45 protein-coding genes (1 of these 45 running past the window's edge) are annotated in these 57,671 nt (G+C 43.4%); 39 read left to right on the top strand and 6 right to left on the bottom strand.

The annotated features are described in order from the left end of the window. Positions 1–359 carry the 3' portion of a metal-dependent hydrolase gene (locus tag ACRRU2_RS08665; protein WP_331697460.1) on the top strand. The gene continues 328 nt to the left of window position 1, outside the view, so the window shows 359 of its 687 coding nt (coding positions 329–687); its start codon lies beyond the left edge, outside the window; it ends in the stop codon at positions 357–359. A 412-nt stretch (positions 360–771) separates the two neighbouring features. Here the strand turns inward: ACRRU2_RS08665 and serS are convergent, their stop codons facing one another. After that, complete coding sequence (gene serS / locus ACRRU2_RS08660; protein ID WP_432500810.1) at positions 772–2,049, bottom strand: serine--tRNA ligase; 1,278 nt, start codon at positions 2,047–2,049, stop codon at positions 772–774. 787 nt (positions 2,050–2,836) lie between these two features. On the opposite strand from serS, the gene ACRRU2_RS08655 reads away from it, so the two are divergent. The 26 genes from ACRRU2_RS08655 to ACRRU2_RS08530 all read left to right on the top strand — a co-directional run bounded on the left by ACRRU2_RS08655 (position 2,837) and on the right by ACRRU2_RS08530 (position 35,928). Beyond that, positions 2,837–4,558 (top strand): sensor histidine kinase, encoded by a 1,722-nt coding sequence (locus ACRRU2_RS08655; protein WP_432500809.1) that lies wholly within the window; start codon positions 2,837–2,839, stop codon positions 4,556–4,558. Continuing rightward, positions 4,536–5,861 (top strand): response regulator transcription factor, encoded by a 1,326-nt coding sequence (locus ACRRU2_RS08650; RefSeq protein ID WP_432500808.1) that lies wholly within the window; start codon positions 4,536–4,538, stop codon positions 5,859–5,861. The genes ACRRU2_RS08655 and ACRRU2_RS08650 overlap by 23 nt, the downstream gene beginning before the upstream one ends. 76 nt (positions 5,862–5,937) lie before the next feature. Next, positions 5,938–6,846: an ABC transporter permease gene (locus ACRRU2_RS08645; RefSeq protein WP_432500807.1), complete on the top strand. Its 909-nt coding sequence runs from the start codon at positions 5,938–5,940 to the stop codon at positions 6,844–6,846. A 16-nt stretch (positions 6,847–6,862) separates the two neighbouring features. Next, positions 6,863–7,747: a carbohydrate ABC transporter permease gene (locus tag ACRRU2_RS08640; protein ID WP_331697455.1), complete on the top strand. Its 885-nt coding sequence runs from the start codon at positions 6,863–6,865 to the stop codon at positions 7,745–7,747. A 46-nt stretch (positions 7,748–7,793) separates the two neighbouring features. After that, positions 7,794–9,326: an ABC transporter substrate-binding protein gene (locus ACRRU2_RS08635; RefSeq protein ID WP_432500806.1), complete on the top strand. Its 1,533-nt coding sequence runs from the start codon at positions 7,794–7,796 to the stop codon at positions 9,324–9,326. 18 nt (positions 9,327–9,344) lie between these two features. After that, entirely contained in the window at positions 9,345–10,166 is an 822-nt protein-coding gene (locus ACRRU2_RS08630) for a sugar phosphate isomerase/epimerase family protein (protein ID WP_432500805.1), read from the top strand. Positions 10,167–10,292: 126 nt separating this feature from the next. Next, positions 10,293–11,420: a Gfo/Idh/MocA family protein gene (locus ACRRU2_RS08625; protein ID WP_331697452.1), complete on the top strand. Its 1,128-nt coding sequence runs from the start codon at positions 10,293–10,295 to the stop codon at positions 11,418–11,420. Positions 11,421–11,439: 19 nt separating this feature from the next. Further along, positions 11,440–12,657 (top strand): MFS transporter, encoded by a 1,218-nt coding sequence (locus tag ACRRU2_RS08620; RefSeq protein ID WP_432500803.1) that lies wholly within the window; start codon positions 11,440–11,442, stop codon positions 12,655–12,657. Between the two features lie 445 nt (positions 12,658–13,102). Further along, complete coding sequence (locus ACRRU2_RS08615; protein WP_432500801.1) at positions 13,103–14,260, top strand: sensor histidine kinase; 1,158 nt, start codon at positions 13,103–13,105, stop codon at positions 14,258–14,260. Continuing rightward, complete coding sequence (locus tag ACRRU2_RS08610; RefSeq protein WP_432500800.1) at positions 14,253–14,897, top strand: response regulator; 645 nt, start codon at positions 14,253–14,255, stop codon at positions 14,895–14,897. Before ACRRU2_RS08615 ends, ACRRU2_RS08610 begins: the two co-directional genes overlap by 8 nt. A gap of 114 nt (positions 14,898–15,011) precedes the next feature. Further along, a complete protein-coding gene (locus ACRRU2_RS08605; protein ID WP_331697448.1) occupies positions 15,012–15,944 on the top strand; it encodes an ABC transporter ATP-binding protein in 933 nt (310 codons plus the stop codon). A gap of 11 nt (positions 15,945–15,955) precedes the next feature. Further along, positions 15,956–17,227: an ABC transporter permease gene (locus ACRRU2_RS08600; RefSeq protein ID WP_432500799.1), complete on the top strand. Its 1,272-nt coding sequence runs from the start codon at positions 15,956–15,958 to the stop codon at positions 17,225–17,227. Further along, positions 17,227–18,327: an ABC transporter permease gene (locus tag ACRRU2_RS08595; RefSeq protein ID WP_331697446.1), complete on the top strand. Its 1,101-nt coding sequence runs from the start codon at positions 17,227–17,229 to the stop codon at positions 18,325–18,327. The genes ACRRU2_RS08600 and ACRRU2_RS08595 overlap by 1 nt, the downstream gene beginning before the upstream one ends. Positions 18,328–18,783: 456 nt before the next feature. Beyond that, positions 18,784–20,400, top strand: a complete 1,617-nt coding sequence (locus ACRRU2_RS08590; RefSeq protein WP_331697445.1) for an extracellular solute-binding protein — start codon at positions 18,784–18,786, stop codon at positions 20,398–20,400. A gap of 238 nt (positions 20,401–20,638) precedes the next feature. Further along, complete coding sequence (locus ACRRU2_RS08585) at positions 20,639–21,598, top strand: ABC transporter permease (protein ID WP_331697444.1); 960 nt, start codon at positions 20,639–20,641, stop codon at positions 21,596–21,598. A gap of 21 nt (positions 21,599–21,619) precedes the next feature. Further along, positions 21,620–22,492: a carbohydrate ABC transporter permease gene (locus ACRRU2_RS08580; protein WP_331697443.1), complete on the top strand. Its 873-nt coding sequence runs from the start codon at positions 21,620–21,622 to the stop codon at positions 22,490–22,492. An 89-nt stretch (positions 22,493–22,581) separates the two neighbouring features. After that, complete coding sequence (murQ, locus tag ACRRU2_RS08575; RefSeq protein ID WP_432500798.1) at positions 22,582–23,547, top strand: N-acetylmuramic acid 6-phosphate etherase; 966 nt, start codon at positions 22,582–22,584, stop codon at positions 23,545–23,547. Positions 23,548–23,654: 107 nt separating this feature from the next. Continuing rightward, positions 23,655–25,217: a beta-N-acetylhexosaminidase gene (gene nagZ / locus ACRRU2_RS08570; RefSeq protein WP_432500797.1), complete on the top strand. Its 1,563-nt coding sequence runs from the start codon at positions 23,655–23,657 to the stop codon at positions 25,215–25,217. Between the two features lie 57 nt (positions 25,218–25,274). Next, on the top strand, positions 25,275–25,775 hold the full coding sequence (locus tag ACRRU2_RS08565) for a GNAT family N-acetyltransferase (protein WP_331697440.1): 501 nt from the start codon (positions 25,275–25,277) through the stop codon (positions 25,773–25,775). Positions 25,776–26,469: 694 nt separating this feature from the next. Next, positions 26,470–27,219 carry a Fic family protein gene (locus ACRRU2_RS08560; RefSeq protein ID WP_331697439.1) on the top strand — a complete coding sequence of 250 codons (750 nt, stop codon included), beginning with the start codon at positions 26,470–26,472 and terminating at the stop codon, positions 27,217–27,219. A gap of 692 nt (positions 27,220–27,911) precedes the next feature. Continuing rightward, a complete protein-coding gene (locus ACRRU2_RS08555) occupies positions 27,912–30,152 on the top strand; it encodes a helix-turn-helix domain-containing protein (protein ID WP_432500796.1) in 2,241 nt (746 codons plus the stop codon). 440 nt (positions 30,153–30,592) lie between these two features. Further along, on the top strand, positions 30,593–31,975 hold the full coding sequence (locus ACRRU2_RS08550) for an ABC transporter substrate-binding protein (RefSeq protein WP_432500794.1): 1,383 nt from the start codon (positions 30,593–30,595) through the stop codon (positions 31,973–31,975). 123 nt (positions 31,976–32,098) lie between these two features. Continuing rightward, positions 32,099–33,070, top strand: coding sequence for a carbohydrate ABC transporter permease (locus tag ACRRU2_RS08545; RefSeq protein WP_432500793.1), 972 nt, complete (start codon positions 32,099–32,101; stop codon positions 33,068–33,070). Beyond that, positions 33,067–33,903: a carbohydrate ABC transporter permease gene (locus ACRRU2_RS08540; protein ID WP_331697435.1), complete on the top strand. Its 837-nt coding sequence runs from the start codon at positions 33,067–33,069 to the stop codon at positions 33,901–33,903. Before ACRRU2_RS08545 ends, ACRRU2_RS08540 begins: the two co-directional genes overlap by 4 nt. 20 nt (positions 33,904–33,923) lie before the next feature. After that, positions 33,924–34,928, top strand: coding sequence for a Gfo/Idh/MocA family protein (locus ACRRU2_RS08535; RefSeq protein WP_432500792.1), 1,005 nt, complete (start codon positions 33,924–33,926; stop codon positions 34,926–34,928). A 1-nt stretch (position 34,929) separates the two neighbouring features. Then, positions 34,930–35,928 carry an aldose 1-epimerase gene (locus tag ACRRU2_RS08530; RefSeq protein ID WP_432500790.1) on the top strand — a complete coding sequence of 333 codons (999 nt, stop codon included), beginning with the start codon at positions 34,930–34,932 and terminating at the stop codon, positions 35,926–35,928. Positions 35,929–35,980: 52 nt separating this feature from the next. Here the strand turns inward: ACRRU2_RS08530 and ACRRU2_RS08525 are convergent, their stop codons facing one another. After that, the gene (locus tag ACRRU2_RS08525; protein WP_432500789.1) at positions 35,981–36,604 is read right to left on the bottom strand and encodes a hypothetical protein; all 624 of its coding nucleotides are present in this window, start codon (positions 36,602–36,604) and stop codon (positions 35,981–35,983) included. Between the two features lie 465 nt (positions 36,605–37,069). On the opposite strand from ACRRU2_RS08525, the gene ACRRU2_RS08520 reads away from it, so the two are divergent. Both ACRRU2_RS08520 and ACRRU2_RS08515 read left to right on the top strand, forming a co-directional pair. After that, positions 37,070–37,318, top strand: coding sequence for a hypothetical protein (locus ACRRU2_RS08520; RefSeq protein ID WP_331697431.1), 249 nt, complete (start codon positions 37,070–37,072; stop codon positions 37,316–37,318). Next, complete coding sequence (locus tag ACRRU2_RS08515) at positions 37,305–38,780, top strand: protein adenylyltransferase SelO (protein WP_432500788.1); 1,476 nt, start codon at positions 37,305–37,307, stop codon at positions 38,778–38,780. Before ACRRU2_RS08520 ends, ACRRU2_RS08515 begins: the two co-directional genes overlap by 14 nt. A gap of 160 nt (positions 38,781–38,940) precedes the next feature. Here the strand turns inward: ACRRU2_RS08515 and ACRRU2_RS08510 are convergent, their stop codons facing one another. Continuing rightward, positions 38,941–39,816: a hypothetical protein gene (locus ACRRU2_RS08510; protein WP_432500787.1), complete on the bottom strand. Its 876-nt coding sequence runs from the start codon at positions 39,814–39,816 to the stop codon at positions 38,941–38,943. Between the two features lie 80 nt (positions 39,817–39,896). Beyond that, positions 39,897–40,337 (bottom strand): MarR family winged helix-turn-helix transcriptional regulator, encoded by a 441-nt coding sequence (locus ACRRU2_RS08505; RefSeq protein WP_331697428.1) that lies wholly within the window; start codon positions 40,335–40,337, stop codon positions 39,897–39,899. 132 nt (positions 40,338–40,469) lie between these two features. Between ACRRU2_RS08505 and ACRRU2_RS08500 the strand changes: the two genes are divergently transcribed. The 3 genes from ACRRU2_RS08500 to ACRRU2_RS08490 all read left to right on the top strand — a co-directional run bounded on the left by ACRRU2_RS08500 (position 40,470) and on the right by ACRRU2_RS08490 (position 42,293). Further along, positions 40,470–41,051 carry an NAD(P)H-dependent oxidoreductase gene (locus tag ACRRU2_RS08500; RefSeq protein ID WP_432500786.1) on the top strand — a complete coding sequence of 194 codons (582 nt, stop codon included), beginning with the start codon at positions 40,470–40,472 and terminating at the stop codon, positions 41,049–41,051. An 81-nt stretch (positions 41,052–41,132) separates the two neighbouring features. After that, positions 41,133–41,939, top strand: a complete 807-nt coding sequence (locus tag ACRRU2_RS08495) for a polysaccharide deacetylase family protein (protein ID WP_331697426.1) — start codon at positions 41,133–41,135, stop codon at positions 41,937–41,939. Positions 41,940–41,975: 36 nt separating this feature from the next. Continuing rightward, a complete protein-coding gene (locus ACRRU2_RS08490; protein ID WP_432500785.1) occupies positions 41,976–42,293 on the top strand; it encodes an MGMT family protein in 318 nt (105 codons plus the stop codon). A gap of 94 nt (positions 42,294–42,387) precedes the next feature. Here the strand turns inward: ACRRU2_RS08490 and ACRRU2_RS08485 are convergent, their stop codons facing one another. Further along, positions 42,388–42,690 carry a hypothetical protein gene (locus ACRRU2_RS08485; RefSeq protein WP_432500783.1) on the bottom strand — a complete coding sequence of 101 codons (303 nt, stop codon included), beginning with the start codon at positions 42,688–42,690 and terminating at the stop codon, positions 42,388–42,390. A gap of 831 nt (positions 42,691–43,521) precedes the next feature. Beyond that, positions 43,522–44,706 carry an ROK family transcriptional regulator gene (locus ACRRU2_RS08480; protein ID WP_432500782.1) on the bottom strand — a complete coding sequence of 395 codons (1,185 nt, stop codon included), beginning with the start codon at positions 44,704–44,706 and terminating at the stop codon, positions 43,522–43,524. A 325-nt stretch (positions 44,707–45,031) separates the two neighbouring features. Here ACRRU2_RS08480 and ACRRU2_RS08475 point away from each other — a divergent pair, with 325 nt between their 5' ends. The 7 genes from ACRRU2_RS08475 (at position 45,032) to ACRRU2_RS08445 (ending at position 57,413) form a co-directional block, all read left to right on the top strand. Continuing rightward, positions 45,032–45,619 (top strand): YdcF family protein, encoded by a 588-nt coding sequence (locus ACRRU2_RS08475; protein ID WP_432500780.1) that lies wholly within the window; start codon positions 45,032–45,034, stop codon positions 45,617–45,619. A gap of 194 nt (positions 45,620–45,813) precedes the next feature. Beyond that, positions 45,814–47,298: an ABC transporter substrate-binding protein gene (locus ACRRU2_RS08470; RefSeq protein ID WP_432500779.1), complete on the top strand. Its 1,485-nt coding sequence runs from the start codon at positions 45,814–45,816 to the stop codon at positions 47,296–47,298. A 63-nt stretch (positions 47,299–47,361) separates the two neighbouring features. Further along, a complete protein-coding gene (locus tag ACRRU2_RS08465) occupies positions 47,362–48,309 on the top strand; it encodes a carbohydrate ABC transporter permease (RefSeq protein WP_432500778.1) in 948 nt (315 codons plus the stop codon). A gap of 29 nt (positions 48,310–48,338) precedes the next feature. Next, on the top strand, positions 48,339–49,175 hold the full coding sequence (locus tag ACRRU2_RS08460) for a carbohydrate ABC transporter permease (RefSeq protein WP_432500777.1): 837 nt from the start codon (positions 48,339–48,341) through the stop codon (positions 49,173–49,175). Continuing rightward, entirely contained in the window at positions 49,172–49,936 is a 765-nt protein-coding gene (locus tag ACRRU2_RS08455) for a Cof-type HAD-IIB family hydrolase (RefSeq protein WP_432500776.1), read from the top strand. Before ACRRU2_RS08460 ends, ACRRU2_RS08455 begins: the two co-directional genes overlap by 4 nt. A 46-nt stretch (positions 49,937–49,982) precedes the next feature. Next, positions 49,983–51,089, top strand: coding sequence for an SGNH/GDSL hydrolase family protein (locus tag ACRRU2_RS08450; RefSeq protein ID WP_432500775.1), 1,107 nt, complete (start codon positions 49,983–49,985; stop codon positions 51,087–51,089). 153 nt (positions 51,090–51,242) lie between these two features. After that, complete coding sequence (locus ACRRU2_RS08445; protein WP_432500774.1) at positions 51,243–57,413, top strand: CehA/McbA family metallohydrolase; 6,171 nt, start codon at positions 51,243–51,245, stop codon at positions 57,411–57,413. Positions 57,414–57,671 lie beyond the last annotated feature (258 nt).

Here is a 57,671-nt window from a genome sequence, read left to right as displayed (position 1 = left end):
GCTCTTCTTTCGAAGTGGATGGGGTGGCATACTACGCGGGTCAGCCGCAAGGGGTAATACTTACTATGGGTGACCGTGCTTTATATCATATGGGTGATACGGCGCTATTTTCCGACATTCAATTAATTGGCCAGATGAACAAAATTGATATTGCCGCGGTGCCAATAGGAGACCATTTTACAATGGGACCTAAGGAAGCATTGCTTGCTGCGAAATGGACGGGCGCCAAGCATATTATTCCTATTCACTTTAATACCTTCCCGCCGATCCGCCAGGATGGCGAGCAGTTTATTAAGCAGCTGGAGGCACAGCAACAGCAAGGGCACGAATTAAAGCCGGGCGAATTCGTTGAAATTTAGATATTTCCTTAAGCCCAATTACCGGAGACAAAATTAGATTAAAGGTCAATAATGGAAACCGACAATGGGGTAATATTGCACTCAACGAATTGCGGGTTTGGACGAATTAAATAAAATGCTTGCAAAAAGAGGTCGAATTCAAAACTCGGCCTCTTTGCACTTTTTCGATTGGTGGACACTCGTTCCGTTTTCGAAGTTTCATGGACATACGGAGACTGTCGATTAATTGTAGATAGAGCAACAAGCAATTGAAAGGGGTACGATCAAGATTGGGATTCCGACCGCTGTTGTAGTCCAATTTTTTTGATGAAATAACCCCTGTAAAGGATAAAATCGGCCTACAAAGGCGGACGCTGCCGCTTCTCCATTCCCATTCTTGCTCTCCGTTCTCCCTTTCAAAGTATCTATCGCCTTAAATCTCCAGCCGCTCCAATCCATTCATATACTTCTGCAAAGCTTTTGGTAACCGTATTGCCCCATCCTCCTCCTGATGATTTTCTAATAGCGGGATTAAAATGCGCGGTGAAGCGATTGCTGTATTATTAAGAGTATGGCAAAGCTGTGTTTTGCCATCTGCATCCCGGTATTTAATGTTCGAACGGCGAGCCTGAAAATCCAGCAAAATAGACGACGAATGAGTTTCCCCATACGCTTGCCGGCTAGGCATCCACGTTTCAATGTCCCATTGCTTATAATTTTTCTGTGATAAGTCACCGGTGCAAACTGCCATTATTCGGTATGGAAGCTCAAGCAGCTCAAGGATTTCTTCTGCATTACTCGTTATATGATGAAACATTTGCTCCGACACATCCACACTGTTCTCGCAAATAATGACTTGCTCAACCTTAGAAAACTGATGCACACGGTACAAGCCGTGGACGTCTTTTCCTGCCGAGCCTACCTCGTTACGGAAGCAAGTCGATACTGCTGCCAGCTTAATTGGCTCTGTAACATCTACGATTTCATTATCATAATACGACACCAGCGGAACCTCTGATGTGCCTACAAGCCACTTGTCCTCGTCTTCGATTTTATAGGCTTGCTCTTGGCCGAGCGGAAAATAGCCTGTATTATACAGTGCCTCCGTACGTACCATTAAAGGAACCTCAAGAAGTGTAAAGCCTTTGTCTGCTAGCCAGTCTAGAGCAAGCTGCTGTACAGCCCGATGCAGGGCAACGCCCTTGCCTGTAAGATAATAATTACGGCTGCCTGCCGTTTTGACCCCGCGCGGGATATCGATCATGCGATGCAGCTCTCCCAGTGTAACATGGTCCTTAGGTTCAAAGGCGAAGCTTGTCGGCATGCCTTGCCGTTTGATCTCGACATTATCTTTGTCAGATAAACCTTGCGGTGTATCTGGCGAGATAATATTAGGGACGTATAGCAGCAGCTGTTGGCATTGCTGCTCCACCTGCCTGTGCTCCTCTTCCAAGCTGCCCAGTTTTTGATTGATTTCCTTTACAAGCTGCTTGTGCTGCTCGGCTTGCTCGATGCTTTTGTTTTGAATGAAGGCCCGAATAGCTTCGCTTTTCTGATTTCGCTCCTGTCGAAGCTGCTCGATTTTTTGCAGCAGACGCAATCTTTGATCGTCCTGGTCGACCAATTGTGCGATAGATATCGCGATTCCTTTCTGATCTGCTGCTGTTTGAACGATGTCTTGATGCTGTCTAATCCATTTGATGTCTAACATGGCAACGCACTCCTTTTTAATAAAATGCAAAAAAAGCGCTCTTCATCCCACATTGGGACGAAGAGCGCTATATTCTCGCGGTGCCACCCAAATTGATTAGACATTGTCAGATGTCCAATCCACTTAGTTCCGCGGTAACGGGCGGGCCCGGTTAACTTAGGGAGCAGCTGCCGCTCTCCTTGACGAAAACGCCTCCGAGTTGGATTCTCTTCACAGGCATGATGTCGATATTTTTTCTATTATAGCTGATTATGTGACTTTTATTCAAGTTATGCTTCGAATGCTGGGAATAGCACTGCGTGCAAGTTAAGGTAGAAGGCCGCTGTTGTACGTGGACACTGACGCTTCTCCAGTCTCAACCTTGCTCCCTGTCACCATTCCTTGCTTGCGAAGACATGGTCACACGTTCCGTTATTTACCTTAAAACCGCCATTTTTTTATTTTCGCGGTTACACGTTCCGCTATTCGGCCTTGAATGGGCTTTTTCTGCGATTTATGGATCAATACCGGAACGTCTGTCACTTTGCTGCTTCAAAACTACGATTTTGGGCGTAATAACGGAACGACTGACCAGCTGGAGTGCTGTCGATTCATTGTCGACAGGGTAACACACAATTGAAAGTGGATTAGCACAACACGCGAGCTATACATAAAAAACAGTTCAATAGTCCCCCTCTTTCGATGTTCACTTGTCAATCATTCAGTTATAGAATACAAACTATATGATTTCGGAATTTTCCGAAGCTAAGCTTTGTTGGTCATATCACGATATTGAGGAGGTTTCACATTGCATATTTTGAAAGGGTTTTCAAAGAAATCAATCCGCTTCAAGTTGATCGTTGGTGTGCTTTTGCTTATCGTGCCGCTGCAATCCTTGCTTTTGTATGACAATTATTATGCGATGCAGGTCGTGCAGGAGCAGGTCGCTAATTCCAACCGTAATTTAACCGCTTTGTACATGGACCAGATTGACCATAATTTAGAGGAGGTATCCAAATATTTAAAAATGACGGTTGCATTTGAGAGTGATTTGCTGCTTATCGACGTCCCGCGGGAGGATAACAGCGATTCGTACAATATGGCCAGAATTTATCTTTTTAACAAAATCGAACGTGATATTGCCAATTACAGGACGATCGATTTGTTCTTTGTATACTCCTCTATTAATCAGGATTTAATTACGAACCAGCCATCTACGGAGAGTGTTGCGCAGCTCCAGGCTACACGCGCTGGTATTATACGTATGCTGCAAGAGAAGGTGGAGACTGATCCTGATCTTGCGGATCAATGGTTCACCTACAAGCTGGACGATCAATATTATTTATATAAAATTCAAAAGCTCGGACAAGTCTACATAGGCGCCTGGGTGCTGGCCTCCAAATTAATGGTGCCGATCAGCCTGCTGGATATGGGTGACGACGGCAAGTCGCTGCTCGTAACAGAGCAATATGAACCAATGGACGGCCTAACAACGTTAGGTGATGAAAATCAATATTTGCATGTTAGCACGCCTTCCAGTCAAGGTAATTTCTCGCTCCTTATATTAATGCCATATCGGGATATTTTAGCGCATTTGCCTGATTTAAGGCGCGTATGGTATTTGGTTTTGATCGGTTCTCTCGTCATCATTCCCTTCTTCTATATGTTTCTAAGGCAGGTCATATTGCTGCCGATCAATCGGATTGTGACTGTTATGCGCAGAGTGCGGGATGGCAATCTGGAGCACCGCGTGAATAGCTCACCTGTTTCTTACGAATTTGAGCTGATGAATGATGTGTTTAACAGCATGGTTGCACAAATAAAAGATTTGAAAATCCATGTTTATGAAGAGCAGCTGCTTAAACAAAAAGCTGAGCTCAAGCATTTGCAGCTGCAAATTAATCCGCATTTTTTCTTAAATGCGCTTAATACGATCTATAATTTGGCACAGTTCCGCAACTATCAGCTTATTCAGGAAATGTCGGAGTATATGATGAAGTATTTGCGGTTCATGTTCCAAAGCAATATGAAATTTGTCTCCCTTGCGGACGAGCTGGCACATACTGAAAATTATTTGCGTATTCAGGCTGTACGATTTCATGAAGGCTTTACCTATGAACTCCGCTGTCCTGAAGCATTCTCGGGTATGCAAATTCCGCCTCTGCTTATACAAACCTTTGTCGAAAACATCATTAAGCATGCGATTACGATGAACGAACCGATTAAACTTGGCGTTGACATCCGACATAGCTCTGAGCATGGGGCAATGATTAGCATCATTATTTGGGACACGGGCAAAGGCTTCTCTCTGGAAGCGCTGCAGCAATTTCAGCAGGATGTGCCAACGATGACGGACGGAGGCGAGCAAATTGGCATCTGGAATGCCAAGCAAAGATTGAAATTAATCTATAAAGAAAAAGCCAGTCTGCAGTTGTCCAATCGCCCTGATGGCGGGGCACAGGTTAAGCTGCTATTACCTCTTATAGAAGAAGCTCAGGAGGGATACAATGTTTCAATTGCTTATCGTTGACGATGAAATTCATGCAGTAAAAGCCGTGTATGCAGGTGTTGCATGGGAAGAGCTTAATATCGTTCGCATTCATACGGCCTATAATATTGGCCAAGCGAAGGAAATTTTTCAGACCTATCCGATCGATATGATGATATGTGATATTGAAATGCCGCAGGGGAGCGGAATCGAGCTTTTAGCATGGGTACGGGAGCAGTATCCGTTAACGGAATCGATTTTTTTGACGTGTCATTCTAGCTTTGACTATGCGAAAAAAGCAGTACAGCTCGGAAGCCTGGACTACATGCTAAAGCCTGTGAAATTTCTTGAGTTGCAAAACGCGGTGCAGCGGGGACTTGGCAAGGTTGCGGATAAAAGAGAGCAGCTGACCAATAAAGAAACGAGCCATTACTACTCTAAGTTATGGGAAACTCATCAACCTATATTAATTGAAAAGTTCTGGCAAGATTTGCTGGCTTACCGTATCTCCTCCAGCCCGGAGAAAATACAGGAGGCTTTGCACAATAATCAGCTTCCAATTACCGAGTCTGATCTCTTTATGCCTGTCGTCATAGCTGTTCAACGCTGGCTGCGCCCGCTGTCATCGCGGGACGAAATCATTATGGAATATGCGCTCCGAAATGCTGCTGACTATTTAATTTTCAATCAATACGACGGCCGGCTGATCCGGTACGGGGCTGATAACCGTCTAATGGTGCTGCTGTTTCCGGCAGGCAGCGGGGAGCATTCCTACAACCAGTCTGCTGCATTCAAGCAAGCTCTAGAAAGCTATATGAACTCATGCGCGCAATACTTTAATTGCGAGCTGGCTTGTTATGTTGGCGAGCCGGTGTTTGTCTACCAGCTGGCAGATCAATTTGCTGGCTTGCTTAAGCTGAGCAAACAGAATAAACGTAGTACGGGTCCGGCAAATGGCATTCAGTTTCTTCATGAAGCTGTTAAGCTTGCAGGCCCGCTTAAACAAACATTAGAAACGGTGCGCAGCTTTATTGCAGAGCAGGTGCATAACAGTATTTCGCGAGAGGATGTTGCGAGGCATGTCCATCTGCATCCGGACTACTTATCGCGGCTTTTTAAGAAAGAAACCGGCAAATCAGTTATTGAATACATTCTCGAGGAAAAGATGGAGCTGGCCAAACGGTTGCTGTCCGATACAGACATGTCAATTAGTGATGTTGCCGTTTACTTAGGGTATTCCAACTTTTCATACTTCGCTCGTGTATTCAAAAATACTGTACAAATGAGCCCAAAGCAATATCGCAGACAAAGTCAGAATAATGACAGTAACAGGTCAGAAAAATAGCGGTTCTGCTTTTTTCCATCCACTACAATAATTTCAGAAGCCAGCAATCCACAATAATAGAAAGGAGGTTAAGTTCATGTTGAAAACGCTCACAAGATATAAAACGCTGTACTTGATGCTCATACCCGGCATAATCTACCTGCTCATTAACAATTACGCGCCTATGTTTGGGCTGATTATCGCCTTTAAGGATATCAACTTCGCAAAAGGTATTCTCGGCAGCGACTGGGTTGGCTTCAAAAACTTTGAATATTTGTTCAAAACAGCAGATGCTTACATCATTACGAGAAATACAATTTTGTATAACATCGTCTTTATCATTCTCAACTTGGTTGTTGCCGTAGCTTTGGCTGTGCTTCTCAATGAACTGCGCAGCCGCTTTTTTTCCAGGTTTTATCAAAGCGTTATTCTACTGCCGTATTTAATTTCTTCTGTTATTATCGGTTATCTCGTTTTTTCTATGTTAAGCGCGGAGACAGGGCTCGTGAATAAAACGATTTTGCCCATGCTTGGCATTGATCCGGTCATGTGGTACAACGAGTGGCAATATTGGCCGTATATATTAACCTTTGTCAAAGTGTGGAGCTCGGCCGGCTATTTATGTATCGTATATTTTGCTGCTGTAGTCGGCATCGACCAGGAATATTACGAAGCAGCGAAGCTGGATGGCGCCAGTAAAATGCAGCAGATCTTCACCATTACATTGCCTTTAATAACACCTGTTATCATCATTATGACGCTGCTCCAGGTTGGCCGTATTTTCTACTCCGATTTCGGATTATTTTACCAGGTTCCGCTGGATTCCGGCGTACTTATGCCAACTACGAACGTAATTGATACTTATGTATATCGTTCCTTGCTCCGCAACGGCGATATCGGCATGTCATCGGCCGCTGGGCTCTATCAATCGGTCGTCGGATTTATTATCATTCTCGCATCCAATTACGCTGTTAAAAAGATTAATCCTGAAAATTCACTGTTCTAGGGAGGAGTGAGCAACTATGAAGGTAAGCCGTCTTGAGCAGATCATTGTACACACTGTTTTTATTATTGCTGCTGGTCTATGTTTGATCCCTTTTCTGCTGCTTATTTCTGCCTCATTGACGAATGAACAGTCGATTGTTCAGTATGGCTATTCTTTATTGCCCCGCAATTTCAGTATAGAAAGTTATCGTTACCTGCTCAAGGAGCCTCAAATGATCGTCAATGCTTACGGTATTTCTATTCTTGTTACTGCAGTCGGAACAATGGTTAGCCTGCTTATTATGACCTTGCTGGCATACCCGATTTCCCGCAGAGATTTGCCGTTCCGCAACGCGATTGCGTTCTTCATTTTTTTCACGATGCTGTTTAATGGCGGGCTGGTTCCTACCTATTTGATGTATACCAATATTTTCGAAATCAAAAATACGTTAATTGCCTTTATTGTACCTGGACTGCTTGTAAGTGCCTTTTTCGTCATCTTAATCCGCACTTTTTTCACAATGAACATTCCTGTTGAAGTCATTGAGTCCGCTAATATGGACGGCGCCGGGGAATTCCGCATTTTTTATCAGATCGTTCTGCCGCTTTCCAAACCGGTATTGGGCACGGTTGGTATTTTTCAAGTCATCAATTATTGGAATGACTGGTTTAATGGCTTGATCTACATTACAGACAGCAAACTGCACAGCATTCAAGTGCTGCTAAATACTATTTTGCTGAACGCACAATATTTAGTGACAAATTTGGAGGCGGCTGACCAGCTCAATCCAGGGGATGGCATTCCAAGTCAAGGCTTGCGGATGGCTATTGCAGCGATCGGGGTCATTCCAATCCTTATCACGTACCCGTTCTTCCAGAAGTATTTTGCTAAAGGTTTAACAGTAGGAGCGGTAAAAGGTTAAATCCGTTTGCTGCTTGCTTGACCAATATTTTAATGGGGGTTATTCCATGATTAGAAAAGTCGGCTTCGTCTGGTTAGCTATTATGCTTACGGCGGCATTGCTGCTTTCCGCTTGCGGTAATTCGAAGGAAGTGAATAGTACTCCAACAAATAGCGCCGGTGTGAAGGACGGGGATGGAAGCAGTCCAAAGCCTAGTGAGCTTCCGCCTTATGAAATTAATCTCGTTTTCTATGGGCCTGCGCAAAAGGATCTCGATCTCGTAGCTGAAGAAATGAGCAAAATTACGAAGGAAAAGATTAATGCAACCGTAAAGCTCGTGCGTATCGAGCCAGCAGCCTGGGATCAACAATCGATCCTCATGCTGACCTCCAAGGAGCAGGTTGATTTAATTGTAACGGGAGGCAGCAGCTATTCCCGCCAGGTTGCCCAAGGACAGCTTCTCCCGCTTGATGATTTGCTGCAAGAGCACGGGCAGGACATTATAAAGGCTTTTCAGCCTGAAGTGCTGGCAGCTTCCAAGGTAAACGGCCAAACTTACGCTGTTCCGAGCATTCGGGACTTCGCCTCCGACCCAATTGTCCTAATGCGGACGGATCTATTGGAAAAATACAATTTAAGTCTTGATAATGTGAAGAAGCTCGATGATTTGGATGCTATTTTCAAAGTCATTAAAGAGAATGAACCGAATATTAATGTACTGGGCAAGGCAAGCGCAGCTGCCTCGATCGGCAACCGGCTGTTAGAGACACAGTGGGATATATTGGGCGATTACATCGGCGTCCTGCCTAATCTGGATGAGCTGAAGGTCGTCAATCTTTATGAAACGCCCGAATATGCCGACATGCTTAAAACAATTCGCAGATGGTACCTGGCTGGCTATATTCACAAGGATGCTGCTACCAGCAATGAAACGGCTGTCGATTATATTAAGGCCAATGTTGGATTTGCCACAATTAGCAAAGGAAAACCTGGCGCCGTTGCTCAAACAGAGAACAGAACAGAAACAAAATTATCGTCTGTAAGTCTTGGGCATCAAATTACGAGCACAACGAATATTACTAGCATCATGCTGGGAATTCCTACTAACTCCAAGGATCCGGCACGTACGATGATGTTCCTCAATCTGCTTAATTCTGATCCTGATTTGGTTAACTTGATCAACTGGGGCATTGAAGGCAAGCACTACGCCAAAGTGTCCGAGAGCTCAATTGATTTTCCGCCAGGCGTAGACTCTACTAATAGCGGATTTAACTTGCGTCAAGGCTGGATGTTCGGCAATCAGCTGCTTTCGTATACATGGGCAACAGATATCCCTGAATTGTGGAAAGAAATGGAGGTATTTAATCGAGAATCGAAAAAATCTGCGGCTCTTGGCTTTACTTACAATCCGATTCCAGTGAAGACGGAGCTTGCTGCTATCAGCAATGTGACACGTCAGTACAGCATGGCGCTGGAAACGGGCACCCTGGACCCTGAGGTTAACCTTCCGAAGTTCATTGCTGCTCTAAAAGATGCAGGCATTGATAAGGTCATTGCTGAAAAGCAAAAGCAGCTCGATGAATGGGCTGAAAATAAATAATAGAGGAGTACTGCAGCTATGAAACTTTCAATTGGCGGTTATTCTTTCAATAATACTTTTCTTGCTGGAAAGATGGACGTATTCGGCTACCTGGAGTCGGTCAAACATCGTTATCATCTTAGCACAGTAGATTTGTATAACGGTTTTTTCGTAGATAAAAGCACCGATATATGGAGGCTGGCAGATGAAGCCTATTTGCGGAAAATTCGCGAAGCGCTGGATGAAAAGCAAATGACGGTTGTTAATATTGCCATTGATACGGCGGCATTATGGGATCCGGACGAGAACAAGCGTGAGCTGCAATATCAGAATGCATTGCAGCATCTGCATGCGGCGGCCATTCTCGGCGCCAAAACCGTGCGTATCGACACAGGAGGCTCCTATTCGAATGATCCGAACGGCGACTTTTATAAGATGAATGAAGAGCAGTTTGAGCATATTGTTACCCGCTATCAGGAATATTGTCAGATCGCTGCTGATTATGGGTTTATGATCGGTCCAGAAAACCATATGGGCCCTTCGCTCAACCCGCATTTCTTAAAACAGATTGCCGAGGCGGTTAACCACCCTAATTTTGGAGTGCTCCATCACGTTGACCGCTGGAAGGTTGATCCTGAGCTAGGTGACAGCATTATTGCACCATGGGCATGCCATGTTCATTTTGGCGCTAATACATTAGCGAATGAGCAGCGCTCGGTACAAATTGCCCGCGTGCTTCTCGATGCTGGCTTCGACGGCTACTGGGCAATTGAGCATAATGCGCCAGACAATCAGTATGCGGAGGTTGAATGGACTCTGGCGGCCATGAAGAAAGTACTGCATAAAGCATTAAATAACTAAGGAACAGAGTGCCGGTTAATTATGGGCGGCCGAACCTTGCTTGTAGTAACCGCCCTTTTTCACCGTTGCTTTTTGCCTAATCTACACTCGGCACTCTTCAATAAACGACTGGAGGCATAATTGATTATGAAAAAAGTAAAAATTGGCGTTATCGGCGCCGGCTTGATCGGTCAGACTCATTTGGATAATTATGCTAAAATAAAAGAGTCAGAGGTCGTTGCGGTTTGTGATATTAATGAGGATGCTGCTCGTGCTGCTGCAGCTCGTTTCGGCATCCCTGATGTCTATACTGATTTTCGTGAGCTTTTGCAACGAAGCGATATTGAAGCGGTCGATGTCTGTTTGCATAATAACTTCCACGCACCTGTTACGAATGAGGCATTTCAGGCAGGCAAGCATGTTTACTGCGAAAAACCGATAGCGGGCACCTACTATGACGGAAAGTCGATGCTCGATGCAGCCAATGCTTCTAACCGAATGCTGCATATTCAGCTCAATACGCTGTATCGCAAGGAAACGAAGGCGGCAAAAGCTTTAATCGAAGGCGGCAAGCTCGGCAAGCTGTATCATGCCCGCTCTACAGGCTTCAGACGGCGGGGGCGTCCTTTCGTAGATGGTTATGGCACGAAGTTTTTCAACAGAAAAGAAACGGCAGCCGGTGGCGCTCTGTTGGATATGGGCGTATATCATATTGCTCAAATGCTGTATCTGCTCGATCTTCCCCAAGTAAGCAGAGTATCAGGCAAGATTTATCAGGAGATGGAAATGGATGCAGCAAGACAGGCTGAATCAGGATTCGATGTGGAGGAACTTGGACTCGGCCTTGTCCGCTTCGAAGGCGGCATAACGCTTGATTTAATCGAAGCATGGTCCATGCATCTGGGCGGCTTCGAAGGCTCCAGCATCGCCGGCAACCGCGGCGGATTGCGTCTTCCTGCTGCTTCTTATCCGGGGGTACCGGGCCCGCTTACTTTCCATACGACACAGTGCGACATCGATATGGATAGTGTAATCAACCTTGATGACATGGACTTGCGTTGGAGCAGATTGAAGGCGGATTATGATGCATACAGTTCTTCACAGCATCATTGGATTGCCGCACTGCAGGGGCGTGTTCCACTGCTGCCAACTGCTGAGATCGCCCTGCAAACGATGCTCATCAGTGAAGGAATATATTTGTCCGATCAGCTTGGGCGTGAAGTGACCGCACAAGAAATTATAGAGCATTCCACTACGACGAATGTAAATGTATAGCGAAGGGGATGAAATGATCGTGTCCAGCCTTACTGTCAGCCGGAACATGCTGCGGATGCTGAAAGTGTTCAATTTCGTTGTTTATGGCGCGATTGCGATCTACAGCACCTTTTTTGCTTTATATTTGAAGGAGCTCGGTATTTCCACTGTACAGATTGGCTTGCTCGTCGCCGGAGGACCGCTTGTCGGTCTTCTAGCCAATCCATTTTGGGCATATTGGGCAGATCGGTTGCGAAATAATAAGGTGATTTTGCTTATTTGTTTGATCGGTAATTTCATTTGTATGCAATTTGTATTCATGACGCAGGAATATCCGGTCATTTTTACCTGTATGCTAATGTTTTTTGCCTTTCAAACCCCTTTATTTACGCAGAGCAATAGCTTAATACTAAATGTTATTGAAGGCACAAAGCATAAATTCGGAGAGTTTCGGGTTTGGGGGTCGCTCGGCTGGGCACTGATCGCTGTCGCTGCCGGCCCCGTCATTGGCTGGCTTGGTATTAGCAGGCTCTGGATTGTATTTGACGTTATGATGCTGTTCGCTATCTTTTTTACCTTCTTAATGCCTAGCGGCAACGAAAGAGAATTGAAGGGGAAATTTTCAAATAAAGGGTATTTGCAGGTATTTAAAAACAAATACTTTCTATTATTTGTGCTTCTCGGGGTGTTGATCTCCATTCCGAACTCTATCAATATGACATTTCTAGGCATACATATCCGAAATCTTGGCGGTTCGGATACACTGGTTGGCTGGTCAGCTTTCGCCACTGCCATATTGGAAGTGCCTGTCTTCCTGCTGCTGGACAAATATTTGAAGAAGAAATCACAAACGATGCTGGGATGGCTCATCATTATTTGCTTGCTGTTTTCCTTGCGCTGGCTGCTTATGTCCTTGGCAGCTTCGGCACTCCAGGTTGTATTTGTACAATTGCTGCATTCTGTGACTTTCGGCGGTTACTATTACATTGGTACACAGTTGACCTCCCATCTCGTGCCTGGCGAATATCGTTCCAGCGGGCAGGCCGTATACGGGTTGACGTGGGGCGGTATATCTGGAATTGCCGCAGGCGTTCTTGGCGGCTGGATGTTCGAGGAATTGAGCTCCGCTGTGTTGTACCGGATCTGTTTGGCCGCAACAGTAGTAGGAGCATTCGGTTTTCTGCTGCTGTGGCAATTTGTCAGATCGGCTGACAGCAGGCATGGCGTTCAAGGGAAAGCGAAATCGTTGCAGGGCTGAAAGGGAAGATCAAACATTTCATGAATACAAATCGTTGTTAAGCGATAATTATTGAAAACGATAAAGCATGCCCCGGCACCTTTGATGTGCTGGGGCTTTTTTAATCACAACGAAATTTACTGCCAAAGTTACTCTAACGGTTGCAACGAGCGCTATTATGCCATTTCTCGAGCAAAACAGTGTATTTTGGGAAATTAAGCGTAATAGGAACCGTTAGAAAATTGAAGCTGTCATTTTTGCACGAATAGCGTTTGTGGCAACCGTTAGAAGTTTATCATTGCTCAATACAAATTTAAGCTTCGAAAGTTGAGATAAGTTTTGCACACTTATCCTATTCTGCCGTTTATCCTTGCCAATTATATGTTACGCTTAGTCTATTGAATGATCCAATGCTGAACGTTTATCATTTATCTCATGAATGAAAACAGGTTACGGGGGATTTAAATTGAAGTCTTATGTCATAGGGATCACCCTGCATATTGCAATGTGGGCGGCTGCTATGTATGGGTATTTATCTGATTTTGAAAGTGAATATTGGCGTTTATTTAGTTTATCGGGCTATTTTAGTGTTTTTTTTCTACTGCCCCTTTTAGAAGAAAAACAGAAAATATTAGCGGTGTTATTTGGAGTGAAAATAATTTTTGCAGTTATTACGGTTTATCCGGTAAATCAGGAAATGTTAACTCCCTATTTTCTGCTTATTGTGGCTTTAATAGTTGGGGAAATGGTGTACCGTCTTAAATCTCTATTTTTCTGCATCATTATAGCTATCGAGCTTGCAGCAGGGATCGGCGTATTGGTAATAAAGGCTGACGCAGTGCTATCCTTCAAGCTATTTTTTGCTTGCTATATGCTGCTGCTGTTTAGTGCTGCCACAGCTTATAAAATAAAGCTTGACGGAGAACGCTTCGCAAATTCGAGGTATGATGCGCTGCTGGCCGAATATAGGGCATTGAAACGAAAACAGGCATCCGAGGAAGAAGTGGCCAGACAGGAAGAGCGGATATTAATCGGTCGTGAAATTCATGATTCGGTAGGGCATAAATTAACAGCACTTCTGATGCAGCTGGAAATGTTTCGGTTAAATTCAGAACAAAATCAGCAACAAGTGCAGTCCCAAATACTTTCGTTAAAAAAGCTTGCTCATGAAAGCTTGGAGGAAACAAGACGGGCAGTAAAAACGTTAAAGCATAATGAGACGGGTGGACTGCAGGGTATTATGCGGTTAATCCGTAAGATGGAAAGCGACAGCTTTCTGAGGGTTCATTTTACGGTCAATCACGGTGCCTTTAGTGCGCCTCTTACTGGTGAGCAATCATTTGCTATTTATCGCTCTGTACAGGAAGCTTTAACAAACATTATGAAGCATAGCAAATCCAGAGAAGCCAAAGTGCTGTTTGAGATGCCTGGGGGCAGTGTTTTTCGGTTTGAAATTAGTAATCCTTATATGGAATCCAATGATTTCAAAGAAGGGTTTGGTCTTACGTCAATGCGGGAAAGGCTAAAAAAAATAAACGGCGATTTGGACGTATATAGAATTTCCGGCCAATTTGTGGTTAGAGGGTGGATAAGTTTAGTAGATAGGGGGGGCATTGGTGATTAGAATATTGTTAGCAGAAGATCAAGTGATGATCAGGCAAGGGCTGAGGTTCATGCTGGAGACCGACCCGGGCATTCGTGTGACAGGAGAGGCCAATAACGGCAAAGAAGCAATTGCGCTTTGCGAGAAGCAATTTTTTGATATAGCAGTACTGGATATTCGAATGCCAGAAATGGATGGAATCGAAGCATCAAAAATAATTCATGACCGTTGGCCGAATATGAGGCTGCTGATCCTAACGACATTTGATGATAACGACTATGTCATGAACGCGTTAAAGATTGGTGTTAACGGTTATTTACTGAAAAATGGAGATACGGAGTCGTTGATTCGTTCCATTAAAAGTGCCTTTGCAGGCGGTTTGTCAATTGAAGACCAGATTGCAGCAAAGGTTATGCCAGTATTGCTTGGGAAGCAAGAAAAGAAAGCCGAAAAAAATGAGCCCGATCCATCACTAACCCCAAGAGAGCGCATAATATTGACTTGTATAGGCGAAGGCTTAAATAATCGTGAAATAGCCGACAAATTGGCTCTTTCCGTTGGAACCGTCAAAAATTATGTGACGCAAATTTTGAATAAGCTTGAGCTTAGAGATCGGACCCAGCTCGCTATATATGCGATCAGCCATCATCTCGTTTAAAAATAAATGACTAAAGTAATGCCTTAAACATGAACTTGTGACCAGAGAGAGTATCTGCTTTGGTCTTTTTTCATTTATGATGTAAAAAATGATCAAGTTACAGGAGGGTGTCCGATGCTGGAGACATACAAGCTAAGTAAGTCGTTCAAAGGCAAGGTGGCAGTAGATGAAGTTAATCTTTACTTGGATGAAGGGGAATCTGTTGGATTGCTCGGACCGAATGGTGCGGGAAAGTCAACAACGATCTCTATGATTTCAACGCTTATAAAACCGACTTCAGGCGATATAAAGTTTCAAAAAAAGAGCACGATTTCTAATCCTTCCGAAATTAGAAAGGTGCTTGGCGTGGTTCCGCAGGAAATTGCCTTGTATGAAGAGCTTTCAGCTTACGAAAATTTAAAATTTTTTGGAAGAATTTATAAAATGGAAAAAAGATTGCTAGCCGAGCGCATTCAGTATGTGCTTGATATGGTTGGACTTAGCGATCGGCAGAAGGATATTATAAAAACCTTCTCTGGAGGAATGAAGCGAAGGATAAATATTGCTGCTGCTTTGCTGCACAATCCAAAAATATTGATTTTAGATGAGCCAACCGTCGGTATTGATCCTCAATCACGTAATCACATCTTAGATATGGTAAGAAAGCTAAATATACAATCCGGGACAACTGTCCTCTATACGAGCCATTACATGGAAGAGGTTGAACAATTATGCAACAGAGTCTACATTATGGACCATGGCAAAATAATAGCTTCAGGCAGTAAATCAGAGCTGCTCAGCATTTTATCAAATGAAGATAAAATACATGTGCAGCTTAATCGGCCGAGCGAAGCATTTATGGCGGCTGTTAAGGCTTTTGCCAATGTACGTCATATTGAAGGCACAAAGGATGGCATTACGATTATTGCCAAAAAAGAAAGCAATCTTATTAGCCAATTAGTGCGGGAGGCTGATAAGGCTGGTACTGAAATGATTAATTATCAGCTGGTAACTCCTAGTCTAGAGGATGTATTTTTACATCTAACTGGGCGAACGCTTCGGGATTAAGGGGGGGTAGCATGCTGAATTTTATAAAAAAAGACTTGCTGCTGTTTTGGAGAAATCGCAGGGAAACAGCTACAGTACTTTTATTTCCGATTATATTGATTGTTGTATTAAATTTTGCATTTTCAGGAATGATCGGATCGGATTCAAACCCAGTAGCTCTTAAGCTGGCAATCGTGAATGAAGATAATGAAGCGGAAGGGATCAAGCAATTTGAACAGCATGTATTGGCGATGGATATGAAATCGGAAGCTGCACAAGCGTTAGCTGCGCAAGCCGCTCAAAGTTCTCCGATCACGCTCTTGTATAATTACTTGCAGCATGAAGATCTATTACAGTGGCTAACGGTTAGCGAGCTGAGCGAGGCAGAAGCGATTCAACAGGTGAAGGAAGCGGCCATCGATGGCTTTATTAAAATTCCGCAAGGGTATACGTATGAAACCTTAAATGCAGTATTACTTGATCAAGGCGCATCGGTCTCCCTTCCTTTCTATGTGAAAGAAGATACTATGAATGTATTTATAATTGATAACGTGATTAACGAGTACTTTGACCAAATTAATTTACAAATAGCTCTGCATAAAGTGGCAGGCGAAGCAGTTGATTCCGCGTCAGCGGTTGGTCCATTGCTTGAAGGCGGCCGAGAAATCGTCGGAGGCTCAAAGCCTTTTACGATGCTTCAGTACTTTACACTCGCGATAGGCTTGCTCTTTCCCTTATTTATGGCATCAAGCGTCGCTGAAAAAACTGGTGCAGAAAAAAGAGAGCAAGTATTTAACAGAATCATGATAACGAATTCGAGACCACTCTCGTTTTTGATGGGTAAAACATTTGCTACTTTTTTATTAGTCTTTCTGCAAAGCTTATTAGTCATTATCGTTTCCCATTTATTGATGAATGTATTCGACGGAAAATCAATAGATTTCTGGATGGGGCTAATAATGGTGCTTACAGTCTATGCCATGTGCATGGCAGGGTTATCTGCGTTATATACCTCGATTATGTTGAAGTTAAATAGTACAGATGCTGCAAATGGTCTGTTCATGCTTATCACAATGGTACTAGGTCTAATCGGTGGTAATTTTGTTCCGATCTATTTATACCCGCAATGGGTGCAGCAAATAGGCGAATGGTCTCCAAATGGTTTGACATTAGCTGTACTTTCAAAGTGGATTCAATTTGAGGAGCTGGCAGCGATGAAAATGCCATTACTTGCGCTCGTTATTTTCTCTGCAGCGTGTATAGCTGCGGGGGTAGCGCTCTATCCCAAAAGAGGTGAAGGTTAATGTGGTCCATATTTATGACTCAGTTTGCAAAAGATCGACGAAGTCCGATCGTTGTTCTTCTTTTTATTGGTCTAAGCATTATATTAACATTACTTTTTGCCAGATCAACGCAAGGTCCGACTTCAATTATGATCTTTAGCGAAGAGGATAATTCGAAGCAGATTGAAGAAAAATGGGCTGAACTGCTTAATGATGGGAGGGCCTACTACCATTTTAAAATCAATGACGCCAAGCTGGCGCGCCAACAAGTGCAGACTGGTCAAAGTCAAGTCGCAGTCAAGCTCATGGAGAATGATTATCGTATTATAGCTGTTTCCGATTCTTCGACCGTACAGCAGGTAGAGCAATATGTCCACAAAGTCTTTGAGCAAGAGCTGCTTATTCAAAGCCTTTCCAATGATTTGAATGAGACTAGAGAGCAAGTGGACCGTTATATGGCTGATCCGCCCTTTCGTATATCGAAGCAGATGGTTGACGGAAATGTTTTGTCGCAGCATAATATGGGCACTCAGCTTATGTTTGCTTTTACGTTATTAGTGGCCTTGTTTGTCGCTGGATTTAAGGTTAATGCGGTAACTCATGACAAGGCTTCGGGTATTTGGAATCGATTAATCCTTTCACCAGTGAGTAAAACAAGCATTTATTTAGGTTATCTGCTTTACAGCTTTTGCATGACGTTTTTTCAAATTTCTGTCGTATTAATCATTTTTCGATATGTGTTAAATTACGACTTAGGCAATCAATTTAGCTTAATTATAGGAATTATCGCCATTTTTTCATTTAGTATTATTAGCTTAGCAATGCTGATAACAGGATTCGTCAGCAAGCCGGAACAGTTTTATGCCATTTATCCTTCATTAATTCCTTTAATTCCATTAGTCAGCGGCGCGTATATGATGCCTGGAACGATGGATAACCCGATTTTAACGTTTATTGCGGACCTGTTTCCACTGGCGTATGCGATGGATGCGCTGATGCAGGTGGCCATCTATGATGCAGGCTTGAATGATATCGCGCTACCGCTCGCATTCATGCTTCTACTTGGCGTTTTGTATATGGGAGTTGGCATTAATTTAGTTGAGCGCAAAAGGAAGTCGTGATTCGATGAATTATATTTAATTGGCCAGTCACTGGAGATGAACCAGTGACTGGCTTTTTCATTTCAGATAACTTGAGAGCCTCTCAAGAGAGGTCGTCCAAAGGACGGCGATAGCCGTGTATCCTTGTTTGAAGGTTTAATTGAAATAAAGTGGGTCGATTGGTGTAACATTATGGAAATGAATGTTTGGCGCTAGATGTATGATATGCAGGTTTTTCAGTGAATTTCCGCGATTCCAGCAAAACATTCGTTTTAATCAAGTAGAAATTTTAGTAAAAACAGCGAAAGCCCTTACAATTTCTGAAATAAAATTTCAGAAAAATCGTTGACCTTCGAAATAAAAAATGATATCATTCATTTCAACAGCATAGGATATTGCTCAGCAGCGTTGGGCAGCCTACTGAATGTTAGTATCACATGATGCGTTATAATTAGAATCAGGGAGGTCATCCAAAGTATGTTTAAGAAAAAAAGCGCTCTCATTGTTCTTATCTCAGTCATGTTGTTAACGCTTACTCTTACAGCGTGCGGATCCAAAAACAACAATAATGGTGGACAATCATCACAGCCGTCCACAAGCCCTGGAGCAGAAAGCTCTCCTACTCCAGGTAAAGAAGAAGAACCTTTGAAGATTACAATGTTCTACTCTGATAACGCAACATTGCCATTCCAGAAAGATTGGCTAGTCGTTCAAGAAATTCAAAAACGTTTCAATGTTGATGTTAAGTTTGAAGTTATTCCAATTGCAGACTACCAAACAAAAGTTTCTCTAGCACTTAACACTGGTAATAACGTACCTGACGTTATTCTTTATCAGTCCACTAAGGGAGAGAATGCTTCTCTTGCCCTAAACGGTGCGATCGTTCCAATCAGTGATTATGCGGACTGGACACCAAACTTTAATGCAAAAGTAAAAGAGTTTGGTTTGGAGGATGCAGTAAACAGCTTGAACCTGAAAGACGGCAAGCGTTACTACCTGCCATCCCTATATGACAAGCCTTTCTACGATGGCGGACTTATCCTTCGTGAAGACTTGCTTGCGAAGTACAATCTAGAAGCTCCAAAAACATTTGACGATCTTTACAATGTATTGTCTACATTTAAGAAAGAAAACCCAGATTCTTACCCGCTAACTATTCTAGCCGGACCTCGCGTTCTATACCGTATGACAATGCCTTCATTCGGCGTCAGCCTAGGTAAAAACGGCGCATCTGGTACAAATACACTTAGCTGGGATTATGACACACAAACTTACTTCCCAGGTGCAATTAGCGATCAATACAAAGAGTATATGCAATTCTTCTCCAAGCTGTATGCTGAAGGTCTTCTTGACCCAGAGATGGCAGATCCAATCGATGGCGACAAGTGGTCTCAAAAGCTTGCAACAGGCAAATCCTTTGCAACTTATGCTTACTATGATCAAATTGGCGGCGTAACAAGCGGCGCTACAGAAGCTGGCTTTAAGCTTCAAATGTATCCACCGCTAGAAGGTCCGTCTGGTGCCCACCATCAGCAAAAGAGCAGCACGGGCTCAGGTATCATCTTCCCTAAGAAGACTGCTGACCGCAAAGATTTCGAGCGCGTTGTTAAAACTGTTGATGCGATGTTCTTCTCCGATGAAGGTGCTAAAATTTGGGGCCTTGGCGTGGAAGGTGTAACTTACACTATGGATGGCGACAAAATCAAGTATACAGATGAAATTGTGAACTCGGCAGACGGTATTTACAAGCATATGCAGTTGAAATACGGCGCAGGCTCTGACGTTACTCAATTGGTTTGGGTAAATGCTCGTGAAATGACTAAATATGATGAGAATTACGCACAAATTAATGCAACAGTAGCAGCCATGGATACAGCGATTCAAAATATTCCTCCAACTCCGTTGTTTGATGATATGACAGCTGAGGAAGCAAGCTCATTGCAAACGCCTTTACTTGATTCATTTGAAGTGTGGGCAGACGCTTTCCTAACTGGCAAGAAGAGCCTGGATAAGGATTGGGATCAATATGTTAACGATATGAAGAAACTACAAATTGAGAAATTCAACAAAATCTACAACGATAACTTGAAATAATTATGCATCTGAGAACTTTGAACATCCAAGAGCTTGAAGGCAGCTTCAGCTCTTGGAATTAAGAAAGCAGCTCAGCTTTTAAGAGATAGCAACACAAGGCTGGCGCTTTCTATGCAATCGACTCGAATAAGGACCTGCTTGAAAAATGGTTTAGAGTTGACCAACATTTTCAGCAGGTCTTTGTTCTACCGAGAATGCAAGCCCACTGTGTCTCAACCATGCGAAGAAGGTGATGGATATGACTGATACAACAATTTCTGGAAATACCAAAGGCGAAATAACCGTCCCGCGTTCTCGTAAGAGAAGCCATTTACGCCGTTACTGGCAGCTTTACGTCATGATGCTGCTGCCATTATGTCACTTTTTACTTTTCAAATATGCTCCTCTTATTGGTAACGTACTTGCGTTCAGAAGATATCGTCCTGGTATGGGGCCATATGGAACAGAGTGGGTAGGCTTTGCTTATTTTGAACGATTCTTTAATGATCCTACTTTTTGGAGTGCATTTAGCAATACATTGATTTTATCTTTTGCCAATATTCTAATTAACTTCCCTATTCCGATTATATTTGCATTGCTTTTACACGAAGTGCGCCATGAGCGTTTCCGGAAATTTGTACAAACAATTTCCTATATGCCGCGTTTTATTTCAACCGTAGTTGTTATTGCTATTATTAGCGAGCTTCTATCGCCTAGCTCTGGCTTGCTTAATAAATTACTAGGGTCATTATTTGGCATGGATCCTATTTACTTTGTGAATGAACCGGAGTATTTCCGTCCGATTTATATACTCAGCGAGACCTGGCAGTACACAGGCTGGACCGCCATCATTTATTTGGCAGCAATAACAGGCGTTAACCGCGAGCTGTTTGAAGCGGCCGATATTGACGGAGCAAGCCGATTCCAGAAAGTCATATACGTTACAATTCCATCGATTATGTCAACCATCATGGTTATGCTTATATTGAATGTTGGTTCACTTCTAAGTCTTGGTTTTGAAAAAGTATTGCTTCTTTACACACCATCAAACGCGATGGTCAGCGATATTCTAGACACACTTGTTTATCGTACGGGTCTTGCTAATCAGAACTATTCCTACGCGACAGCAATCGGACTGTTTAGCGGCGTTGTCGGTGTCATCCTTGTCTCCAGTACGAATTGGCTAAGTAGAAAATTCTCAGGAGAAAGTATCTACTAACTTAGAAAGGAGCGGCTACCTATGTCTGCACAAACTAAAAAACGTCCGATAACACTTGCTGATGTGTTGATCTACGGAGTAATGGGATTTGTTATTATCGTATGCTTCGTGCCATTTCTATATATGCTGGCTATTTCATTCTCCAGCCCGGAAGCGATTATTAACGGTAAAGTAACCTTGCTTCCAGTTGGCTTTAACTTTGAATCATACAAACAAATTTTTACGTATCCCAATTTCTTTAGAGCGTATGGAAATACATTTTTCTATACATCAGTCGGTACTTTTATTTCCTTGATGGTCACAACCATATTTGCCTATGCCATGTCCAAGCGTTTTCTTAAAGGACATAAGCTTGTTATGATGCTGATTGTATTTTCCATGTTTTTCTCAGGCGGGCTTATTCCAACCTACTTGCTGATTTCCAATCTGCATCTTACAGGTACAGTATGGGCAATGCTATTGCCGTTTGCGATCAATCAGTTTAACTTGATTATTTTGATTAACTTTTTCCGTGCCATTCCTTCAGAAATTGAAGAAGCAGCGATTATTGACGGTTTGGATTATTTCGGTATTTTGCGCCGTGTAATCTTGCCTTTGTCAACGCCTGCGCTTGCGACGATCGGTTTGTTTACAGCCGTATTCTTCTGGAACGACTGGTTTAACGGATTGATTTATCTAAATACAAGTCAATACCCAGTAATGCTATACCTGCGTAATATCGTTAATGGTACGACAATGGTTGGTGACGGCGCTGGGTCAGCAGATAAGAGTACGATTGCACTATCTATTAAATCTGCTGTAATTATTACTTCAACTCTTCCGATTATCATTCTATATCCATTGCTTCAACGTTTCTTCGTTGCAGGTCTAACGGTTGGATCGGTTAAGGGTTAAGCTTTACAATTTAGAATTGCACTATTTATTAAACGCAGAGCGTTCGACAGACAAACCTCTATCGCGTCCAAAAAAAGGATGGATGACTCATGACTTCATACTTCGCTCAATTAACAACGGAGATGATCAATCCGGCGACCACTTCCATTGATGAATGCGGTACTCAAGAGATGCTGCTTCTCATGAATGAGGAAGATCAGAAAGTGCCTCTGGCGGTACGTCAAGAAATTGATAAAATCGCTGATGCAGTCGACGTGTTATATAATTCATTAAAAAACGGGGGCAGGATGTTCTATGTTGGCGCGGGCTCTTCCGGCCGACTAGGCGTACTTGACGCCAGTGAATGTCCTCCAACTTACGGTACAGATCCAACACTCGTACAAGCCTATATCGCAGGAGGCGATACAGCGCTACGTACCGCTGTGGAAGGCTGTGAGGATGATGCTGAAAGCGGCGCATCTCTCATTCGCGACAAGGGCATTGGGCCTAAAGATGTCGTGATCGGAATTGCAGCCAGCGGCTCTACACCATATGTACTAGGTGCGATCAGGGAAGCTAATCAACGCGGTGCTGCAACAGTAGGTGTAGTAACCAATAAGAATTCCAAGCTAAGTGAAGTGTGCGATATTTGTATCGCTCCTGTCGTTGGTCCAGAAGTCATTACAGGATCAACTAGACTAAAAAGCGGTACAGCCCAAAAGCTCGTGCTTAACATGCTTACAACTGGCGTGATGATCAAGCTGGGAAAAGTATATAACAATTTAATGGTAGATTTGAAAGCTAGCAACAGCAAGCTTTATGACCGTTCTGTTCGTATAGTGCGCGAAGTAACAGGCGCATCGGAGCAGCAAGCTGTTGAAGCTTTAAAGCAAGCAGGAATGCATGTGAAGACGGCTATTATGATGCTGGAGACAGAAACGGATGCCAGGGAAGCCTCTTTGCTTCTCGAGCAAAACGACGGCAGGCTTAAGGCGGCCATCCGCAAAGTTAAAGGTCAAGCGGTCCCAGGCAGCAGAATGGATCAAAGCGGCGAGCCGGTAGACGATGCAATTTAGCTTTCATACGGCATTATACTAACAATTCGGAGGAGCGGCACCGTATATACGGCTGCTGCCCTTTTAGTAATTAGGGGATTTCACAGCCTATGCTTGGAGGAATAATTATGAATACGAACTCATCGCTTATTTATCAAGTAGGACAACGAATGATGGCTGGTTTTGACGGCCCTTATTTGGACGAAGCCTTTATTCAGCTTATAAAAAAATGGAAGATTGGCAATGTAATATTGTTTGCTTGGAATATAACCGGTAAGGAGCAGCTTCGCGAGCTTTGCCGCGATATTCAGAAGCTGGTGCAAGAGGAAACGGGGCGTCCGGCATTTATCGCAATCGATCAAGAGGGAGGCGCAGTTTCCCGCTTGCCTGGCGATGCTACTCGCATACCGGGAGCTATGGCTATTGCAGCTACGGGCAACCCTGATAACGCCTATGCGGCAGGACGAATGACAGCGGAAGAGCTTCTCGCGCTAGGCGTCAATTTCAATCTGGCTCCTGTGCTGGATGTAAACTCTAACGATGCCAACCCGGTAATTGGTGTTCGCAGCTATGGAGAAAAGCCGGAGACTGTTATTCAATATGCTTTACCTATGATGCGAGGCTTGGATGCTGGAGGCGTATTAAGCTGTGCGAAGCATTTCCCGGGACATGGCGATACAAGTGTGGATTCTCACTTAGCGCTTCCAACCGTCGATAAATCGGTGGATGAGCTTTGGGAAAATGAGCTTGTGCCTTTCCAAGCTGCGGCCAAAGCGGGCATTCCAGCTGTAATGTCCTCACACATCTTGTTTCCTAAGCTTGATGCTAAGCAGCCGGCAACGCTGTCTCGCAGCATTTTAACGGATCTGCTGCGCAAAGAAATGGGCTACGAAGGTCTTATTATGACCGATTGCATGGAGATGAAAGCAATCCAGCATACGGTTGGTACGGTACAAGGAACAGTTGATGCGATCAAAGCCGGAGCGGATATGGTGCTGATTTCGCATACCGCTTCTGTAGCGGAAGCTTCGGCGATTGCTATCCGGGAAGCCCTGGAGGCAGGAGAGATTGATGCTGCAGAGTGGGAGCAATCGTTAGCTCGTATTTCTGCGCTTAAAGACAATTATTTGGACCGGCCTGTACCTGATTACGCAATTGTTGGCTGCGAATCGAATATGGAGGCCAACTTCAAGCTTTTGCAGGAAACATTAACACCTATTCGCGTGCCTGGCGGCAAATTCCCTGAGCTGGGCGAAAATCCGTACTTTCTCGGCTGTCCTGCTTTCCGGGCAACGATGGTCTCTAATCGGGATGATGATCCATTTTCTTTCCCGGTTTATATGGCGGAGAAGCTAGGCGGCACGGCCTTGGTCAGCTCTTCTGATCCTGCGGCTGAAGAAATTGCCGAGCTTGTTAAGCAAGCCTCTCAGGCGAGCTGTATCGTTGTAGGCACGTACAATGGCCATTTATATAAAGGTCAATTGGAACTGGTAAACTCTCTGGCAGCCGGGTCGGCACCAGTTGTGGCAGTTGCTTTGCGCAATCCGTATGATTTAAGACATTTGAATCCAACTGTTTGGTCGCTGGCTGCTTATGAATATACAGATCAAGTATTTGATGCTGTCGCAAATGTGCTTCAAGGCAAAGCAGCAGCAACCGGTAAGCCAACGGTTACTGTATTGTCTGAGTAGCATTACGCTAATAGAGAATGTAATAAAATTGTATACCAGAAGAGGAGTCAATCTGATATGGCAGACATGCTAGTAAATCTACTGAATCTACCTCCTCAGGAGGAGCTTTTGGCTAAGCTGGAGCAGGAAGGGATACGTGTTCATCGTGCCCTGGCTCCTGACAAGCATCGCGTTGTGGAGTGGGTCGCAGAGCATTCTACCCGCAATGCGGCGAGTGAATGCGACGTATCCTTCTCCCGCGCACCAATTACCTGCTATTTGGCTACTAGAGGCGCAGATATTCTTGGTTACGCCTGTTATGATGCAACAGCGCTTAATTTTTTCGGTCCTACGCGAGTGCTTGATTCCGAGCAGGGAAAAGGGCTAGGTAAAGCGCTGCTGCTTAAAAGTCTTCACAGTATGCGGGAAGCGGGTTATGTATATGCCATTATCGGCGGTGTAGGTCCTGCTGAATTTTATGAAAAAGCGGTGGGGGCATCCCTGATCCCGGGTTCAACGCCAGGTATTTACCAAGATTTTCTTGGGAAGAGGGCTAAGAAAGCCGAGGCGAATAATTAATAATTAACTGTGCAAAGGTTTGGACAGAGCATATGCTCTGTCCTATTCGTCTTTCATGCTCCCTTTGGATACTCCCATCCAATCGGGATAATATGGGTCGACTGGTGTATATATATGGTGAATAAAATGATTGTAGAATTCTTTCTTTCCTACAACTTCAATCGTATATTTCGGAAAATTCGGTTCAAACTGTTTAATGAATATGGCCTTTAATGGTATGGATCTTGCATAATTAATCCCGATTTCCTCAAGCCCTTAAAACCGAAGGCCACCCTGTAAAAACAGGCTTGTTATAAAGAAACCATAAATATGTTCGTTCATTAGCTGATAATATGTTCTTGATGATTGAGCACATACTCTAAAAGCATACTTGTTTTCCCAGCCCCTTTATCACCAACCACTAAAACTCCTTTAACTACTGATCGTTGAATTACTAGAAACCCTTCTTATATGAATTTTCATATGCATTATCACATAATTTATTAGCAGGTCCAATTTCTAGACGATGGTCGCCCAATCGATATAGCTGAAGATGATCACCATTCTAGCCCGAACTTCAACAAAAGGAAATACAAGAACAACTGTAAATCATAAGGGTAGCCGCAATATCATACACATAGCATTTTACATGACTTGCTGTGTGTATGTATAATTAAACAAATGATAATCAAAAGTAGGAAAGAGGTGACACAGATTGTTTGAAGAAATAGATAGGTTGTTCGCCAAGTTAAAGTCCTTACGCCCGCTTTCTCCAGAAAGTGTGAAGCGGTTAGGAGAGGATTTTATGATTGATTTTGTATATAACTCCAACGCTATCGAAGGCAATACATTGACGTTGGAGGAAACCGCACTTGTCTTGAAGGAAGGCATCACAATTGATAAAAAGCCGCTTCGTCATCACTTAGAAGCCGTTGGACATAAAGAAGCATACTATTATGTAGAAGAAGTGGTGAAAGAGAAAAGGGAACTATCTGAACAAATCATTAAAGATATTCATTATCTTGTGTTAATGGGGGCCCCCAGCGATAAAGGAGTGTATCGTCGCGTACCCGTAATGATTACAGGATCTAGCCATCAACCTGCGTCCCCTTATCTAATTCCTAGTCTTATGGAACGGATGATAGAGGAATATCATACAACTATGAAAGATATGCACGTAGTAGAGAGAGTTGCACTGTTTCATTTGAAATTTGAAAGCATCCATCCTTTTATCGACGGGAATGGACGAACAGGCAGACTGCTGATGAACCTTGACTTGTTATCAGCTGGTTATCCACCTATTAATATGAAATTTCATGACACACGCAGGTATTACGATAGCTTTAAATTCTACCACGAGAATGAGGGAGATCCTTCTAAACTTATCGAACTTGTACAAGAATATGTTCAAGCAGAATTAATACGATATATTTCCGTGTTAGAAATGGCAGAGGAGTTAGATTAGTTGTAAAGATTGATCAAAGGAACGAGTCATCGTTATTTCAGGCTGTCGAGGAGTCTCAACAGCCATTTTTAGTATCCACGAATAGCGATTAATTAGGTAGCGAAAGTTATCAAAATAGGAGCAAAGGGTAGCGAAACACACAATTTGATGTATGTTAAAGGTCTGGCCATGTGCCGGGCCTTTATTGTTAATAAGATGAATATTGTGTACATGTTTATTATGCTCGCGCTCGAAGCCGATGATTCCGCCTAATCAGCCGAAGTGTAATATGAAACATATCGTTACGATTGAGATTGATTTGGATCGACCTGATGCCGCATTGAAAGATAGAATGAAATATCAATTAGAAATGAACTTATCCTGTAACTGTTAACGGCACGCATTCCGCATTGTAATCGCCGGGGTTGAGCATATTGAAGATTTGCTCAAAGCCCAGATCGTTTTGCTATCTTGCAGCGGAAAGAACGCCTGCTTATTTATGCCATTTTACTTTTCTGCCGTAAGTCATTGTGTCCTCCGGTCCATATCGAGGTAAATGTCTTTAAAACTATTCTATTTAGCAATAAAATACCTTCTTGAATTAAGCTGCCGAAATTTATAAGAGGAAAAAAACTTTTTGATTGGTTTTTGATTGGTTATAATAAAATACGTTCGAGTTTTCGTTAAATCATTACAACCAGGGGAGGGGCAACATGAATCGTACATGGTTAACTCGGATGCTGCTGTCATATGTTCCAGTATTTTTAATTGTATCCGCTTTTTTATTTTTTATATTTTTCAGAATGCTAAGCACAAACAATAGTATAGCTGCACAGAAGTCAAACGATTTTGTTGCCAAACAAGCGATGATGGTGATCGATTCCTCACTGGCCGCCATTGATCAGAAAGTTACGCTGGAGATGCTGCGAAATCGAACCATCCTTCGTTATTTTACACAGCCATCTATCGAAAATGATCTGAGTCTTCAAGTGGAAGTGATGAATGAGCTCTCAGCGATTAAGATAGCAAATCCGCTGATTCATTCTGTTTATATGGTTCGTTCACAAGATCAATTAGTATTAAATATGAGTACGACCTATCATGTCGATCAATTTACAGATCAGGCCTTTATTCAAGAAAGGCTGCAGGAGCCTAACAGCAAGTGGTCGGATCTGCGAATGTACAAGGAGCTTTCCTCCGACAATGAAAGCGCGGTAGTTAGCTTAACGCGAAGTGTATCTATCTTTTCCGATAAATATGGTTTAATTGTTGTCAATGTGAATGCATCGAGTCTTCAAGCGCTGGTGCGCGATATGTACAGCCCGGATGTGACGCGACTGCATCTGTTGGATAAGCTTAACAATGATATGTTTAGTCTTCAATCAGGCGCATCCAAGGAAATTGAAGGTACAGGTGCAGCATCGTCAAAATCAATATCCGAATACACAGGGTGGAGCATAGTAAGCAGCCTGAAGGGCGCACGATCGATTCAGTTTTTTACTACTTTATTTGATGCTTGGTTTGTGCTAGGCGTTGTCGTCTGTATCATTTCACTTGGATGGATTATTTATGTGACGAGAAGGAATTACCGTCCGATTCATCGTTTAGTAACGCAGCTGGAAACCTACACATCAAGGGGTGTTTCTGAAGGGAAGCAAGCTTACGAGGGTGAATTCCAATTTATTAATGCTACTCTAGAATCCATGATGGATGAGAATAGCCGATTCCAACAGCAGCTGCAGGACAATTTGAAAATAAAGCGCAATTTCTTTATGTACGAGCTATTGGAAGGCATTCGTACGTTGCCACTTGATAATTGGGCAGCAGAAGCCGAGACGCAAGGAGCGCCGGCAGAGTTTAAAAAGACCTGTATTTTTGTCATGGAAATTGACCGGTTGGCGGAATGGATTCGTACTTATACGCCACAGGAGCAGGATGCATGGAAGCAGACATTAGAGAAGCTGGTTTTATTTGGCGCAGAATCAGAACAATATTGGGTTTGGCAGCTGTGGACAACCCCAAGTCAAATGGTCGTTATGCTAATGGGTGAGAGCGGGCAGTCTGATGAAGACTTGCGGGCAATGATTCTGCAGTGGCATAATCGCGTCAAAGCCGAGCTGCCGTTCGGTGTATCGATTGGATTAGGCGAGCCGATTGAATATCCTGAAAATATTCGCGATGCTTATCTGGAAGCGTTGGAGGCGCTGCAATATAAATCAATTAGCGGTGGAAATGTTCTGCTGACTCCATCAACGGTGCAGCGTCATTCTGAGAGCGGGCAAGTGTACGCACATTTTCAGAGGGTAGATAAAATTGTCGACCTTCTGCAATTATCGGATTCGAAGTGGCGGGCCGAACTGCGGTCATTGATGCAGCAATTCGAAATGGCCCAGTCTTCTCGCAAGGATATTGAAAGTGTAATGAACTACTTCGTATTTACCCTGAACAAAAGTATCGAAGGGATGGGCGAAGAATATCAAAAGCTTTGGCGGACAGAAGTTATGCCGGCATTGCAAAGAACGCTAAAGGAAGTAGAAATGCTTGGAGATATCGCTCATGAGTTTTTATCAACTTTGGAGCTTTTTGAGACCCGCATTGCCAAGTCCAGAGAGTCACGCAATCAAGGGCAGCTTATTATGGAGGTCAAGGCTTATATTGAAAGCGATTTTGCTAATCCGGCTTTGTCGCTTGACTACTTGAGCGATAAGTTCGGAATGAGCGGTAAATATTTAAGCCGTGTATTCAAAGAAGAGTTTGGATTGAAATTTGTTGATTTTTTAATTGACCTACGAATGAAGGAAGCACAAACCTTGCTTGCCGAGACAACGATTCCGATTCAGGAAATAGCAGAAAAGCTTGGATACAGCAGTCCAATATCATTTGCGCGAACTTTTAAGAAAATAGTTGGCATGCCTCCAATCGATTATCGCAAAGAAAAGAACAGTTCCAATTGATCCATTTACTCCGTTCAAACGAGATGCTCGTTTGGCCGGATTTTTTTTTCGAGAAACAGCACCTCCTTAGCCGAAGAAACTATATGTTGTCTTGCTCCCTTCCTTTATCCTTATCCTGCACTAAAGTTTTGAGAGAAATCTGCATGCTCATGTTACGCGTGCTTTCATTTTTTTGTTAAATCGCAGTAACTACGCACTGTAAGGGGTTTCACGAAAAAAGTTGCAGGTAGAGAAAAGTTGGATCAGCGGGCCCGTTGTGAAAAAAATCATAGCGATAAAACGCTAACAATGGCAATTCATAACGGGTATTACGAGGTATAAAAGTTGGGTATAAGAAAACTGTTTATTGTATGCGCTATCATGTTGATGATTATATATAGCTACAGCAGACAGCGACAAAAGCTGCTGAATATGATTCAGGTGAAAGGGATGGTCGATCGATGGTAAGTAAATACAAGAAAGGCTTTACAGTGCTGACAGCAGTAAGCGTAATTGGCGCAATGCTCGCAGGTTGCGCAAGCGGTACCAATACGAATAAGCCAGATTCTTCGGCAAATGGCGGTAAAAACCCGAATAAAGTCACCTTAACGTTTGAAACTTCCGTATATGCGGAAGCGCCTCACAAGAGCGCCATTGATGCTTTGATTAAGCGCTACAATGAACTGAATCCTAATGTCGAGATTACAGTTCACGGCACAGATTACGAAAACTTCTGGGATAAGCTAACGACAGAAATTATTGCAGATACGCAAGGTGATATCGTACAGGTTTATCCTGAAAACGTAGCAACCTATAACGCGTTGCAAGGCGGAGGCACTTTTCTTAATTTAGATGATCGAATTAAAGGAACGGATTTAGAAAAGAATCTCGTTGGACAGGAATTAACTAAAGTAGACGGCTCTTACTATGCACTTTCTAATTATGCTTGGGGTTCAACGGGTATTTTCTATCGCAAATCATTGTTCGAAGCAGCTGGAATTGATCCTGCTTCTATTAAGACGCTAGATGATTTCAAAGCAGCGGCAATTAAATTGGGAGTAGACAAAGATGGTGACGGTAGATTGGATCAATACGGCTTCTCCAGCGTTGTCGGCTCACATCCTTTCATATCTTCTGAGTGGTATCGTCTGGTAGCTCGTCCAGTGTCCGGAGGCATCTACTTCGGCGATGGCGAAGCTGGTCCTTATACAGCTGACCGCATTAACGTCAACTCGCCTGCGAATGTATGGGCAGCTGAATGGTGGGAAGATCTGATTAGCAACGAGAAAGCGACGCCTCCAGGAACTCGCGACAAAAAAGTGAGCCGTGAAATGTTCTGGAATGGACAAGCTGCAATGATGATGGATGGTCCTTGGTTTATTGGCATGACAGAAGAAATGGATGCGAAGCTGATGGAGGATATCGGACTATTGCCGCAGCCTGTAGTTGAATACAACGGCCAGTCTTATAAGCCTAATCCGCATAACAATCCGATCGTAGCCTTGATCTCCAAGAAAACTAAGCATCCTGATGAAGCATGGGCGTTTTTGGAATGGATGACATCTGATGAAGCGCAAGCGATTATTGCCGGATCAGGCATGATTCCAAGCAGCAAGGCTTATGCTGGCACATCTGAATATGCGCAAGCACATCCAATGGCAGCACAGTTCTTTGATTTCCAAGAAAATCTTTATGCTCCGCCAGTAATGGATCCGCCTATTCCAGAGCTTGGCACAATATCTCAAGTGCTGGTCAATGCAGCACAAGCTATTTTTATCGGTCATAAAGACGTTAAAGCAACATTGGACGACGCAGCTAATGAAATGAAAAATTCTTTTAATTAATATTTAATACCCCTATCCGGCGGCCTTTCGCCGGGTAGGAGCTTCCGAAGCAGTTTTGCTTCACAAAACAAAGCATATGCTTCCGAAGCAGTTTTGCTTCACAAAACTTTGAGGAGGGAAGGTATGAACAGCAAAGAAGTGCTAGTCAATAATCCTTCCGTAGGGAACAAGAAGTCAAAAGGACTAATGTCCTTTATTAAAACAGAGTTACGCACAATGAAGAAAAACCGTGTTGCTTATTTATTTATCTTACCGCTCATCATATCGGTGGGCTTGGTTTTGATTTATCCAATCATTAAGGCGGCAATTATGAGCTTTCAGTATTGGAAGGTAGCAAAGCCAATAGAGGCTGGCCATCCTTTCGTAGGCTTTGAGAATTACGCGAATGCGTTCAGCACAGGTTATTTCTTGCAATCTCTAGGTATTACGTTTGTATATATTGCAATTACTGTACTTGCTCGCTTCATTCTCGGCCTAGCGACAGCAGTACTGCTTAATACACCGTTCAAAGGAAGAGGTCTTGTGCGTGCGCTCGTTATTATTCCTTGGGCTCTTCCGGAAGTAGTAACTTGTCTTGTATTTATATTGATGTATGATTATCAATTTGGCGTTATTAATGACATTCTGATGAAATTCAATATACTTTCAAATCCAATTGCCTTTCTTGGCAACACCGATACAGCATTATGGGCGGCTATGTTCGTCAACGTATGGAAAGGATTCCCGTTTGCAGCCATCATGCTGCTCGCAGGTCTGCAAACTATTTCGAAAGATATGTATGAGGCAGCCAGTATTGACGGGGCAACGACCTGGAAGCAATTCTGGCATATCACATTGCCTTCCATTAAGCCTGTTTCCGTTATCGTATTTTTACTGCTCGTTATTTGGACGATTAAAGATTTTGCTATTGTATATGTGCTTACCGGCGGAGGACCGAGCAGAGTTACAGAAATTTTAACAATCTTTATTTATCGCGCAGGATTCAAATCCTTTGATTTTGGACTGGCTGCAGCTGCAGGAATGGTCTTGCTTGTTATTTCTGTTATCTTTACAGTGTTCTACATGAAAGCGACAAAGGCGGGTGAAATGCAATGAAGAAACGGCATTCGCTATTCGTTTACGTAGGTGCAGTGCTTATTTCTTTGTTCGCTATTGCACCGTTTATATGGATGATATTGACTTCTTTGAAGCCACAAGCAGAAATTTACAGCAATCCGCTTATTTATTTGCCTCAGCAAATTAATACAGATGGCTACCAAAGTATGCTGGATCCACATGCGGATCCGAACGCTAATTTTATTAATTGGTTTAAAAATACAGCATTCGTGTCTCTTTTAACGACTATTTTATCACTTGTTATATCTGCACTCGGGGGATATGCGATGTCCCGATTCGGCTTCCGCGGCAGGATGGCGATCGGCTATATTATATTGCTGACTCAGATGCTGCCGGGATCATTGCTGATCGTTCCGCTTTATTTGATTATGAAGGACTATGGACTGCTGAATACCTATTTTGGACTCGTTATCGCTTATGCGACCGTCGCTATCCCATTCTGTACCTGGATGCTAAAAGGATATTTCGATGGCATATCTGCCTCGATTGACGAAGCGGCAAGCGTGGATGGAGCTGGTCGATGGATGACATTTACTCGCGTGATTCTTCCGCTTACCTTACCGGGTCTGGTTGTAACAGGGGTTTTCTCGTTTTTGACGAGCTGGAATGAATTTATGTTTGCGCAAACCTTTATTAGCGACTATGACAAGTGGACGCTCTCAGTAGGTATTGCAAGCTTCCAGGGGCAGTATGTCGTGAAGTGGGATTATCTGATGGCTGGCTCAGTATTCACCACCTTGCCAATTGTCATTGCATTCTGGCTTCTGCAGAAGCATTTGGTTAGCGGAATGACAGCAGGCGCTGTTAAATAATAATGAAGGGACTAATAAAAATGATTAGATTTGGCATCGTAGGGATGGGCAATCGTGGAAACTTATTTGCAGATACACTGCTTCAAAATCCGTATGCAGAGCTAGTTGCGGTTAGTGATGCTTTCGAGTCTGCTTTGGAAAAAAGCAAAGACAAATATGGAGTAGCTGGTTATGCAGATGTGAAGGATATGATTGAAAATGAACAGTTGGATGCTTTAGTGATTGCGACTCCGGATTTCTTGCATAAGGAGCCGGTTATGCTGGCGGCAAAGCATGGCATTCACTTCATGGTGGAGAAACCATACTCGACCAGTGTAGAAGAAGCTGTGGAAATGGATGAGGCCGTGCAAAAATCCAATGTAAAATGTATGGTTGCTTTTGAAAATCGTTGGAACAGCCCGTTTGTCGCTGTGAAGAATGCGGTGGAAAACGGTGAAATCGGCGATATCATTACAGTCAACTCTCGTTTGAATGATACTATTTTTGTACCTACACAAATGCTGAAATGGTCAAAAGGCTCCTCGCCTGGCTGGTTCTTGCTGCCTCATGCAACAGATATCGCTTTATGGCTGAAGAAAAATGCAGCTCCAGTCAGTGTGTACGCGGTTGGAACGAAGAAAAAGCTTGTAGGCATGGGAATTGATACGTATGACTCAATTCAATCGGTAGTGAGCTTTGACGACGGTACGCATGCAACATTTACGACAAGCTGGGTATTGCCAGAATCTATGCCGCTTATTTATGATTTTAAATATGAAATTATTGGCAGCGACGGTGCATTGTACGTTGATCTTTCTGATCAAATGGTGCGCAAAGCCGGTGGCGTATACAGCCATATGCACACTCTCGGCACACCGATTAACGGTCAATTCACTTCTGCGCCAAGCTGCATGCTGAATGCTTTCGTAGATCATATTCGATTAGATACTGCGCCAGAGGCGGATTCCAAGGCAGGCTTGCTGAATACGAAGCTTGTCCATGCGATTCATCGCTCTGTAGAGAACGGCACGATCGAGCAGATTTAAGATGATGATGGATAAGAAGACAGCGATAGTAGAGAAGGCTGCATGGATGGGCTATGAAGCTGTAAAGGCAGAGAGCGATAGTCTAATCATGACGGTCGTTCCCAAGCTCGGCAGCAGAGTTGTTTCGATATACAGCAAAGCTAAGCAAATCGAACTGCTGCGAACGCCTCAATCCGAAGAAGCATATAGCCAAGCTCCTTTGCTTTACGGTATTCCGGTACTGTTTCCGCCTAATAGAATTGAGGATGGACGTTTCAGTTATCGTGGCCAGCATTATCAGTTTGATATTAATGATACTGCTACGGGCAATCATTCGCATGGACTCGTTCATGATAAGGAATGGATGGTAACAGAGATGAAAGCAGGCAACGGCCAAGCTGTTATCATAACGGAGTTCAATGCTGTTAATGATCATCATGTTATGAGGCAGTTTCCGCATCCTTTCCGGTTAGTTATGAAGCTGGTGCTTGAAGAGGGAATGCTGACGCAGACCGTAGAGGTTCATAACGACAGCAGTCAGGCATTCCCTTGGGGGATTGGCTATCATACGACGTTCCATTTCCCATTCCGGGAGGATTCTTCGGAGGCGAACAGTATCTTCTCAGCTCCGATCGGGCAGCGCTGGGAGCTTAATTGTCGGTTTCTGCCTACTGGCATTCCGGTTACGGATACGAGAAGCGGCCCGCTGAATGAAGGTATCGCTATTGCTGGCGTACAGCTGGATGATCTATTTCAAAAGGAGCCGGAAGCTGCCAATGAAGCGGTGCTCACAGATAAGGATGCAGGGATTCGAGTAAGATATATGGCGGATGAAGCTTTTGGCCATTGGGTACTCCATAATGGAGATGGTACTGGCCGGTATCTTTGTCCGGAGCCGTATACTTGTGTGACAAACGCTTTTAATCTTAAGCTCTCGCCTGAAATAACGGGCATGAAGGAGATTGAGCCGGGACGAAGTGATTCAGCAACCTGTGTGATTACAGTTGAACATACAGAATAATTTAAGATAGGGCTATCCCATCATCATGAAGATGACGGGGATGGCTTTTTTCTTAATTAATGATCTGTATCTTGCCTGATGAAATATTTAATATTCGTGGACGCGTATCATTTTTTGCAATAAAGATAGTTTCTCCGCGGTTGTTAAAGCAGTACGCAATAGGTATCGAGATATTAGAATCTCTAAACGTTCCATCGGCATGGCTCGTACCGATAATCATAGCTTGATGTCTGGCAGCGATTTTTTGAGCCGACTCTATCCATTCTTGGAATTGCGCTTCACTAAACATGCCTACGCCGATTGGATGTACAATGACATCTATGGCCATATCCTTTTCGTTTTTAATGCCTTGGATAATCAGCTCGTCGCATAGAATGTGCCCGACTGTAATTTCTTCAACTTGTGCACAGGCTGTATCGCTATATTTTACTCTGTCCAGCACAATCTCTCCTGCACGGTTAATGATGACAGCTCTATCCTTCGGACGCTCATTCATTTTTCTGTAACCGCCAATCAACACTGTATTGTATTGCTTTGCCAGGCGGCAAGCTTGTTCCAGATTTTCATTCAAATACCCTTCAGGTAATATTACAATATCAACAGTGTTTTGGCGCAGCTCCAGCTCGAGTTGGCTTAGGGCGTGCTCAAGCTTTGGTTGAATAATTAAAGCTCTCATATGCTCCCTCCAATATTAAATCGAAGAAAAAACTTCTCTGACTTCTGCAAATTCAGAAAAATCATATCACTGTCTGGAAGATTTGAGCAAAAGGCAAAAACAGACGTTCGCATTTTTAAAAACTAATGCAATATCTGATAGAGAGAGCTTTCAATCTGTTTTCAAAATTATGCATCTCTGTAATGCGCAAGATTGCTTCATTATTCGTAGGAAATTAAAAATCTTTAAAGAGAAACGAACAGCATGCATCATGAGATATTAGCTGAATATTGTAAGCAGCAGCAACAAATAATGAGTGTATATAGAAGGTTAAACCATTAAGCTACAAAAATCTGCAGTCGACTTTTTGGATCTATCTGCCGTAAAACATGCTAATTTTATGTAAATATATGGTACACTTTAATCATGGCGTCTGCCTTTTGATCCAAAGCTTGAATAAAAGTTTGATCTAGAAGAGGTGGTTTCATGAGAAATGAGCTGATGAAACGAAAGGATTATAATCCATACGAGGATAGCTCCCTTCATTCTACTCACCCCAATGAGATGCAGCACACGAATGGCAGAGAAGGCTTTAATGATATTATTAAGCATGTGGATAGAGTAAATGGCTTTCAATCGCCCAAGTCGATGGATGAGGTTCCGAGAAGTTGCTTGGGTAATTACATCTTAAACATAAATAATACGCAAAGAAGGATCAGACATGACAACAAATAATGAGCTAACAGAAGCGGGCTGGTCGTTTGATAACAGCTACACAAGCCTTCCGCAGTTATTTTATACCTTTACCAATCCAACGCCCGTAGCGGAGCCAAAACTTGTTAGGTTCAACACTGCATTGGCACGATCATTAGGCCTTCGCTCAGATGTTCTTAATAGTGAAGCGGGAGCTGAAATTTTTGCAGGCAATAGCATTCCGGACGGGGCTGAACCGATTGCAGAAGCTTATGCGGGGCATCAATTCGGAAGCTTTACGATGCTGGGCGACGGGAGAGCGATTTTGCTTGGGGAGCAGCTTGCCCCAGATGGCGAACGATTTGATATTCAGCTGAAGGGATCAGGGCCAACCCCATACTCTCGAAGAGGGGACGGGCGAGCGGCGCTAGGACCTATGCTCCGTGAGTATATTATTAGTGAAGCCATGCACGGACTAGGTATTCCGACAACCCGCAGCTTGGCTGTTGTAACGACAGGAGAGACTGTGTACCGGGAGACTAAATTGCGCGGAGCGATTGTGACTAGGGTGGCAGCCAGCCATCTGCGTGTTGGTACTTTTGAATTCGCGGCACAGTGGGGCAAATACGAGGACTTGCAGGCACTGGCGGATTATGCGCTTGAGAGACATTTCCCTGCTTATAAAAATGGAGAAAATCGTTATTTGCAGTTACTTCAGCAAGTCATTAGACGTCAGGCAGAATTGATCGCAAGCTGGCAATTGGCAGGCTTTATTCATGGTGTTATGAATACAGACAATATGGCAATTAGTGGCGAAACGATTGATTATGGGCCATGCGCCTTTATGGATGTTTATGATCCAGCTACCGTATTCAGCTCAATAGATCGAGAAGGACGCTATGCCTACGGCAATCAGCCTTATATTGGAAGCTGGAATCTTGCGCGGTTTGCCGAGTCGCTGCTCCCGCTGCTGCATAGCGATGAATCTGAGGCAATCCAGCTTGCAGAAGCTGCGTTAAAAGAATATTCGGCGATTTATTCACTAGCTTGGCTTGGGGGTATGAGGGCTAAGCTGGGTCTGTTCGAGGAAGAAGAGCAGGATGCGCAGCTTATCAAAGAGCTGTTGGAGCTGATGCAGCAGCATCGCGCTGATTATACAAATACGTTTGCTGCGTTGACGACGAATGAGCTGGAACAGACCGATTTATTTGCTGCAGAATCGTTCAAAAGCTGGCATGGGCAATGGCAGGATCGGCTAAATAAGCAAAATCAGACAAAAGACGAGGCGCATCAGCTTATGCGCAGGAGTAATCCAGCCGTCATTCCTCGCAATCATCGCGTGGAAGAGGCGCTGGAAGCCGCTGTGCAGCATGATGATTACACCGTACTCGAGAAGCTGCTAGCAGTTTTAGGTGATCCATATGCTTACTCTCAGGAACAGAAAGCTTATGCTGCCCTGTCAGAGACTTCGGCTATGCCTTATCGGACGTTTTGCGGAACATAAGTATAACAAGAATAAACAGCTTCCGCCGTCCTTAGGACGGGCACGTGCACCGATGAAATATAAAACAGAGCTTTTCTTTGTCCGGCTTGTGACAATGAAAAGCTCTGTTTTGTTTTAATATAAGGTAAACGTACCTTTCTAACGGGCGGCGAAGAGCCGCTTATCCTTGGCGGATCGATTCGACTTTTATATGAATGGTTGATGTATGTGCTTGCTTCGCTTCGACTAGCTGAACGCCTTTGTTGACGTTCATGCCATTGACCGGAGCCATCCATGGCTCGATGCACACAAAAGGTGATCCTTCCAATGCCCAAAGAACGATATATTGATAGTAATCGTCAGCGATAAGCGTTACCTTTAAATTTCTGGCATGGTCGATCATTTCGCTTGCATTGGATTGCAGTTGATCATAGATTACGTTAGATACGGTTTGGTCGAAATTGAATCGATCATTTGTCATGCTGTTTGGCTCAAGGTCAGCATAAGCAGTTGAAGGGATGCGCAATTCGATTTTGTTTTTGTCAGGCGCATAGAAGTAAGGATGATAGCCCAGGTAGAACGGCATTGTTTTGTCATCCTGATTAACAACCGTAGCCGTTACTGTTAATCCGTCGGCATCCAGTGTATACTTCATGGTTAATGTGAAATGGAAAGGATAGCGGGCAAGCGTCTCTTCGTTATGAGTCATCTCAAGTGTAATGGAAGCGCCAGCTTCATCGGCGTGAGTAGAAACAACCTTGCCTGCCAGGTTGCGGGCAAAGCCGTGCTGCTTGAGCTGGTAAGCCGAATCGTTATAATAGTAAGTTTCGTCAACTAAATAGCTGCTGATTGGAAACAGAATCGGGTTGCCGCCGCGCACATTTTTGGCTGGATCATCCAACGTTTCTTGCTCCAAATAGAAAATAGGCTCGGCATTATGTACATATTTGCTTATAATACAGCCTCGTTCAGGAACTACTTCTATATAAGTTTGGCCGGATTCATTTTGCAATACATAAGTTTGGAATTGGTCTTGTCTGGTTGAGCATGTGAACATGGAAATTCATCCTCCTTATAATAGCTAAGATTTATGCTGCCCTAATCGTACCTAAATCAAGCCGAGCAATCAATAATTTACTAGATAGTCTCTGAATAGAACACTTTGGCGTATAGCAAGTCAATCGCTTGCTCGATGAGCTGCCGATCGGCTGCCGACGCATTTCCTATTCGTTCCTCGAAACGGGCTTGTATATGCTCAAATACTTGATTCATTAAAGCTTGTCCTTTACTGGAGAGCTTAATATATTGTTTTCTTCGGTCCTCGGAGGAGACAGATTTTTCACAAAATTGCTTTTCGATCAGTTTTTTTATTTCCCGGCTCGTATTGGGCATAGACATTTGCTGACAGTCGCTTATTTGACTCAGAGTAACAGGCTGACTTACAGCGATATATTCAAGAATGCCGTACTGCGCAGGCGTAATATCGTCCAGCCTAATATCTTTTGTAATATCATGCTTGACCTGATGCACAGCGGTTGTGAAGTGGACCATTTTTAAAAACAAAGCATGATCATTCATCGCGCTCACCTCTTAGTGCAACAATAGCAAATTAATTATCAATAAACAATTATCATTTGACAACCAAAATGCGGCATGCTACCATTTTGTTGTGCTTATTTATTATCAAATGATAAGTAAAGGGTGATCGCCATGAATATGCTAATTATTTACACACATCCCAATCATCAAAGCTTAAGCTATGCTTTTCTACAAAAAGTTATTGCGGGCAGCCGTGAAAATGCTGCCATAGACGAAATTCAGGTACTTGATTTGTATGAGGAAAATTTTAATCCTGTTCTTGTTTTTAATGAGTACAAGCGCAGGCGGGATATGAAAAATGATCCTGCTTTGCAAAAATACCGTGAACAATTGCTGTGGGCTGATAAAATTGTGCTCGTATACCCGATTTGGTGGGGACGCCCTCCTGCTATGCTGATGGGATATATTGATCAGATGTTTGCTTCGGGGTTTGCATATCGGGATAAAGGCGGCTTGCTGCCTGAAGGATTGTTAAAGAGGAAGTCGGTAGTATGTGTATCTTCTATGAAGGGTCCTGCTCACTATCCCCTGCTGTGGTTAAACAATGCACATAAAGTATTAATGAGAAAAGCGTTATTCAACTATGTCGGAATAAAAAAGGTAAAGTTTTTCGAATTCGGCAGCATGGAAAGCAAAAGGGGGAGACATGATCAAAAGCTTAATAAGGTGTACAGGTATTTTCAGAAGGTCTAAAAAAGGGAATCCGAGCAATCGAGTAGAATAAAAGAATAGCTGCAATTTCTTATACATTTAATGATAATTTGAGGTATTGAAATGGATAAAATACAAATAAAATTCGACCGATTTCCCAATGGGCATACTAAAGCTGCATGCTTTAGCTTTGATGACGGGCGAGAACAGGACCGGCGTTTGGTTGATTTAATGAATCAGTACGGTTTAAAAGGAACCTTTCACTTGAATACAGGATTTTTGGGCAGAGAAGGCTATATTGCGGCAGAGGAAGTAAGGCAATTGTACTTGGGACATGAGGTGTCAGCTCATACGGTGAACCATCCATTTTTGGAGCAGTCTCCTCAGGAGCAGGTTATTGAAGAGATTTTATCTAATCGTGCCGAGCTTGAGGCTTTGGTTGGTTATCCTGTCAGAGGAATGAGCTATCCTTATGGCACTTATAATGACAGCGTAGTAGCTGCCTTGCCTGCTGTTGGCATTGAGTATGCCAGAACGGTGCAGAGCCACGGTCAGTTTGTCATGCCAGCAAACTTGTTAACCTGGCACCCGACTTGCCATCACAAAGGAATGGTAGAGGCGGCTCGTCAATTTGTAGACAGCAAATCGCGATATTCTAGAATGGAGCTTCTATTTGTATGGGGGCATAGCTTTGAATTCGACAATGATAACAATTGGGAGCTGGTTGATCAGCTAGGCAGTGTATTGGAAGAAAGCACAGGCATCTGGATGGCAACAATGTCCGAGCTTGTATCTTATACGAATGCGCTAAAAAGCCTTAGATTTTCAGTTAATCGCAAAATAGTCCATAACCCTTCAGCAGTAGACGTTTGGATCAGTGCTGCAGGAGAATCGGTAGTTATTCCGGCGGGCGCTCTGGTTAATTTATAAGATTCCAAAAAACGCATAACTGTGTGGAGGGAAGATATGAAGCCATTTACGCAGCAGGTAATTGCTATTATTAAGAATATTCCAGAAGGCGGCGTCATGACCTACGGTCAAATCGCCGCTCTGGCCGGCAGCAGCAGAGGCGCAAGGCAGGTCGTCCGCATTTTGCACAGCATGAGTGCTTCTTACGGCCTGCCTTGGCATAGAGTTGTTAACGCCAAAGGGGAAATTGCCATTACGGATGATGAATCAAGATTCAAGCAAATACTATATTTAACATCGGAGAATATTAGTGTTGATGATCAAGGCCGTATCGATTTGGCTAAGTACCAATATTGGCCTGTCTCTAATTTATAAACCGATTGGACTCTATAATAGCATTAGTCGTCGCTTTAAGAGCAGGCAACAGCTGGAGCGCTTCGCGGCTGCGGCTCGCAAGGTCATGGTTCTTTCAAAAACTGCTGGCCAGATGATAATTTCCAAGCACAGCTTGGACCGATGCTAGCTGTTTGCTGCTCATATATGTTACCTCTATTAAAACCTCTTTATAAACAAACTTGCCAAGCTTCGGCGGTGCCTCCTCCTCAGTATCAATGACAACCATGACGTCAATATCCGAAGTATCCGGCACTTCAATATCCTCAGCCCAATCCAGCACCGAACCGCTAAAATAAGCCCCTTTGTAATTTTTCGCTAAACTCGCATTTTCCGTTATCCATTTTTGTACAATATTTTGAGCTTTTCCCACATTCATGCTGTCTCTCCCTCTTTTATTTTGTCGTTTTATAGGCTTTATCGCCATTTTGGTGCCAACAGGGCACAGAATTTCAATTTATTTCATGTTAAAGTCGATATACTCGGTGATCGGCCGACGCTGTTATGGAGCGAAACACTGCGTACTGGGGACTGCGCTCGGTGGTGTACTGTGGCTTGGACCGAAGCACTTATGTCGTAAATTCAATCGTCATTCTACGCTCTCCTGTCTTACACTGGTCCTTACATGCGATGTGAAGTGAGGGGTGTGTTTATATATGCAAATATCGAAATAAGTATGAAAATAAATAAATGGTCGAATATTGTCCTTAATTGTAAGTGGACACACATCGGTCGTCATGTAATAAGCTAGCTATCCTCAACGCATTGGCGCTGAAAAATTAATAACTGCAGCTGTTGAGGCCAAATGTGGTTTTGTTGGTGAAAAACTTGTAACGGTTGCCACAGCCGCTAAAGGGCTGATTTTATGCTGTTTAATTTTTTAACGGTTGTTTTGGCGGCTATTTCGGCATTTTGGCGTATTTTTAGCAGATATTGATTGAATAGCGGCAATGGCAACCGTTAGATTTTAAAACACCTTATTTTTTAACGAATAGGCTCTGTGGCAACCGTTATACCCTGCATTTCCGAGAAATTATAACGAGGAGTGAGGAGAAATTGGGTACGATACCGACAGTTCCTTTGTATACGAAAATTGCATATTTCACACTAAAAATAAAATACGTATCTAAAAGCTATATAGTTTATAAAAAGTAAAAAACGGTTCATTCTGAGTCAGAGATGAACCGTTATAGTAGGTTTAATTATTATATTAAAGAGATAAAGTATCCAGTGGTATTTCGAAGGCGCGTTTAATAACTAAACCGGCAGCAAGCTTTGATTCATCCGGTTTGTTATGAAGGTAGATCATCTGTACGTTATTAACCGTTACTGGCAACTGGTGCATCACTCTAGACTTTATTTCGCCGAACATTTCGGGACTGATAGTATGAATGACGCGGCCAGTCATAAGCAGGCTGTCTGGATTTATGAATGTAATAATGTTGGCCATAGCGATCGAGATGCCATCGACAATTTTTTCGTACAAGCTAAGAAATTTGGGATCTCCTGTTTTGATGCCTTCAGCAAACTCTTCCAGCGTACATTTGATCGATACACCAAGTCCGCTGCTGGAAGCAAGCGTCGTTAAGCAACCCGATCTGCCGCAATGGCAAGGATAAGCGTCTTCCCCATAGAACCCTTTGTAATGCCCGAATTCCCCTGCGACAAAGTTGGATCCCGTTACAATTTGTTTATCGTGAACGATGGTTCCGCCTGTCCCATAATCAAATTTAATGGTGATATTGTTAGCGGATTCCTTCAAGCAGCCGTTCATATTCTCGTTGACGGAGAGAAGATTGACGTCGTTCTCGATGTGCACAGGAATATTATATTTATCTTCAAGCAATTGACTGAGAGGAAGGCGATGAAAACCTATGCCGGGTGTCCGGAGAACGATGCCGTGCAGAGAATCAACCAGACCTTGAATACTGATTCCGATACCTTTTACTTTAGAGGTGTTAGGCACCTGGGTAAGCAGCTCATCGATAACTTCATGGAGCAGTCTTAACAAGACATCTACGGAGCCATATCTGTTAATCGTGCGCTCCGCTGATGCAATTGCTTCTTGACGCAGATTGTACACCTTTCCACGGATGTATTTGCCGGCGAGCTCCAGACCTATGGCATAAAAGTGGCTGCTGTTAATGTGAAGGCCGACTCTCTTTCTTCCGCTTCCTGCTTCCAGATCGATAAGCTCTCCTACTACGATTATTTTTTCCTTTAACAGGCGGTTAACGATATTGGTAACCGTTTGTCTGCTAAGTCCAGTTTTTTCTGCAAGCTCTACGCGAGAGATCGGCCCTTCTGAATAAATAAGAAAAAGAACCTTCTGCTGATTAATTGATTTTAATAACATATGGCTAGTTTGTTTGACCGAATCACTCACGATATGCATCCTCTTTCCGACAACGTTTTATATAATAATCAAGATTCAAAACATTTGATAAATTATGCGCATACTTGCTTCAAGTGTAGCATTAATACGAGGCGAATAAAAGTTGTAAGTTGGATTAAGTCAATTAATGTACATTTTAAATTCTCTGAAAAACGACGATAAATGGCGGTTTTATGCAGCAAAATTCGGACAAGGCAAAAACTCTTAATCCAAAAATACTAAAAAAATGCAACGAATTGTATTGACATTGTGTTAAAAAAAGATATTATTAATTTGTAAACTGATTTGATTAAATATAATAAATCATCGTCTAGAGGAGCAAGTCATGATATGGATTGGATGGATAATTGCAATAGCGGCGATAGCGGTGCTGACTTACATATGCTGGCTGCATGCAGTTATATTAAAACCTGGTAAAGCAGATGCGATTATTGTACTCGGCTATGTATCCAAAGATGGCCAAATACACCCCTTACTTAAGGAAAGACTAGATGAGGCTTACAAGCTATTTCGGCAGTATGGGCACAAATACATCATTGTATCGGGAGGAGCTGTTGGTTCACGTCGCTCGGAAGCAGAACTAATGAAGAAGTATCTGGTTGAGAAGGGCGTTCCGGCAAAAAGAGTGCTGGAAGAAGATAAGTCCTACAATACGGTTCAGAATTTAATTTTTAGCAAGCAATTAATGGAGCAGTACCAATTGAAATCTTTTATTATTATAACAAATTTATTCCATATCCGCCGCACAAAGTATATTATGAATCGTCTTGGCATAAAAGGCGGTTTCTGTGCTAATCGAAGTATTAGAAGCATAATTGCATTACAGCTGAAATTAACCTTTATGGAAATTCGGGCATTTCGTTTAACGCTGCCGATTATTAGAAGGGCAATCAATGATCAAAACAATGGATAAAAAGGTGCTTGCTCGACTAATTTAGTAATCAAATTGAAAACGGTTACATGATTTTGGGAGGTGAGGCTTAAAAGGCCAAGTCCAGTAGTTATTTACAAATTATTTACCCTGATTTGATTGGCGATTAACAAAACACAGTTATGCTTAAATAGTTAATCCAATTTATTTATTAATTAAAAGGGGGAAGCAAAACAATGTTTAACGGAAAAACGAAACGATTAATGAGTACGGGTGTTGCAGCGATATTATCTTTAACCATGCTGGCTGCTTGTGGCGGAAACAGCGGAAAGAACGAGCCTAGCCCAAGTACTTCTCCAGCGGGTTCGGATAAGCCGGCCGCGACTGCTGAAGCAGATGTTTACGAGAATGGATTGCCGAAAAATGTGGAGGTTACGCTTAAAGTCGGTCAGCAGGTAGGAGGTTACGGACGTGAAGGGTTTGATAAAATGGTGGCATCCTTCACCGAGAAATACCCGAATGTCAAGTTTGACGTTACAGCATCATCGGATATGAAAACAATTCTTTCTACTAAAATTTCAGCAAACAACGATAAGGATATGTTCGATTTGTTCAATACTGCTCCTTCCGGTGCTTCCGGCGGTATTGTAGCGTTGGCTGAAGCCGGTAAGCTGGAGCCTCTAGATGATATTTGGGACTTCAAGCTTATCGATATGCCTGACAAAACGGTGAAAGACCTTAGTATGCCGGGAGTTTATGAATCTACGCCGCAGATTCAAGGAAAGAGGTATGAATTCGCAATCTACACTAGCTTCGGAGGGTTATTCTTTAATAAGAAACTGTTTGAAGAGCATGGCTGGAACCAAAATCCGAAAACATGGGAAGAATTTAAATCGTTGTTAGCGGATATTAAGGCAGATGGTATTTATCCAATCACGTTCCCGGGCATGCACCCAAGCTACCACAACTGGGCTTTCGGAACAGCCAAAAACTTTGAACTAGCTGATATTAATGGTCATGTCGATGAATTTATCGAAGACTACAGAACCTACGGTTTACCGCAATACACAAATCCTGAAACGGTCGAAACCTGGACACGCTTATATGAGCTTGGAAAAGAAGGTTATTTTGCAGAGGGACTTCCAGCTTTGAACCATACGCAATCACAAATGCAGGTTATTCAAGGTCAAGCGGCGATGGTATCGACAGGGACACACGTCGAAAATGAGATGAAGGAAGCGACGACTGCGGATTTCGAATGGGGTTATATGGCCGTTCCGTTCCGTGAAAGCGAAGACCAAAAGCTTTGGATCCGCAGTGGTACTACAGGCTTCAACTACATTTGGGCTGGTAAACCGGATTTGAATAAAAAGTGGGCCAAGGAATTCATCCTTTGGCAGCTTACTCTTGAAAATCAGCAAGAAGCCGCGGAAACTGTTGGCGCACTGCCTTTGCGTAAGGATTTGATCGATGATCCAGCACGGGCAGAAAGACTTATGAGTTCGACTAAAGCTGTTCTCGAATATATTACGAAGAATGATGCCCAAACGTTTAAAGCAAGTCGAACAGTTAGTATTTCCGATCCGAATCTTGCTCAAGCAGAAAAATTATTGGATGAAAATATTGTGAAATTTGCTATGGGCAAGCAGGATCCGAAACCGATTCTGGAGCAAGCTGAAGAACTGCTGAAGAAAGCTGTAGAGGCTGAAAAGAAAAAATAAGAAATGATGGAGCGGGGAGGATTCATCTCCGCTCTTCCATTTTAAGATAGGAGTTGACCTCTCGTGTCTGATTCAACTGTTGTGAAGACACCAAAGACCCCTACACGCAAGCTGGGTCTAGATAAAGCGAATACGCAGAAGTGGATATTTCTGTTCATAGCTATCGTGCCTCCCTTTGGCGGCTATTTGCTTTTTACGTTGTTTCCGAACATTTTATCGGTTTATTATGCGCTGCTCGATTGGGATGGATTTACGGATGCAACGTTTGTCGGGCTGTCCAATTTCATCACCGCATTTGGAGATAAATATGTGTGGCGTGCACTTACCCACAATTTGATTTTTATGATAACAGTGCCTTTCTTTGTTATTATCATCTCTTTGCTCCTTGCCTATTTAATTACAAATAAAACGTATAGAGAAAACAAATTTTTGAAGGTATTGTTTTTCTTTCCGAATGTGTTATCTACGGTCGTAGTCGCTCTCCTCTGGGCTTTCATTTATGATGGATCGTACGGTTTGTTGAATGGGCTTCTGAAATTTGTTGGCATTAATATCGGTAATTTCTATTGGCTAGGCAATGAAGGAACAGCCCTTGCGTCGATTATCCCGGCATGGGTATGGGGCGGGGTCGGCTTGTATGTCATTATTTTTGCCAATGCGATGCTGGCGATTCCAAAGTCATTGTACGAGGCGGCGATTCTTGAAGGAGCCGGACATATGACACGCTTGTTTAAAATTACAATGCCGCTTGTTACGCCAATTATTCGCGTCAGCGCGTTGTTCCTCGTTGTTGGCACGATGAAGGGCTTTGAAATCATCCTCATTATGACAAATGGGGGGCCATATGGTTCAACGGACGTCATCGGCCTCTACATGTTTAACTTAGCTTTTGGAGAAGAGTATCGGAATTATGGCTACGCTTCCGCAGTCGGTATGATTCTGTTCGTTATATTAATAACGGCGAAGCTGTTAATTGATAAATTTGTGCCGAACAAAGGCTACGAGTATTAGTTTCCATATGAAGGTTCGGAGGGATAAGGTTGAAGGAAAAACGAACGTTAATGGACGTTGTGTGGCGTGTGCTGCTTTATGCCTGGTCGCTGACCATTTTATTTCCGCTGATTTGGGTTATCTATGAATCGCTGAAAAGTAATCCTGAGTTTTTTCAAGATATATGGGCGCTGCCATCAGAATTGAGATGGCAGAATTATACGAAAGCATGGAATCAATACGGTTTCGGGCAATCACTCTTAAATACTCTTTATTATGTTGGTGGAAGTCTAGTGCTTGGCCTTTTCTTCACGACAATTAACGCCTATGCGCTTACTCGAATGAATTTTAAAGGTAGAAAATTGATTTGGGGTTTGATTATGCTGTCCCTGTTCCTGCCTGGCATCAATGCGCTTGTACCTCAATATGTGATTATGCGGGAACTGGATTTGACCAATAGCTTAACCGGATTAATACTGCTGTCCAGTCTTGGGGAAAGTGTGTTCTATCTTATGCTGCTTGGGGGTTTTATGAGCTCTCTGCCCTTGGAGCTTGAGGAAAGTGCAACGATGGATGGCGCTACGTTATTCCAAAAGTTTTGGCGTGTTATCGTTCCTTTGTCTACGCCGGGAATTGTAACCGTTGGAGTATTCAAGTTCCTAGGGTTCTATAACAATTTTTTGGCGCCGTTCATCTATTTAAGCGATCCAAAAAAATATCCGATTGCAGTGCAAATGTATTCTGCGAATAAGCAAATGGAGTTCACCGCAGATTGGGTAACTTTGTTTGCCGGTGTTACCATTGCCATGGTGCCATCCATTATTATATATATTTTGTTCCAAAGACTTCTTATGGAAGGCGCGACGATGGGAGCGGTGAAGGGATGAGTGTCATGCAGCAGGTAAAAGCAAAGTATAAGCTAATTGCGTTGGATCTGGACGGGACCCTCCTGACGGATCGGGAGGAAATTACGGAAGAAACTAAAAAATGGATTCAATATGCCGTAGATAACGGAGTTAAAGTTATATTTTCTACCGGGAGAGGCTTTCAAAATTCGAAGGGCTTCTGGGATGAGCTTGGGCTTGATTCCCCGATGGTGCTGCTCAATGGCGCAGAGATTTGGGAAGGGCCGGGCAAGCTTAAAAACCGCGTTTTTATTCCTCGTGACACGATTCGCAACATTCACGCCATTGCTGCAGAACGGGGCGGTTGGTATTGGGGCTACAGTGTAGAGAGTCTGACAGGCGCCAAGGACTGGACGCCGGAGATGTTCGAGCGGGATTGGATGAAATTCGGCATTGGCAGCAATGATCAACAGAAGCTTGCTGAAATAAAGGAAGAGCTGCTCAGTTGGGGGACGCTCGAGATTACCCGTTCTGCCCCTGTCAATATGGAGATTTCAGTGAAAGGCATTACAAAGGAAAGCGGAGTCCGCCAGGTTTGTCAGATGCTCGGCTTGTCTATGTCCGATGTATTCGCCATTGGTGACAGTGATAATGACGCAAAGCTGCTGAAGGCGGCAGGTCTCGGCGTGGCGATGGCCAACGGCGAGGAGCATATCAAATCAATAGCGGACGTGGTTACATCTACCAACAACGAGGATGGCGTTGCCCGGGCAATTCGGAAGTATGTATTTCAAATCGAGTAACGCAGCAGACGTATGCTGGTAAATATAGTGGGGGGAGTAGTTATAGATGGCCGTTCAATCGAAAGAAATAAACTTGGATCAACTGGGCGGAACTATATACCCGGAGACAAAAAATGGTGAGCAGTTGAAATGGTATTCTCCGCTTGTGGCGCCCTTTCATGTCGCCGGCTTCCCATGGCTCGCGTTGGATAAGGTTTACAGACGCCTGCCCTTGGCTTCCCAAGCTGTCGTACCGCCAGCAGTAGATACACTTGCTTATTGTACGGCAGGCGGGCAAATTCGCTTTCGGACCAATTCTTCACGGTTGGTCATAAGGGTACGTCTTGCCGGACCTGCCAATATGCATCATATGCCGTCTACAGGGCAGTGCGGGTTTGATTGTTATCTTGGAGAGCCAGGAGAGCAGCACTTTATCTCCACGGCTATATTTAAGCCAACGGCAACTGAATACGAATCACAGTTATACCAATGGGACGAGCAAAAAAATGTATCTGTCACCTTAAACTTCCCGCTCTACCAGGGGGTAGAGGAGGTATGGATCGGTGTAGATAAGGATGCAGTCATAAGCGAAGCGCCTGCCTATGCAAGCAATAAGCCTGTCGTTATATACGGGACCTCGGTAACACAGGGGGGATGCGCCTCCCGTCCGGGTATGGCTTATTCTAATATTCTTAGCCGTATGATTCCGGTAGAGTTTGTGAATCTTGGCTTCTCCGGAAATGGGAAGGGCGAGCCTGAGCTCGCGCATATCATTTCGGAAATCGAGCAACCGGCGCTTTACATTCTTGATTACGAAGGGAATACAGGCGAGGTGGAAAATATTACGCGAACGCTGCCTGAATTCATCCGTATTTTGAGAGCGCGGCATCCAGTAGTTCCTATACTAGTTGTGTCCAGGATTCGCTATGCCGGAGACCGGTTCTATGAAGGGAGAAGGGAGCTTTATAATAGCCGCAGGCTGGTCCAAATCGAGAATGTTGAACAGAGGCAGGCAGAGGGGGACAATAATATCCACTTCGTTGACGGTACTAAGCTGCTAGGCGAGGATTCCGAGAGTGAGTGCACAGTTGATGGAGTACATCCAACCGACCTCGGATTTTTGCGCATGGCACAGTCGCTTGCGCCTATAATTATGCCATTGTTACGACTGTGAATAAGATAGATGATAGAAACAGCCTTCAGACTGCAGCTTTTTCGGTTTAAGGGCTGTTTGTCATACGCTTCATGCTGCATTTAATATTGGCAAGATCGTTTATGGATATCAGACACCTAATATTACTTTTTGAGCCGAAAAGGAGAGAGCTTGATGAAGTCCAATAGTAGAAACCTGCCTTTAATCGTAATGGCCTGCTTTATTGCTGGAGTCGTTAGTCTTTGTTACGGCATTATGGTATTCGCTTCTGAGAAAGAAGATAGTGCTTCTAAAAAAGATAGAGCTGAGTACTTAGGATCTACATTGTTCAAAGGTCACATGCATACCCATACCTCTCTCAGTGATGGGATATTGTTACCTGATGATGCTTATAAATTTGTGAAGGCTAATACAGATTTTGATTTTTACGCAGTGACTGAACACGACGTGACTTATGACATCAGTACGGGCAGTGATTTTATTACTAATGTCCAAGACTCTTATTCCGAAGAATACAAATTGCTGCATGAGCAATCAGATGCTCACAATAGTGATAACGAATTTATTACGCTGCCTGGTACGGAAGTCACTTGGTACGATGAATCGGGTCATATCAACTTATTTAATGCCGCATGGTTTGCAAGAACACATGGACTAGGTGCGGATGGCACGTGGGGCTGGAGCGACATAAAATACGATTTGCCTACCTTTTACGCAAGACTTGCCCAAGACCCTGATGCTATTGCTCAATTTAACCATCCGCGCTCGTCAGGAAACTGGAGTTTCTCTGAATTTAAACACTATAACCGAGATGTTGACAGAAATCTTAATATGATAGAATACAAATCCTCAAATGATTTTGCCATCTATACCAAGGCACTGGATCGAGGCTGGCATATTTCTCCTGTGTTTGGCGGAGACGAGCACAAAGGGAATTGGGGTATGGTTCAACCCCATGTAACCGGTATGTGGGCAAATAACTTATCTAGAGACGGCCTTTACGAGGCGATGCGAAATCATCGCACCTATGTATCATTTGATCGTAATTTAGAAATGGCGGTTTCGGCAAACGGTCAGATGATGGGGGCGATCCTTCCAGCTAGTACAAATGAAATTCAACTTTATGTACGGATAAATGATCCTGATGCTAACGATTATTTGGATAAAGTCGTTGTATACAAAAATAGCGGCGAAGTGGTCAAGGAGTACCAAAATATTGCCAGCAATCAATTTGAAATGGAAGAAACCTTTGCAAGTGCAGACGGGGATTATTTCATCGTTAGAGCTTTCCAAGAAGACGGCGAAGAAGCCGTAAGTGCTCCAATTTGGATTGGCGATGAAACGAGGGGCACGGTGCATGCGCCTGAAATTACGGTCCATGGACAATTTTCAGACACGATTGAGCTTGGGGATCAAGTAGAAGTGCTGAGCGCTTCGGCGACGGATAATCTCGGTCAGCCTTTATCGGTGGAAGCAATCGTTTTAAATGATAAGGGAGAAGTAGCCGTTGCGGATCAGCATTTCAAGGTCGATATGTACGGGGAATATTTTATTAAGTATGCGGCAACCGATCATCAAGGAAATACACGTGTTGAGCTTATCCGGTTGCTTGTTGCTCAACAAAATTTAGATACTGATAAAATTTTAAATGAATTTAAACCAATTGTTAATGTAGGCGAAAATGAACATGAAGTGGGAATAAATTTAGTGACGGATAAGGCATTGGAAGCATCGTATGTTCAGTTCAAACCTGAATCAGAGGCGATGTGGGATAATGCTGAAGTGGTACAGGCGAATGTCTCTTATTTTCAAGCCGCGTACGGCGACACGTTTGCAAAGAGTAATTACCGTGTGCTTGCAGCTCATGAAGCCGATTTAACAGATCTAGACTTAGGGACTAGGTATGAATATCGGTATGGGGTTTCGCCGACTGGACCTTGGAGCAGCAGTTATAGCTTTAGGACCGCGCCAGCTTCAGAGGAAGCCGTTATGTATGTAATGGGCGATCTTGAAGTTTCAGATCGAAATCCGGAAAGTTTCAAGCTCTTTAGCGATATGCTGGATGTTTTGCAGGAGAAAAATTCAAACGGACAGGCTGTGATCCAAGTCGGGGACTTGGCCTGGCTTGGCGGCAATATTTATGCATGGGATGATGTGTTTGACAACATTTATAACAACACCCTGGATCTTATTTCTGCTCATATTGTCGGGGATCGTGAACATGTGACGGATCGGAAATTCGGAGCATTTTCCGGTTTTTTCAACTTGCCGAAAAACGGTGAAGGCAGTTATCGGGAAACGAATTATTCGTTTGATTATGGCGATATGCATATAGCTGTTCTGAATACTGCGCTGGATTTCGACAAGCAGCTGTCATGGCTGGAAAAAGATTTGCGGGCAACCGACAAAAAGTGGAAAATCGTTATGGGGCATTATCCTTATTACGGCGGACAATCTGGCGATGAGACCGGTATGAACATTATGAGAGCGAAATTGTCTCAAGCATTTGAACAGCTTGGCGTCAGCTTGTACATTGGCGGCCATGATCACGTATATAAACGGACAACAATACGAAACGGTGTAAAAGATATATCCGAAGAAGCGATGAATCTGGGTACAACCTTTGTGACGGTTGGTTCATCAGGTCCAACGTTCTATGATAATAAATCATTTGACTGGGATCATATCGTTTATGATGAAAATAAGCAAACAGGTGTTATTTTAGAATCTAACGATCAATCTCTCACTTTGAAGGCTTATAACAACGACGGTGTTGAAATTGATTCATTTACGATTAAACAACCTGAAAATTATATGAACTTAACAAGCGCGATTGTAGAAAATAACGTCTTGAAGGGCGTTGGGGTATTAAATTACCCGAACTCGCTTGAACGTGTAACTATTATCGGTGAAAAGCGTGATCATACAGGTGAACAGCTGTTAGAAACGGTTATCCAGGAAGCAACGCTGGAACATCTCGGACGAGAACAAATCATCTTATTTGACAGCCCGCTTGCATTTGGCGATGAAAATACGATCGTCGTAAGACTGGTTAATAATCCAATCGACAGAGAGCCGTTAACGGATCCTTTAATAGCTAAAGAAGGAATGCTGGGTGATGGATCGGAAGATAACCCTTATCAAATTAAAAGTGCCAGCGGACTTAATAAAATGCATGAGTTCCCGGACAAACACTATATTTTAGATCGTGACATCGATGGTAATGGCATGTTTTTTGAAGCAATTGGCGCTAATGAAACTCCATTTACCGGGACGTTTGACGGGCAAGGACATACGATTACAGGCGTTATTGTTTCCTCAGGCGGTGCGGGTCTCTTTGCCGTTAATGAAGGGATTATTCGAAATGTAGGAATCATCAATGCTGACATCGATGTTCGCCGGAGTAATGTCGGGATTCTGGTTGATCAGAATGATGGAATAGTGGAATACGTCTACAGTACTGGATCGATTAGAGGCAATTCTACCGTTGGCGGGCTTGTGGGCTTCTCGAACGGTACCGTAAGAAACAGTTATTCAACAGCTCGTATCAGTGCTCGCGGAAAGCAAGCCGGCGGTATTATCGGGATTACAAATCGGGGCAGTGTCACAGAACAAGTCTATGCAATGGGAGCCGTTGTAGCAGAAGAATCAAATGCGGGCGGCATCAGCGGATACGGATATAACAATACGGTTATTCAAAATAGTATGGCATTAAATCCATCTATTGTTACAGGTACTGCATCTAATAGAATTGTCGGCAGAGTTTTAGCTGGAGATACCGCAACCTTAGTAAATAATTATGCAGATGAAAATATGTTTGTAAGCAGTGAGAATGTTACAGTGAACGATCCAAATAATGAAAAGGGACAGGGTGTAAGTATAGAAGCATTCACAAAGCCATCCTTTTTCGCGGAGACCCTCGGTTGGGACTTTGATTCTATCTGGATCTGGAATGAAGATGCGAAGCGCCCATTACTGCAAAGTAATTTGGAACAAATTAATGAAAATAATAGGCCAAAGCCGAAGCTTGATCAAAACGAAGATGGGTACTACATCATCCGTTCGATTAATGAATTAAAGACCATTTCAGAATTCCCGGATGAAAATTATATTTTGGAAAATGATCTAGATTTCGAAGGAAAGCTTTTTGAGCCTTTATTTAAGGGGATGCCTTTCCTTGGCGTTTTTGATGGAAATAATAAATCCTTATACAATTTTAAATCAGAAAATGGCGGCTTATTCCATCTTAATGGCGGAACGGTTAAAAACGTAGCCATGATAGATGCCAGCGTCACTGGCGGGAGTAATATAGGCATACTCGTTAATACGAACAATGGAAAGGTAGAGAATAGTTTTGTGACGGGCTCAATCGCAGGCTCCAGCACAGTGGGCGGTCTAGCGGGCTATTCCAATGGCATTGTGAGAAACAGCTATTCTACTGCAGATGTAACTGCGCAGCTGAACCAAGCTGGCGGTCTAATCGGAATTACAAACTCGGGCAGTTTAACGGAAAATGTATACGCGTCAGGAGCTGTTCTGGCGCTTAGAAGCAATGCAGGCGGAGTGACTGGCTATGGCTATAATGATACGGTTGTCAGAAATGTCATTGCTCTTAACCCTTCAGTCGTCACGCCGACCATGGCGAACCGTGTGGTGGGACGCGTTCTTGCCGGGCATACTGCAACGCTTGAGAATAATTATGCTTTTGACGGCATGATTGTGGATAAAGAAGGCGAAAGTATAGGAGCTGCTGATAACAGAAAAGGTTTAGGACTATCCCAGCAAGAGGTTGAAAACCCTAGTACGTATACCGACAGGTTGAAATGGGATTTTGTGTCGGTTTGGATGTGGAATGATGCTTTAAAACGTCCGGTATTAAGCAGTAATCCTGAAGAGGCAAAAGAGCCAGTAGTGCCACTGGAGAGAAATGAAGCAGGTTATTACAAAATCAAATCCATCGCAGATTTGAACGTTATGGAAGTCTTCCCGGCAGAAAAATTTATTTTAGATAATGATTTGGATTACTCTGGGCAAACGGCGGAATCACTTTTTAAAGTTGTACCTTTCACCGGTGTTTTGGATGGCGACGGGAAGAAAATATATCATTTTAATTCTTCGAGCGGCGGTTTATTCCATCTCAATGGCGGAGTGATTAAAAATATAGCTATGATCGATGCCAGCGTCACTGGCGCGAGTCGAATAGGTATACTCATCAACACGAACAATGGTGAGTTAGAGAATAGTCTTTCAACAGGCTCAATTACAGGCTCCAGCACTGTAGGCGGCTTGGTAGGCTATTCCAATGGTATCGTAAGAAACAGCTATTCTACCGCGGATGTAACCGCTCAGGTAAGTCAGGCCGGCGGCCTAATTGGAATTACGAACACAGGCAGCTTAACAGAAAACGTGTATGCGTCTGGAATCGTTCGGGCGATTACGAGCAATGCGGGCGGAGTGACTGGCTACGGGTATAATGATACGGTCGTCAGAAATGTCATTGCCCTGGGCCCTTCGGTTACAGCGCCAACTATGGCAAACCGTGTGATGGGACGAGTTCTTGCGGGGCACACTGCTACTCTCGAAAATAATTATGCATTTGACGGCATGATTGTGAATAAAGAAGGTGTGGCTGAAGGAGCATTAACAACCCTTAAAGGACTTGGACTTTCCGAAATTGAAGTGGAAGACCCGTTAACCTATATGGACAGGTTAGGGTGGGACTTTAACGATATTTGGTTATGGGATGATGTTGCTAAACGACCTGTTTTACAATCTGTATCAGAAAACGATGAAGAACCGATTACACTGACTGAGCTTGAATTCGAAGGGCCGGCTGCACTGGTTGTTGGAGAGAGTGATAAAACGACGACTACCGCTGTGTACAGCGATGGAAGCCGTGAAAAGGTGGAGACAAACGTCACCTATACAAGCAGTAATCCAAGTATAGCGGAGATCAGCGCTGCTGGCGTAATAACGGCGAAGTCGGAAGGGACCGTACTTATCACGGCGGAGCACGAGGGCTTAGTTTCATCCTATGAGCTGATCGTTGTCAAGCCTGAGCCTGAAAAGCAGCTGATTCGCTTGGAGCTTAGCGGATTGGATCCGCGTATGCAAGTGAAAGGTACCTTAAGCTTAGTCCTTACCGCAATCTATGATGATGGAACAAGACAAACGATAAGCGATGGTGTAACGTATACAAGCAGCAAGCCGCGGGCAGCAACTGTATCTGAATATGGTGTAGTAACTGCTCATCACCCAGGTGCAGTAACGATTACCGCTACTTACCAAGGGAAAACAGCTACCTATAAGGTAAGAATTAACGCAGCGGGCGGTATTTCCTTTTAAAATTGAGCTTCGTTTAAAATCAAATCGGCCAATTCTGGCCGAATAACGAACACTTCCAGGAAGACTGTTGATTCATTGTAGGCAACGATTGGAAGCAATGGCCAATTTTATCCTTCCAAGCGTGGTTTACACAAAAACACTTTTGCTGTAGCATTTAATATTGAAATTGAGAAGAAGCTTTACTATAATTTGGTTATTTCTATTTATAATGGAGGGAACAGAATGAAAGCAGCAAAGCCGCTTGTAATTGCGCATCGC

Source organism: Paenibacillus sp. GXUN7292, assembly GCF_050864975.1.
Taxonomy (GTDB): domain Bacteria; phylum Bacillota; class Bacilli; order Paenibacillales; family Paenibacillaceae; genus Pristimantibacillus.
This window is presented reverse-complemented; position numbering and strand designations above follow the sequence as displayed.

What these genes read in the sequence shown, in the direction of transcription:
- ACRRU2_RS08520 (WP_331697431.1), top strand. Translation starts at nt 37,070, where the DNA reads ATGAGAAATGAGCTGATGAAACGAAAGGATTATAATCCATACGAGGAT.
- ACRRU2_RS08555 (WP_432500796.1), top strand. Translation starts at nt 27,912, where the DNA reads ATGAATCGTACATGGTTAACTCGGATGCTGCTGTCATATGTTCCAGTA.
- ACRRU2_RS08635 (WP_432500806.1), top strand. Translation starts at nt 7,794, where the DNA reads ATGATTAGAAAAGTCGGCTTCGTCTGGTTAGCTATTATGCTTACGGCG.
- ACRRU2_RS08535 (WP_432500792.1), top strand. Translation starts at nt 33,924, where the DNA reads ATGATTAGATTTGGCATCGTAGGGATGGGCAATCGTGGAAACTTATTT.
- ACRRU2_RS08650 (WP_432500808.1), top strand. Translation starts at nt 4,536, where the DNA reads ATGTTTCAATTGCTTATCGTTGACGATGAAATTCATGCAGTAAAAGCC.
- ACRRU2_RS08630 (WP_432500805.1), top strand. Translation starts at nt 9,345, where the DNA reads ATGAAACTTTCAATTGGCGGTTATTCTTTCAATAATACTTTTCTTGCT.
- ACRRU2_RS08480 (WP_432500782.1), bottom strand. Translation starts at nt 44,706, where the DNA reads ATGCATATCGTGAGTGATTCGGTCAAACAAACTAGCCATATGTTATTA.
- ACRRU2_RS08605 (WP_331697448.1), top strand. Translation starts at nt 15,012, where the DNA reads ATGCTGGAGACATACAAGCTAAGTAAGTCGTTCAAAGGCAAGGTGGCA.
- ACRRU2_RS08625 (WP_331697452.1), top strand. Translation starts at nt 10,293, where the DNA reads ATGAAAAAAGTAAAAATTGGCGTTATCGGCGCCGGCTTGATCGGTCAG.
- ACRRU2_RS08455 (WP_432500776.1), top strand. Translation starts at nt 49,172, where the DNA reads ATGAGTGTCATGCAGCAGGTAAAAGCAAAGTATAAGCTAATTGCGTTG.
- ACRRU2_RS08475 (WP_432500780.1), top strand. Translation starts at nt 45,032, where the DNA reads ATGATATGGATTGGATGGATAATTGCAATAGCGGCGATAGCGGTGCTG.
- ACRRU2_RS08490 (WP_432500785.1), top strand. Translation starts at nt 41,976, where the DNA reads ATGAAGCCATTTACGCAGCAGGTAATTGCTATTATTAAGAATATTCCA.
- nagZ (WP_432500797.1), top strand. Translation starts at nt 23,655, where the DNA reads ATGAATACGAACTCATCGCTTATTTATCAAGTAGGACAACGAATGATG.
- ACRRU2_RS08495 (WP_331697426.1), top strand. Translation starts at nt 41,133, where the DNA reads ATGGATAAAATACAAATAAAATTCGACCGATTTCCCAATGGGCATACT.
- ACRRU2_RS08580 (WP_331697443.1), top strand. Translation starts at nt 21,620, where the DNA reads ATGTCTGCACAAACTAAAAAACGTCCGATAACACTTGCTGATGTGTTG.
- ACRRU2_RS08590 (WP_331697445.1), top strand. Translation starts at nt 18,784, where the DNA reads ATGTTTAAGAAAAAAAGCGCTCTCATTGTTCTTATCTCAGTCATGTTG.
- ACRRU2_RS08525 (WP_432500789.1), bottom strand. Translation starts at nt 36,604, where the DNA reads ATGAGAGCTTTAATTATTCAACCAAAGCTTGAGCACGCCCTAAGCCAA.
- ACRRU2_RS08500 (WP_432500786.1), top strand. Translation starts at nt 40,470, where the DNA reads ATGAATATGCTAATTATTTACACACATCCCAATCATCAAAGCTTAAGC.
- ACRRU2_RS08505 (WP_331697428.1), bottom strand. Translation starts at nt 40,337, where the DNA reads ATGAATGATCATGCTTTGTTTTTAAAAATGGTCCACTTCACAACCGCT.
- ACRRU2_RS08485 (WP_432500783.1), bottom strand. Translation starts at nt 42,690, where the DNA reads ATGAATGTGGGAAAAGCTCAAAATATTGTACAAAAATGGATAACGGAA.
- ACRRU2_RS08450 (WP_432500775.1), top strand. Translation starts at nt 49,983, where the DNA reads ATGGCCGTTCAATCGAAAGAAATAAACTTGGATCAACTGGGCGGAACT.
- ACRRU2_RS08545 (WP_432500793.1), top strand. Translation starts at nt 32,099, where the DNA reads ATGAACAGCAAAGAAGTGCTAGTCAATAATCCTTCCGTAGGGAACAAG.
- serS (WP_432500810.1), bottom strand. Translation starts at nt 2,049, where the DNA reads ATGTTAGACATCAAATGGATTAGACAGCATCAAGACATCGTTCAAACA.
- ACRRU2_RS08530 (WP_432500790.1), top strand. Translation starts at nt 34,930, where the DNA reads ATGATGATGGATAAGAAGACAGCGATAGTAGAGAAGGCTGCATGGATG.
- ACRRU2_RS08515 (WP_432500788.1), top strand. Translation starts at nt 37,305, where the DNA reads ATGACAACAAATAATGAGCTAACAGAAGCGGGCTGGTCGTTTGATAAC.
- ACRRU2_RS08445 (WP_432500774.1), top strand. Translation starts at nt 51,243, where the DNA reads ATGAAGTCCAATAGTAGAAACCTGCCTTTAATCGTAATGGCCTGCTTT.
- ACRRU2_RS08640 (WP_331697455.1), top strand. Translation starts at nt 6,863, where the DNA reads ATGAAGGTAAGCCGTCTTGAGCAGATCATTGTACACACTGTTTTTATT.
- ACRRU2_RS08540 (WP_331697435.1), top strand. Translation starts at nt 33,067, where the DNA reads ATGAAGAAACGGCATTCGCTATTCGTTTACGTAGGTGCAGTGCTTATT.
- ACRRU2_RS08600 (WP_432500799.1), top strand. Translation starts at nt 15,956, where the DNA reads ATGCTGAATTTTATAAAAAAAGACTTGCTGCTGTTTTGGAGAAATCGC.
- murQ (WP_432500798.1), top strand. Translation starts at nt 22,582, where the DNA reads ATGACTTCATACTTCGCTCAATTAACAACGGAGATGATCAATCCGGCG.
- ACRRU2_RS08470 (WP_432500779.1), top strand. Translation starts at nt 45,814, where the DNA reads ATGTTTAACGGAAAAACGAAACGATTAATGAGTACGGGTGTTGCAGCG.
- ACRRU2_RS08585 (WP_331697444.1), top strand. Translation starts at nt 20,639, where the DNA reads ATGACTGATACAACAATTTCTGGAAATACCAAAGGCGAAATAACCGTC.
- ACRRU2_RS08595 (WP_331697446.1), top strand. Translation starts at nt 17,227, where the DNA reads ATGTGGTCCATATTTATGACTCAGTTTGCAAAAGATCGACGAAGTCCG.
- ACRRU2_RS08645 (WP_432500807.1), top strand. Translation starts at nt 5,938, where the DNA reads ATGTTGAAAACGCTCACAAGATATAAAACGCTGTACTTGATGCTCATA.
- ACRRU2_RS08510 (WP_432500787.1), bottom strand. Translation starts at nt 39,816, where the DNA reads ATGTTCACATGCTCAACCAGACAAGACCAATTCCAAACTTATGTATTG.
- ACRRU2_RS08550 (WP_432500794.1), top strand. Translation starts at nt 30,593, where the DNA reads ATGGTAAGTAAATACAAGAAAGGCTTTACAGTGCTGACAGCAGTAAGC.
- ACRRU2_RS08565 (WP_331697440.1), top strand. Translation starts at nt 25,275, where the DNA reads ATGGCAGACATGCTAGTAAATCTACTGAATCTACCTCCTCAGGAGGAG.